This window comes from Nocardia sp. NPDC051990, from assembly GCF_040680755.1.
Lineage (GTDB): Bacteria > Actinomycetota > Actinomycetes > Mycobacteriales > Mycobacteriaceae > Nocardia.
In genome coordinates this window covers 172,764-230,434 of the sequence record NZ_JBFAXH010000008.1, presented here as the reverse complement: position 1 = coordinate 230,434, position 57,671 = coordinate 172,764, and the positions used below count along the sequence as shown (strand labels likewise).

Genomic DNA, 57,671 nt, shown 5'->3' with positions numbered 1-57,671 from the left:
CGGCGCGAAAAGGCACTCGCCGAGGCGACCTCGGCCGACGAACGCTTGGCCGCCGGCGAACGACTCCCGCTGCTCGGCGTGCCGATCGCGATCAAGGATGATACCGACATCGCCGGTGAGCCAACGGCTTTCGGCTGCGGCGGCGATCTCCCGCCGAAAACCGAAGACGCGGAATCGGTGCGACGGCTGCGCGCGGCCGGTGCGATAATCGTCGGCAAGACCAATACCTGCGAACTCGGCCAACTGCCATTCACCAGCGGTGCCGCCTTCGGCCACACTCGCAACCCGTGGGGTGCCGAGCACACCCCTGGCGGCTCATCCGGCGGTTCCGCGGCCGCCGTCGCGGCCGGATTGGTACCCGCCGCACTGGGTTCCGACGGCGCGGGCTCGGTCCGCATCCCGACCGCATGGACCAATCTGGTCGGCATCAAACCACAGCGCGGGCGCATCTCCACCTGGCCGGCGGCCGAGGCATTCCACGGGCTCACCGTGAACGGGCCGCTGGCACGCACCGTCGCCGATGCCGCACTGCTGCTCGACATCGCTGCCGGACCACATCCCGGCGATCTGCACACCCCCGAACCGCTCACCGTCTCCGATGCCGTCGGCCGCGATCCAGGACGGCTGCGCATCGCCCTCTCGCTGCGAATCCCGTTCACCGCCACCAGAACCGCGCTGCATCCGGAGGTCGAGGTCGCGGTGCAGCGCATCGCCACCACACTGCGTCGCCTCGGTCATACGGTGACCGTGTCAGACCTGCATTACGGCATCATGATCGGCGCGTCCTTCCTGCCGCGCTCACTGGCAGGGGTCCGACACGTCTACGACAGAATGCCTGGCGTGCAGGTGGATCCACGCACGATCGCGAACGTCCGGTTCGGGCGTGCGCTCAGCGGACCCGCACTGTTCGCGGCACGGCAGGCGGAAACGTTGCTGCACAAGCGAATCGGCGGTTTCTTCCGCGACTACGATCTGGTGCTGGCCCCGACCACCGCGACTCCCCCGCCGCGCGCCGAGGAGATCGACGGCATCGGTGTCAATGCGACCAACGACCTCATCACGGCCGCCTGCCCGTATACCTGGCCCTGGAATGTACTCGGCTGGCCCGCGGTGAATGTCCCCGCGGGTTTCACTGACACCGGCCTGCCGGTTGGCGCACAACTCATGGGTACCGCGAACACCGAGAAGCTCCTGGTTTCCGTTGCGGCACAACTGGAATCGGAACTCCACTGGGAGCGCCATCGTCCCGAACCCTGGTGGTGAGGTCAGCGTTCGAGACTATCGATCTGAATCGGTGCGTCAGCAGCGGCATCGGGATATCACATCCCATGATTTCCGCCATCAGAATCCGAGCTTGCCGAGCTGTTTCGGGTCGCGCTGCCAATCCTTGGCAACCTTGACGTGTAGGTGCAGGTAGATGCGGACGCCGAGAATGTGTTCGATCTGTTTGCGGGCGTTGGTGCCGACCTCTTTGAGGCGGGCGCCGCCCTTGCCGATGATGATGGCCTTCTGCGAGGGACGTTCGACGTAGAGCAGGGCGTGCACGTCGAGCATGTCTTCGTTCTCCTCGCGTGGGAGAACCTCTTCGATGACCACGGCGAGCGAATGTGGGAGCTCGTCGCGGACGCCTTCCAGGGCGGCCTCGCGGATGAGCTCGGCCATGAGGGTTTCCTCGGGCTCGTCGGTGAGCTCGCCGTCGGGGTAGAAGGCCGGGCCCTCCGGCATTTTCGAGGCGATCACGTCGACGAGAACCTCGACCTGTTCGCCCTTGACGGCAGACACGGGCACGACATCGTGGTCCGGGCCGAGCAGTTGCGACAGCGCCATCAGTTGTTCGGCGACCTGGTCGCGACTTACCTTGTCGATCTTGGTGACCACACCGAGCAGGGTGGTCTTCGGCGCCATCTGCTTGATCTGCTGCAGAATCCATTTATCGCCGGGTCCGATTTTCTCGTCGGCCGGAATGCACAGCGCGATCACGTCGACTTCGGAATACGTATCGCGGACAAGGTCGTTCAGCCGCTGGCCGAGCAGGGTACGTGGCCGGTGTAGCCCCGGGGTATCGACCAGAATGAGCTGGGCGTGATCGCGGTGCACGATCCCGCGGATGGTGTGGCGGGTCGTCTGCGGGCGCGAGGAGGTGATGGCGATCTTCTGGCCGACCAGCGCATTGGTGAGCGTCGATTTGCCGGTATTCGGACGACCGACGAAACAAACGAAGCCGGAACGGAATTCGGTGGACTTATCAGCCACCCTGCACCTCCGCGCCCACAGCGTCGTCGACGATCTCGAAGACCGCACCCGAACGATCGGTGAAGACGATGCGCGCCTCGGGCGAAACCTCGCGCACCGCGAAAACACCGGCATCCGACAGCCTGCCACCGACGACCACGGCCGCCTCGAATCCCTCTGCGCCACTGGAGATCGCGGCCGCGACGGCGGCTTGCAGTGCGGTCAAGCGCAGGGACTCCAGGACGACATCACCGGACGCGTAGGTGCGGCCGTCGGTATCGCGGATGGCCGCACCCGAGCTGCCGCCGGTACGGCCGAGCGCCCCCTTGGCCAGCACCACGAGTTTGGTGTCCTCGGCATCCAATTCGGTCATTCGCCATCTCCGTTCGCATCACGATCGGGCGGGACTTCCCGCTCCGCTCCGTTACTCCTGCGCTTGCCGTTGGCATTCTCGGCCTGCGATTTCTCCGCCGCCTTACGCACCACGACGGTATGCACCCGCACCCGTCCCCGCGCGTCCGCACCGCCTTCACCACGCAGCACCAAGCCGTGCACGACGGCTTTGGAGCCGGGCAGCGGCACCCGGCCCAGTGCGTGCGCGAGCAGGCCGCCGACGGTATCGACGTCCTCCTCCTCGATTTCCAGGCCGTACAGCTCGGCCAGATCGTCGACCGACAGTCGCGCCGAAACTCGGTAGCGGCCCTCGCCGAGATCCTCGACGGGTGGGGTTTCGTCGGTGTCGTATTCGTCGGCGATTTCACCGACGATCTCCTCGAGCACATCTTCGATGGTCACCAGGCCGGCAATGCCGCCGTATTCGTCGACCAGTAGCGCCATATGGTTTCTGCGGCGCTGCATTTCGTCGAGCAAGCTGTCCAGTGGTTTGGAGTCGGGCATGAACACGGCTGGACGCATGGCGTCGCGTACCTGCACCTTGCGGCTTCTATCCGCGTAGGGCACAAGATCTTTCAGGTACACCACGCCGAGGATATCGTCGACGTTCTCGCCGATCACCGGAATGCGTGAGTGCCCACTGCGGACCGCGAGCGACATCGCCTGTGCCGCAGTCTTGTCCGCCTCGATCCAAACCATTTCGGTGCGCGGCACCATGACCGCGCGGGCCGGGGTGTCGCCGAGTTCGAACACCGACTGGATCATCCGGCGTTCGTCGTCGGCCACCACGCCACGTTCACTGGCCATTTCGACCACTTCGCGCAGCTCGATCTCGGATGCGAAGGGGCCGTTGCGAAATCCCTTACCGGGGGTGATCGCATTACCGATGAGAATCAGCAGTCTGCTTACCGGACCGAGTACCGTGCCGATGAACTGCAGCGGCAGCGCCGAAGCCAAGGCGATGGAGTAAGCGTGCTGGCGACCGAGTGTGCGTGGACCGACCCCGATCACCACATAGTCCACCAGCACCATGACGGCGGCAGTGAACAGCAGCGCCCATTTGTCGTTCCACAGCGGGATCAGCGCCGCCGCCAACAGCACCGTCGCGCAGATCTCGCACAGAATACGAAGCAGCACAAGCAGATTCACGTATCGCGGCCGGTCGGCCACGATCCTGGTCAACCGCGCCGCGCCGGGCCGCTCCGCCCGGACCATATCGTCGAGACGCGCCGGTGAGATGGTGTTCAGCGCCGCATCGACTCCGGCAAACACTCCGCCGACTGGGACGAGCAGAATCGCCAGCAGGATCATGGTCAGCGAATTCACGCGGGGCCTAGCGCCTCACCGGGGGTTGTGAAACCGGCCTTCCCCAGCAGCCGGGCGTCGCGTTCGGCCAATTCGGCGCGCCGCTGTGCCTCGCGCAGACTCTCGTACCACTCCTCGAGCAGCCGCGCCTGCAGCGCGAACATCTCCTTCTCCTCCTCCGGCTCGGCGTGGTCGTAGCCGAGCAGGTGGAGCACGCCGTGCACAGTGAGCAGGGCCAGTTCGTGATCGAGCGAATGTCCGGCCTTGCGCGCCTGGCCCGCGGCGAATTCGGGGCACAGCACGATATCGCCGAGCATGGACGGACCGGGCTCGGCGCTGTCGGGGCGACCACCGGGCTCCAGTTCGTCCATGGGGAAGGACATGACATCGGTCGGGCCGGGTAGGTCCATCCAGCGCATGTGCAGATCTGCCATGGTGTCGAGATCGACCAGCACCATCGACAGCTCGGCCGCCGGATGCACATCCATCCGGCCGATCACGAATCGCGCGACACTGACCAGGTCTTCTTCGGGTATGTCGATACCCGATTCGTTGGCGATCTCGATGCTCACCTGAACAGGGTATTCGGTGTGCCGGGGGCCGCGCCGCGCGGCTCTCGGCGCGGCGGGGCTGGAGATGTCCGTCGCACTATCGCCGATCTGCCCGGCTCGCGGCGCGACGCTGTGCGCGATTGCCCGGATAGTGCGGTCCGACCTGGGTGACCCGCTCGGCCTCGGCCCGCTCGTAGGCGTCGACAATATCGGAGACCAACCGGTGCCGAACCACATCGCTGCTGGTGAGCGTGGCGAAATGGATGTCAGCAATGCTGGTGAGGATCTCACTCGCGGTACGCAGCCCGGAGCGCGCGCCATTGGGCAGGTCGACCTGGGTGACGTCACCGGTCACCACGATCTTCGAACCGAATCCGAGCCGGGTGAGGAACATCTTCATCTGCTCGGCCGTGGTGTTCTGCGCCTCGTCGAGAATGATGAACGAATCGTTCAGGGTCCGACCGCGCATATATGCCAGTGGGGCGACCTCGATGACACCGGCCGCCATCAGCTTCGGAATGGCCTCCGGATCCATCATGTCGTGCAGCGCGTCGTAGAGCGGGCGCAGATACGGGTCGATCTTCTCGTTGAGCGTGCCGGGCAGGAAGCCGAGCCGCTCGCCCGCCTCGACGGCGGGTCGGGTGAGGATGATCCGGTTGACCTGCTTGGTCTGCAATGCCTGCACGGCCTTGGCCATCGCCAGGTACGTCTTGCCGGTGCCCGCGGGCCCGATGCCGAACACGATCGTGTTGGCGTCGATGGCGTCGACGTAGCGCTTCTGGTTGAGCGTCTTGGGCCGGATGGTTTTACCGCGCCGGGACAGAATGTCGAGGCTCAGCACCTCTGCCGGGGATTCCGACGAACCCTCGGTGAGCATGGATACGGTGTGGCGCACCGCCTCCGGGGTCACCACTCGATTGCGGCCGGTCAGCGCGACGAGCTGCTCGATCACCCGCTCGGCGAGCGCGACATCGGCCGCCTTGCCGGTCAAGGTGACGGAATTGCCGCGGACGTGGATGTCCGCATCCAGCAGCTGCTCGAGTTCACGCAGGTTCTGGTCGGCCGAACCGAGGAACGGGAACACGGATTCGGGAGCGAGTTCGATACTGGAACGCACGGTACGTGCTGCGGGGCCCGAACCGTTGTCCGCACCACCGTGGATGGAAGCTGACGATGGCGGCTGGGTGGGTGAGCTCATGCCTGCCGCGGGTCTGGTCGGGTCGCCGATCTCGCCTTGTGTTCTCAAAAGTGGCTATACCCTGCCTTCCGGTCTCGATTTGCTCGTTGATGAGAGTTTAACGCGCCCCACTGACAACAGGCATTGAATAAACGGCCACCTCGGCCGTAGCGAACGCTTGCGAGTCGCTCGAAATGGTCGGCAGCCTGCCTGGCGATTGCCTGCTGATCGCCGCTTACCGGCGCGGCATCTGGATCCCCCCACGCCGGCGTGCCCAATCCTCAGTGAAGTCACGAAATCGACGCACCGCATCCGATGGCGGAGCGGTCGCCGACCAGATCAGCCCCACATCGCGGACGGCTCCAGCGTCGGCGAGCGGAACGGTCACAATGCCCGATAACGAACCGGCCGCCGGCGTTGGATCTTCCAGCGGCAGCAGCGCGACACCGAGTCCGGCCGCGACCAGTCCGGCGGCAGTGCCCAGATCACTCGATTCGAAGGCGATGCGGGGGCGGATATGCGCGGCGGCGCAGAGCTCGTCGAAAATGCGGCGCATACCGAAACCCGCATGCATGGTGATGAATTCGGCGTCGCCGAGTTCGGCGAAACGGATCTGTCGACGGGACGCGAGCCGATGTTCCGCGGGCGCGGCCAGCGCCAGTGGCTGCGTGAGCAATTTGCGCCAGCCGACGTGCACTGAAGGGCGAGGCGAAACAGTCGCCAAATCCGCTGTGCCGTCGACGATCTGATCGACTACGGCATCGAACGCGCCCTGCCGGAGCGTGAACGAGATACGCGGCGAGCCGCGCCGGAACCCGCCGATCAGTTGCGGGATCAGCCAGCTGCCGAAGGAGGGCTGAAATGATAGGCGGACAACGCCTTTCGCCGGATCGGCGAGATCGGCGACAGCCTGGGCAGCGGCATCGAGTTCGGACCGGGCACGGCGGGCGTGCTCGTAGTAGATCCGGCCGAACTCGTTCAGCACGATGCGTTTTCCGTGGCGGTCGAACAGTTCGACACCCAGGCGACGCTCGAGGCGGGCCAGCATGCGCGAGAGCGTCGGCTGGGCGATGTGCAGCCGCTCGGCGGCCGCGCCGACGCGCTCCAACTCGGCGAGTGTCGTGAACCACAGCAGGTCGTCACCCAGCAAGCGCAGACCTTTCCTTATACGTTCACTGCATTACACAATAGATTATTATTCATTTCCCTTCTTAGCGCCGAGTGCCGATTCTGATGCCATGACCAGCACGGACACCCGCTCGACCGGCACATCGCACGAACGTCGGATCACCACGGCGCTGTTCGCCGCCGGATTGACCACCTTCGCCTCGATGTACAGCGCGCAGGCGTTGCTGCCGAGTCTGTCGGCGGCCTTCGGCGTCGACCCGGCGCAGGCCGCGTTGGCTGTGTCGTTGACCACCGGGCTTCTCGCGTTGGCGATCGTGCCGGTGAGTGCATTGTCCTCGCGGATCGGGCGGACCAAGGTGATGACATGGTCGGCGGTGGTTTCGGCCGTCATCGGTTTGCTGCTGCCGCTGAGCCCATCGCTCGAGGTGCTGCTGACGGGGCGGGCGCTGCAAGGGATCACGCTGGCCGGGGTGCCCGCGGTCGCGATGGCGTATCTGGCGGAGGAGATCGGCGCCGATGGTTTGGGCGCCGCCATGGGTGTTTACGTCGCGGGCACGTCGATCGGCGGGTTGGCCGGGCGGTTGATTCCGGCATTCGCACTGGATCTGGCCTCGTGGCGCTGGGCCGAGGCCACGATTGCCGTCGCGGCGGCCGGTTGCACCGTCTGGTTCGTGCGTGGGCTGCCGCCGTCGCGTGGATTCGTCGCTCGACCCGCCGGAATACGAACCGTGCTCGGCGATCTCGGCACGCCGCTGCGCCACGGCGGGCTGCTGGCCCTGTTCGGATTGGCCTTCGTACTGATGGGCGGATTCGTATCGATCTACAACTTCCTCGGCTATCGGCTGACCCGAGCGCCGTTCGAATTGCCCGCGGCCGTTGCGGGTTCGGTATTCCTGTTGTATCTTGCGGGCACGCTCGCCTCGGCCGCCGCCGGGCGTTGGGCCGATCGCTTCGGCAAGCACCGCGTGCTCACGGTATCCGTCACACTGATGGGCGTCGGTGTCCTGGTCACCATTCCGGACCAGTTGATCGTGATTATCCTGGGGATATCACTATGCACCGCAGGCTTTTTCGGTGCCCACGCGGTGGCGAGCACCTGGGTCGGCGCGATGGCTCCCGGAAACCGCGGCGCCACATCATCGCTGTACCTGTTCACCTACTACCTCGGCAGCGCCATCATCGGCAGTGCGGCGGGCATCGCATATGCGAAGGGCGGATGGGACGGCCTGGCCGCCTGTGTCGGGGCGCTGGTAGCCGTCGCCGCAGTTCTGGTGTGGTATTTGACGATTCACGCCGGCCGGAGCAGCAATGCCGGTGTCGCGTCCCAGCCATGCGCATCGCCGACGGCGTGATGCCGAGCGGTCGCCTTGTGGAGTCACCCGAAGGTCCCAGCGATCGGAAAGCAATGCTGCCGACCGGAGAGCATCGCAGGTTATATCCAGGTGGTCAGTGCCGTCCAGCTCTGACGTCACCAACGAGAGGTCAACGCCCCCAAGGCGCCGAGGGCGACGGCGGCCGCAGTCGAGGTGCGCAAAACCGTTGGGCCGAGCAAGGTTACGTCCGCACCCGCGTCGACGAAGGCGCTCAGTTCCGAATCGTCCAGTCCGCCTTCGGGGCCGACGATGAGCATGATCTCGGTGGACTTGTCGAAGGGAAGTTCGACGAAGCGGGCGGCACCGGATTCGTGCAGTGCCACGACGACTCCGCCCGCGGCGACGCTGCCGCGGATGGTGTCGAGCAGATCACGGGTGTGCCAGAGGTCGGCCACCTCGGGGATGTAGGCGCGCCGTGATTGCCGAGCGGCCGATCGGGCAGCGGCCCGCCATTTCTCGACCGCCTTGTGCGCCTTACCTTCCCAGTTCGCGACGCAGCGGTGCGCCTGCCACGGAACGATGGCGTCGGCACCCGCCTCGGTCATCAGCTCGACCGCCAGCTCGGAACGGTCGGACTTGGGCAGTGCCTGGACGACCGTCACCCGCGGCCGCGGCGGGTCGGACAGCACCCGGTTCCGGACCGTCAACTCCAGCCGGTCCTTCTGTGCCGCAACGACTTCCGATTCGGCCAGCAATCCATTCCCGTCGGACAGCGTGATCGCCTCGCCGACCCGGATGCGGCGCACCGTCGCGGCGTGCCGCCCCTCCGGGCCATCGAGGATCGCGATGGCACCGGGCTCCGGGATGTCGTCGAGATAGAAGACCGTGGCGGCCAACGACTATCGCCCGCTGAACGACGCTCGCAGCCGAGCGAACAGGCCGCTGTTGTGTTCGGACTGCGCCGACATCACCTCGGCGCGTTCACCAGTGCGCATGCCCTTGTACTTGCGCAGCAGATCGGTGCTCTTGGCGTCGAGTTTGGTCGGCACCACGATTTCCAGATGCGCCAGCAGATCACCGCGCGCACCCGAGCGCAGGCGCGGCATGCCGTGGCCGCGCAGCACCGAGATCTCACCCGGCTGGGTGCCCGGCGGAATGGTCAGCTCGGTCGGACCGTCGAGGATGGTGTCGACGACGACGGTGGTGCCGAGTGCGGCATCGACCATCGGCACCCGGATGGTGCAGTGCAGATCGTCGCTGTCACGAACGAAGACATCGTGCGGCTGCTCGACGATCTCCACATACAAATCGCCCGCATGGCCACCACCGGGACCGACCTCGCCCTGCGCCGCAAGCCGCACCCGCATGCCATTGGCGACACCGGCCGGAATCGGCGCGGCGATTTCACGACGCGCCCGCACTCGTCCGTCGCCGCCGCACTTGTGGCACGGATCGGGAATGGTCTCACCCGCACCGCGACAGGTCGGACACGGACGCGAGGTCAGCACCTGACCGAGGAACGACCGCTGCACGGACTGGACCTCACCCGCACCACCACAGGTTTCACAACGCACCGCCTTGGACTTGCCGTTGGTGCCGGAGCCGTGGCAGATATCGCAGAGGATGGCGGTATCGACGGTCAGGTGCTTGGTGACACCGACCGCGCATTCGGCCAGGCTGAGCCGGGTCCGCAGCAGCGAATCCGCACCAGGCTGCACCCGGCCGCGCGGCTTGCGCGTCCCACCGGGGCTACCGCTCATACCGCCGAAGAAGGCCTCGAAGACATCGCCGAGGCCACCGAAGCCGGCGCCGGAGAAGCCCGCGCCGCCGCCGGCCTCCAGCGGGTCGCCACCCATATCGACGACGCGCCGCTTCTCCGGGTCCGACAACACCTCGTAGGCGGTCGACACTTCCTTGAACTTGGCCTGCGCCGCCTCGTCGGGGTTGACGTCGGGGTGGAGCTCCCGCGCCAGCTTGCGGTAGGCGCGTTTGATCTCCTGGTCGGTCGCGTTCTTCGCGACGCCGAGCAGTCCGTAGTAGTCCCGTGCCACTTGAGTTCTCTAGTCCTTGGTTTGCAACAGCATTAGTCGGATGCACTCAACTTTATCCGCCGAAGGATCGAGCGTATCAGCGACGTCACCCCTCAGCGCTCCGCCAGCACCTCACCGATATAACGGGCAACGGCCGCGACCGATGCGATGGTCCCCGGATAGTCCATCCGGGTCGGACCGAGCACGCCCATACCGCCGAGCACCGCACCCGCCGCACCATAGCCGGTCGACACCACCGACGTTCCGCGCATCTGCTCGACCTGGGTCTCCTCGCCGATGCGCACCGTGATGGTACCCGGATGCTGGGCGGCGGCGAGCAGCTTGAGCACGATCACCTGCTCCTCCAATGCCTCCAGTACATCGCGCAGCGAACCAGGGAAAACGAAGTCGGCGGCATTGCGAGTCAGGTTGGCGGTGCCGCCGAGGACCAACCGCTCCTCAGGATGCTCGACCAGGGTCTCGACGAGCACGGTCGAGACCCGCACCAGCACATCCTTCAGCCGCACCGGCGCCCGCTCGGGCAGTTCGGCCACCGCCGCAGAGGCGTCGGACAGGCGCTTACCGTCCATCGCGCCACCGAGCATGCCGCGTAGTGCGGCCAGATCCTGGTCATCGATGAGCGCACCGAGTTCCACCAGACGCTGGTCGACGCGGCCGGTATCGGTGATCACGACCAGCAGCAACCGAGCCGGATTCAGCGCGACCACCTCGATGTGGCGGACCGTGGAAGCCGAGACCGTCGGATATTGGACGACCGCGACCTGGCGGGTCAGCTGAGCCAGCAGCCGAACACCGCGACGCAGCACATCGTCGAGATCGACGCCGGATTCCAGGAATTCCAGGATCGCCCGGCGCTCGGCCGGCGAAAGCGGCTTCACCTCGGAGATGCGGTCGACGAACTGCCGGTAGCCCTTGTCGGTCGGAATGCGACCGGAACTGGTGTGCGGCTGGGTGATGTAGCCCTCAGCCTCCAGCACCGCCATATCGTTACGAACCGTCGCGCTGGATACCCCGAGGTTATGCCGCTCGACCAGGGTCTTCGACCCGATCGGCTCCTTGGTCGCGACATAGTCCGCGACGATCGCACGCAGGACCTCGAAGCGCCGATCCTCGGTGCTCGACATGGGCCCTACCTCCTTGCTCGTCCTCGGGTACGTCATAACGGCCACGTGCGCACCGTCCACATCGCCCCGAATTCGATGCAGGCTACTGGGTACGTCTGTTTATCAAGTCTAATTGCCTACCCGACAATTGCCGTTCGCACACCGTGGCAACCATGGGCGCCAGTCCAGCTCGACGGGCAGCATGTCCCCCAGCGCATCGGCTGGGGCGTCATCTTCGGCCCGGCCGAACCAGGACGGCACCTCCAGTGGTGAGTTCGACAGTGGGGCTCGGTATGGAGGTAGACCGCGTCACGCGCAGGGGGTAAATGATTGGTCAGCGGACCGCGGCCTCCACTACGTCCGCGACCTCCGCCGGGCGCGACACCAGCGACGCATGGGAAGCACCGACCTCCGACGTATGCGCACCCATTCGATTCGCCATGAAGCGTTGCGACGCAGGCGGAATCACGCGGTCGTCGGCCGAGACGAGATACCAGCTCGGGGTCGAAGACCATGAGGGCGCACCGGAGGGTTCGACGTTGGCGGCGACTGCGAGGGAACGTTGATGGGCGACCATGTCGGCGGCTACTTCGGGAGATACGTCCTGGGCGAAGACGGAGTTGAAGTAGTCGGGGGCGACATAGCTGTCGATATTCTTGCCTGCCAAGCCATGTGGATCGTCCACGACGCACAGCTGCAGTGCCGGGGGGAGTAACCGAGTGCCGGGGAAGCGGATCGGATCGATTTCGAGCAGGGCGAATTCGCCTTGTACGGGGGCGAAGGCCGCAATGTAGACCAGCGCTTGGACTTTCGGGTCGTGGACGTTGGTGATGACGAAGCCGCCATACGAATGGCCCACCAGGACAACGGGTCCGGAGATGGTGTCCAGGGTTCGCTGTATGGCCGCGGCATCGTTGGCGGGGCCACGCAGCGGGTTGTCGGGAACAACGACTTGATAACCGTGGTCGCGCAGCGTCGCGGCGACGCCGTTCCAACTCGTGGTGTCGGCGAAGGCACCGTGCACGAGCACGATCGTCGGCAGGGGTTCGGCGGCCGCGGGGGCGGCCGCGAGGATGGGTGTGGAAGCCAGGGTGAGCGCCGCGATGCAGGCGCGGAGACTACGGGTGATATTCATCAGAGTCCTGCCTGTCGTCGTTGATGCTGTCGGCTCCTGATGTTGTCACCTTTCGCCCAGCACCACAGCCGGACAGACCGCCCGCTCGGTACACCGCTCAGCGCGAATGCCGACGACGAACATTCGCGACAGACCTCAGCACGCCGACATCGGGTGCGCGCCGACGCCCGGAAAGCAGCCAGCGATCGGCTCTCGCAATCCGCCGACGCTCACCCGACGAACAACGACATGCAACGCCCGCAGCTACAGCTTGAACCTGGGTTTCGCCATCTTGCCCGCCTTTGCGTCGAGGCCGAGCATGGCGAGTAAGGATTCGCAATCAGCCGCGTTCTCGGCGTGGCTGGCGACCGTGCGGGCGGCTATCGCGCACTGTCGCGCGTTTTCGGCCTTCTCCGCGGCCCGTGACTCGGCGAACTCGCTCTGCTCAGGGATTACAGTGATGTGTCGTGCCGGTGGCATAGGACTCCTTGGGTTGATCCGCAGCCTACGCGCGTTTACCGATCTGTGATAGTGCAACGACAGTATTCCGCTAGCCGGCCCGTAGACATCTGGAGAACTCACAAGCCCAGGTACCACACACTCGGATCCACCCACCAGAACGAGGACGACGTCGCACGTCCCCATCAGACCAACCAGGACCTGTTCGTCGGGTATTCGTCGAAATCGTCAGGCCGGTCCGAAGGCCCGACGGTGTAGTTGTCGTAAGAACGCGGACGGGTTTCGACTGTCGGCAGCGGATCTCATTCGAACGGCCTAAAAATGCTGACGGGAAAGTTACCGGCGATGTCATAGTGCGGTCGAAGAACACTTCCATCGCCGAGGCCGCCACGTCCAGTCACAACACCGTGATAAGCACAGATCCCATCGATGGCCGTCCAGCTGTGGTCTTTACCGATGATGCATTCCCCAATTTCTGCAATGCGGCAATATCCTCGACCGATGGAGTCTTGGAGATTGTTCTCAGTGCCATCCCCGGATCGACTCCGGTCCCCTCGTCATGCGATCAAAGTTCGCGGGGTAGCCGAAAGTTTCGCCAGCGCTCTCGGCGACAAATAGACCACAACGCCTCGACCCCTGAGGGGGTCGCGGGCGATACGGACCACGCGGGGCAGACCCCAAAGCCAAGTGAGCGTCACGACGCAACATACGGCAAAGGCACCGGCAGTAGCGAATACGGCTCAGGTCAGGAGGTCCCGAACCACGCCATCGGCGAGTAGGCGGCCACGGTCGGTGAGGATCAGGCGGTCGTTCGAGCGAATTGCCAGACCGTCGGCGATGATTCGGGTCGCGGCAGCGGATTCGGTTGGGGCCAACTCGTTCAGCGGCAGACCGGTGCGCAGGCGGATGGTCAGCATGACGCGTTCGGTGTGCTGCTCGTCAGCGGTGAGCACTTCCCAGCCCGCCGCGGGAAAGCCGCCACGCGCGACGGTATCGGCATAGCGCGCAGGGTGTTTGATGTTCCACCAGCGCACGCCGCCGACATGGCTGTGCGCGCCGGGTCCCGCGCCGAGCCAGTCGCCGCCGTCCCAGTAGCCGAGGTTGTGTCGGCAACGGGCGGAATCGCCTGCGGCCCAATTGGATACCTCGTACCAGGTGAGCCCGGCCGCATTCAGGCGGGAGTCGATACGCTCGTAGCGGGCGGCGAGCACATCGTCGTCGGGGGCGGGGAGTTCGCCGCGGCGGACCCGACGGGCCAGTGCGGTGCCGTCCTCGACGATGAGCGAGTAGGCCGAGACGTGGTCGACGCCCGCGCTCAGCACCGCGTCCAGGCTCGCGTCCAGATCGCTGTCGCGCTCCCCCGGCGTGCCGTAGATCAGGTCGAGATTCACATGGTCGAATCCGGCGGCACGTGCCTCTTTCGCGGCGGCAACGGCCCGGCCCGGCGTGTGGGTGCGGTCCAGCACCTTCAGCACATGCTGGGCCGCGGATTGCATGCCGAGCGAGACCCGGGTGAATCCGGCCGTGCGGATGCGTTCGAAGAACTGCGGCGAGGTCGACTCGGGATTGGATTCGGTGGTCACCTCGGCGTCGGCGGCGAGGGTGAAGTTCGCGCGCACCGCGTCCAGCACATCTGCCAAGCCATCACCGCCGAGCAGAGACGGTGTGCCACCGCCGACGAATATCGTCGCCACCTCAGGCGTCGCCGTCGGCAGCTCGGCGAACTCGTCGGCCGCCGTCGCCAGTTCACCGCGCAGCGCATCCAGCCAGGACTGCGGCGACGCCGAGGTGCCGAGTTCGCCCGCGGTATAGGTGTTGAAATCGCAGTATCCGCAGCGTGTCGCACAGAACGGCACGTGGATGTAGATCCCGAACGGCCCGCCGCCGAAGTCGTGCAGCACCAGGGCAGGCGTCTCGGCTGCGATCGGGGCGGCGGCGGAACTCACCCCATCAGTGTGACCGCTGCTCCCCCCGGCTGTTGCGGGCGGGTTCAGTCGGCGACGCCGGTGTTCTGGTTCGCGGTGAGCAGCCAGCGGCCGTCCTCCTTGGACATGACGTACATCGGTGAGCCCTGACCGGACAGCTGACCGTCGCCGTCGAAGTAGCGCTGGACCACCTTGACCGCGGCCACATCCGGCCGGATGAACAGCACATGCTCGACCTCGTAGGTCACGGTGCCGTCCCCCATCGCGCCCGGCAGCACCTGAGCGGTGAACTCGGCGATGGCCGCGCGGCCGAACAGTCGCTTACCGCCCCCACTCGTCCAGATGGCGTCCTCGCGGAACAGGCCGACGAATTCGTCGACAAGCTCGTGCTGCTGGGAGTGTTGGACGGTGGTGACGACCGCACGGATGGCGTCGAGATCGGTATCGGTACTCATGCCACCGAGCTTGCTACCTCAACCTAGCTCGAGGTCAAACCGAGCGATCCGGACCATCGGCGACGATCTTGACGAATCATGCGACGCATTCAGCCCGCCAACTATGACAGCCATCACAATCAGCCCGCATAGTCCTGGGGATTTCCCTCAATTTCGCGGGAAATACCGCCGCGCGGCCGGAAGGGCCACTCTGACGTGGCACAATGGGCCACATGCGCGGATCTGGAGTACGACTTGTGGCGCGTCGCCACGTCGACTACAAGCGCGTCTGCAGTGCCTGCTGTCGGCCCGGTTCCCCTCGGTAGCTCAGCGGCGCGCATTCCAGGTTCGCCCGGTGATCCCTCGTATTCGACGGACACCAACCCGCTGACACCACAGACGTGAGTCAGCCCCTCGCGTCTGCAACACGGATGTCACCCACTCAGCAGGAGCGACCCTATGACGTCGAGCACCGACTCCGGTCCCACGGATCAGCCCCAGCCGGAATCCGGACCCGGGCAGCACGCACGCCCGGCCCGCCCGGCCTTTGAACGACGCGTCCGTCCGGACCGTCCGCGGACCGAGGCACCGACGGGCCCCCGGGTCCGTACCGGTAAGCCGGTGCGCCGCAAGGCCGAGGGTCAGTGGGCGCTCGGCTACCGCGAGCCGCTGAACCCGAATGAGCAGTCCAAGAAGGACGACAACCCGCTCAATGTCCGGGCCCGGATCGAGAACGTCTATTCCAAACAGGGCTTCGACAGCATCGACAAGGGCGATCTGCGCGGCCGGTTCCGCTGGTGGGGTCTCTACACCCAGCGCGAACAGGGCTACGACGGCACCTGGACCGGTGACGAGAACATCGACATTCTCGAGGCCAAGTACTTCATGATGCGTATCCGCTGCGATGCGGGTGCACTGAATGTCGCACAGCTGAAGACCCTCGGCCAGATCTCCACCGAGTTCGCCCGCGACACCGCCGACCTGTCCGACCGCGAGAACGTCCAGTACCACTGGATCGAGGTGGAGAACGTCCCCGAGATCTGGAAGCGGATCGAAGGCGTCGGCCTCCAGACCACCGAGGCGTGCGGCGACTGCCCGCGTGTGGTGCTCGGCTCGCCGCTGGCCGGTGAATCGCTGAACGAGATCATCGACCCGACGCCCGCGATCGAGGAGATCGTGCGCCGCTACATCGGCAAGAAGGAGTACTCCAACCTGCCGCGCAAGTTCAAGACCGCGATCTCGGGCCAGCAGGATGTGGTGCACGAGATCAACGACGTCGCGTTCGTCGGGGTGAATCACCCAGAGCACGGCCCTGGTCTGGACCTGTGGGTCGGCGGCGGTCTGTCGACGAATCCGATGCTGGCCCAGCGCGTCGGCGCGTGGGTGCCGCTGGACGAGGTGCCCGATGTGTGGGAGGCCGTCGTCTCGCTGTTCCGCGATTACGGCTACCGCCGCCTGCGCACCAAGGCCCGGCTGAAGTTTCTGATCAAGGACTGGGGCATCGAGAAGTTCCGTCAGGTGCTAGAGGACGAGTACCTGAAGCGCAAGCTGATCGACGGTCCCGCGCCGGAGCAGCCGAAGAAGCCGATCGATCACGTCGGCGTGCAGCGGCTGCGCAACGGGCTCAACGCGGTCGGCTTCTCCCCCATCGCGGGCCGGGTTTCGGGCACCGTGCTGACCAAGGTCGCCGAGGCGGCGGAGAAATACGGCTCGGACCGGATCCGGTTCACCCCATACCAGAAGCTGATCGTGCTCGATATCGCCGACGACAAGGTCGACGCGCTGATCGACGAGCTGGAACCCCTTGGCCTGCAGGCACGTCCGTCGCTGTGGCGCCGCAACCTGATGGCCTGCTCCGGAATCGAATTCTGCAAGCTCTCCTTCGCCGAGACCCGCAAGCGGTCCCAGGCGCTGGTGCCGGAGTTGGAGGAGCGGCTCGCGGATCTCAATGCGCAGCTGGATGTTCCGGTGACCATCAATATCAACGGCTGCCCGAACTCCTGCGCGCGTGCGCAGATCGCCGATATCGGCTTCAAGGGGCAGCTGATCGATGACGGCTCCGGGAATCACGTCGAGGGTTTCCAGGTTCATCTCGGTGGCAGCCTCGGCTTCGACAGCGCCTTCGGGCGGAAATTACGTCAGCACAAGGTGACCACCGATGAGCTCGGTGACTACATCGAACGGGTGGTGCGCAACTTCATCAAGCACCGCGAGGACGGCGAACGGTTCGCTCAGTGGGCGGTTCGTGCCGACGAGGCCGACCTTCGGTGAATGGGAGAACCAGCGTGACAACGGATCAAGTAACAACGGACCTGCCCGCGAAGCTGCCAGAAGACGAATTGCGCGCGCTCGCCGAAAAAGGCGCGGCCGAACTCGGACCGAACGCCACGGCGCTGGACTTGCTCCAGTGGACCGAGGACATCTTCGGCACCGGGTACATCGTCGCTTCGAATATGCAGGACGGCGTGCTGGTTCACCTTGCCGCCCAAGTGCATTCGGGTGTGGATGTGCTGTTCCTGGATACCGGCTACCACTTCGCCGAGACCATCGGCACCCGCGATGCGGTGGCGGCCGTCTACGGCGTGAACGTGATCAATGTGCGTCCGGAAAATACTGTGGCCGAACAGGATCAGCTGCTCGGCAAGGATTTGTTCGCCCATGATGCCGGTGCATGCTGCCGGTTGCGCAAGGTTGTGCCGCTGAAACGCTCGCTCGTCGGTTACAACGCCTGGGTCACCGGCATCCGCCGCGTGGAGGCCCCGACCCGGGCCAACGCCCCGCTCATCTCGTTCGATGAGGCGTTCGGACTGGTGAAGATCAACCCGATCGCCGCCTGGTCCGACGACGAGATGCAGACCTATATCGAACAGCACGGCATCCTCGTCAATCCCCTTGTCGAAGAGGGCTATCCGTCCATCGGCTGCGCTCCGTGCACACAGAAGCCGGAGCCGGGTTCCGATCCGCGAAGCGGCCGTTGGGCCGGCCTCGCCAAGACCGAATGCGGGTTGCACACAGCATGACCGAGTCAGGGCCCGAAGAAGGCAGCCTGCGTAACCACGGAGGGCCCCTCGGGCATGCAAAAAAGGACACAGCATGACCGAGTCAAGGCCCGAAGAAGGCAGCCTGCGTAACCACGGAGGGCCCCTCGGGCATGCAAAGAAGGACACAGCATGACCGAAACCACCAGCGCACGTTCGTTCGGCATCACCGATTTCGACACCCTCGCGGCGTTGGAGTCGGAGTCGATCCACATTTTCCGCGAGGTAGCAGGCGAATTCGAGCGGCCGGTGATCTTGTTCTCCGGCGGTAAGGATTCCACGGTGCTGCTGCACCTGGCTCTCGAGGCGTTCTGGCCCGCGCCGCTGCCCTTCGCACTGCTACACGTCGATACCGGACACAACCTGCCCGAGGTACTCGAGTTCCGCGACAAGGTGGTCGACAAGTACGGCCTGCGGCTGCATGTCGCGAAGGTCGAGGACTACCTTGCCGACGGCCGGCTCACCGAGCGCCCGGACGGTATCCGCAATCCGTTGCAGACCGTTCCGCTGCTGGACGCCATCGTCGAGCACCGCTTCGATGCGGTCTTCGGCGGCGGCCGTCGCGATGAAGAGCGCTCGCGCGCGAAGGAGCGAATCTTCTCGCTGCGCAATGCCTTCGGGCAATGGGATCCGAAGCGGCAGCGGCCCGAGCTGTGGAATCTGTACAACGGCAAGCATGCTCCCGGCGAGCACGTCCGGGTCTTCCCTTTGAGCAACTGGACCGAACTCGATATCTGGCGCTACATCGCCCGCAAGGATATCGATCTGGCGAGCATCTACTACTCGCATGAACGTCCGGTCTACCTGCGCGACGGCATGTGGATGACGCCCGGCGTCTGGGGCGGCCCGCGCGAGGGCGAGGTGTTGGAGACCCGTTCAGTGCGCTACCGCACCGTCGGCGACGGATCCTCCACCGGCGCAATTCTTTCCGCCGCGGCCGATAACGAGGCGATTCTCGCCGAAGTGGCCGCGTCCCGTTTGACCGAGCGCGGCGCTACCCGCGGTGACGACCGAGTGTCGGAGGCCGCGATGGAAGACCGTAAACGAGAAGGATATTTCTGATATGTCCGACCTATTGAGGCTGGCCACCGCCGGTTCTGTCGACGACGGTAAGTCCACCCTGGTCGGACGGCTGCTCTACGATACGAAATCCGTGCTGGCCGACCAGATCGACGCCGTCACCCGCGCGTCGGTGGATAAGGGTCTTGCCACGCCGGATCTTTCGCTGCTCGTGGACGGGCTGCGCGCGGAACGCGAGCAGGGCATCACCATCGATGTCGCCTACCGCTACTTCGCAACGCCCAAGCGGTCTTTCGTGCTCGCGGATACCCCCGGGCATGTGCAGTACACCCGCAATACGGTCTCCGGCGCGTCCACCGCGCAGCTGGTGATCCTGCTCGTCGACGCGCGCAAGGGTGTCATCGAGCAGACCCGTCGGCATGCAGCGGTACTCGCGCTGCTCGGCGTGCCGAAGCTGGTGCTCGCGGTGAACAAGATCGACCTGGTCGATGACCCAGCGACCGTATTCGCCGCGATCTCCGCCGAATTCAACACCCTCACCAGCACCCTCGGCTGGGCCGCCGAGGATGTGCTGGAGATTCCGGTCTCGGCACTGCACGGCGACAATATCGCCTCGCGCTCGGTGAACACCCCGTACTACGACGGACCCTCGCTGATCGAGCACCTCGAGTCGGTACCGGTGGACGCCGACAGCTCCGGCGCGCACGCGCTCGGACTGCGCTTCCCGGTGCAGTACGTGATCCGCCCGCGCACCGCCGAATACCCGGACTACCGCGGGTACGCGGGCCAGATCGCGGCGGGCTCGGTTTCACCCGGCGACGAAATCGTGGTGCTGCCCTGCGGAATTCGCTCCACCGTCGAGCGGGTCGATACGCCCGATGGTGAGCTCGCCGTCGCACAGGCCGGCCGCAGTGTCACGCTGATCCTGGCCGACGATGTGGATATTTCGCGCGGTGACATCATCGCCTCCCCCGCCGATGCGCCGGAACCGATCGACTCGTTCGACGCGACCGTCTGCTGGCTCGGTGATAAGCCGCTGCGTCCCGGCGCGCGACTGCTGCTCAAACACGGCACCCGCACCACGCAGGCGATCGTCGGCGCGCTCGTCGAGCGGTTCGACGAGCAGAACCTGACCGCGCACGCGAGCCCGGAGTCGTTGACGCTCAACGATATCGGCCGCATCTCGGTGCGTGTCGCCGAGCCGATCGCGGCCGACGACTACCGGGTCAACCGGCACACCGGCAGCTTCCTGCTCATCGATCCGGCGGGCGGCAACACCCTCGCCGCCGGTCTGGTCGGTGACGTGCTGACCGCGGTCGAGGTCGGAGTCTGAGGTGAATTCGCTCGGCGGTATCGGCTCGGTGGCGCGGCTGCCGGGCGGATCCATGTGGGCGGAACTGGAGCGCATATCCGAACACGGACGCGGACCGAATAGACCGATGTTCGGGCCGATCCGGGTCACGGCGGCCACACCGATCGGCGGATATGCGGAGCCGAGACCTGCGCTCATCGCAGTGGCACATGGCAGTCGAGATCCGCGCTCGGCGGCGACGATGTCGGCGGTCGTCGCCGATATCGCCGCCGCCCGGCCGGATATCGATGTGCGACTCGCATTTCTCGATCTGAATGCGCCATCGGTCGAGCAAGTCGTCCATGCCGTTGCCGCACAAGGACACACGCAGGCCGTCGTGGCACCGCTGCTGCTTGGCAGCGCTTATCACGCACGAGTCGATCTACCCGGACTGCTCGCCACCGCACACCCGCAGCTCCTGCTGACCCAAGCCGACGTTCTCGGGCCGGACCAACGACTCATCGCTACTCTCCGCGACCGCACCCTGGCGGCGCTGGGACCGGCGAGCGGTGCACCGTCTGCACCACTCACGAACGTGGGGGTCGCCGTGGCGGCCGTTGGGACGGCATCGGCGGCGGCGAATGCGCGAACCGGCGAGGTTGCCGGACAGCTCGCGGCGCTGACCGGCTGGCATACCGAAATCTGCTTCGCGACCACCGAACCTTCTGTCACCCGAGCAATTTCGCGTCTGCGCGTCAGTGGTGCCGAGCGCGTGCTCGTCGCACCATGGTTCCTCGCGCCCGGGCTGCTCACCGATCGTCTGGCAGCCGCCGCGCCCGATGTGGTGCACGCGCCCACAATCGGGCCGGATACGGCGTTGACCGAAATCGTTTGGGACCGTTACGACACCGCGCTCAGCGCTGCTTTGAGCCTGTCTGCTTGATCATCGGCCGAACCGTCCTTCTGAGGCGATGGCTTGTCGAATGACCTAGCGCCTCAGGTTGACCCGCCGCTCCAGCCAGCGGCCGGCGAAATCGATGCACCCCTCCATCAATGGCACTCACGTTCGGCACTCACGTGACCCGGTTCCTGGGCCCGGAACCTACCGCCTCTTCCCGGATTTCAAGCACGCCGACACTGTGCACACCGCCGCGTTCACACACCGCACCAATAGTTTTGCGCACTAAATCTGATGTACTGCAAAGCAATTCAATCGACATAGACGACGATAGCCGTGGCGTTATCGTTTCCACCCGCCGAATCGGCGGCAGCCAGCAGCCCCGCGACAACGGACCGCGGATCGGCCTCGCTGCTCAGCAGAATTTGCAGATCGTCGTAGCCGACCTGGTCGGATATGCCATCGGTGCACAGCAGGTATCGGTCGCCGGGGCGCGTCGTCACGCTCAGCACGTCCGGTTCCACCGCGCTCCCGTGCCCGATGTAGCGGGTGAGCTGATACCGCGCCGCCGCGGCCCGCGGCGAGTCGAACGGATACCAACCGTGCACAGCGCCGAGCCACGCCATCGTATGGTCGGTTGTCAGCAACTCCAGTAGCCCGGCACGCAGTCGGTACACCCTGGAATCACCGATCTGCACGAGCCAGCAGCGATCCGGAGCGAAGACCATAGCGGTCAGTGTGCATCCGGCCAAGGTCCGCAACTCCCGACCGATCCGACTCACCCGAGCATCCGCGGCCGCCACTGCGGCACGCAGCGCATCAGGCCCGACTTCCACCGCATTCGCGATGTGGTCGACGAAGATATCGACCGCGGTTCGCCCCGCCGCCGCGCTACCCGGTCCATCTCCCATGCCATCGGCCAGCACGGCGAGCAACGGCCGCGCACGCAGATAGGTGACATCGAAATTCGCCGAGTAGCGGCTGCCGACATCGCTGCCCACCGCAACATCGATCACGGGACTGCGCACCCGCGGATTCTGGCACATCGCGGCACCACATGGCACCTCAGCGCGGGGTGATCGAGTCCAGATCGGCTGGGGTCGCGGAGCCAGCGGCGGTGCGCCGGTCGATGACGGCAAGGGCGAACTCGCCCCAGCGAATGTTCTCCTCCTCGAAGGAGATTCCCCGCAGCAAGGTCAGGTAGGGCCCGATGCGCTCGGCCTCGGCCAGGTACCCCTGCTCGCTGCGCCCGTCGAGCAGGCGGGCGCGTAGGCGTTCGTAGCGGGCCAGTTTCGCCCTGGACCAGTCCAGCTTCTCGGCCACCGCGGCGCGCACGGTCGGCGCATCGTCGGTATCCATGCCCTGCACCTTGACCATCAATTCGTCGCGGACCGCGGTCGGTTTGGCGGGCTCGGCGATGAACGCACGCAGCGCGGCCCGGCCGGCCGCAGTGATGGCGTGCAGTCGCTTGTTCGGGCGACGCTCCTGCTGCACGACCCGGGTTTCGATCAGGCCGTCGGCGGCCATCCGCTCGAGTTCCCTGTACAACTGCTGGGGCGTGGCCATCCAGAAGTTGGCCACCGAGGCGTTGAAGCCTTTGGCCAGGTCATAGCCGGACGCCTCCCCTTCCAGCAGAGCGGCCAGCACCGCGTCACGTAGCGCCATCGGGTCAGGCTAACACCTTCGATGAATATTCAAATTATTGTCTAATCAACTGTAGACGCACGCACCGATACCCCGATAGTGTTCAAAATAGATAGACAACTAATTGACTATGAAAGGTGGCGTGATGCATCCCTTCCGTGCAGCCGTGGAGGCCCGCGACGAGGTCGCTATCGAGGCGCTGCTGGCCGACGACGTGGTGTTCACCAGCCCCGTCGCGTTCAAGCCCTATCCGGGCAAGGCGATCACCGCGGCCATCCTGCGCGCGGTGATCCGGGTATTCGAGGACTTCCGCTACGTGCGCGAGATCGCCGATGCCAACGGCCGCGACCACGCCTTCGTCTTCGAAGCCACCGTCGACGGCAAGCAGCTCACCGGCTGCGATTTCCTGCATTTCGATGCGGACGGCAAGATCGACGACTTCATGGTGATGGTGCGTCCGCTGTCGGCCGCACAGGCATTAGCCGCGCGGATGGGCGAACAGTTCGAGCGGATCACGGCCGAGGCTACCGCGCAGCTCCAGCGTGAGACAGCCGAAGCGTGAACGATGACGACGCCGTCGTCATCGTCGTCGGCGCGGGCAACGCCGGGCTGACGGCCGCGGCCACGGTGCAACGTGCGGGCGCGCGAACACTGTTGCTGCAGCGGCACAATGCCGCGGAACCCACCGCCCGCTGCACTGTCCCGACGCCCGCGCCGACGAATGAGCCGCGCCGTTGTCGGATGCCCGCGGCGGAGGGCGCCCGCACGATCCCAGATATGTAGCGGCCGCACCCGGGACCGTGCGGATCATGGCACATGACCACCGACAGTCGTCCGCCGTGGATCGCCGAGATTCGGTGTCTATTCGCGGTATTCGCGGAACGTGGCACGCAGGTCGGCCACGATGAGGTCGGGTTCTTCCATAGCGGCGAAGTGGCCGCCACAGTCGAATTCGGTCCAGCGCACGATGTTGCGGTTTCGTTCGGCGACGCGGCGGACCGGGATGCCGAGGTCGTGGGGCATCACCGCCACGGCGACCGGCACGTCGGTCTCGGGCTCGGGCGCTCCCCAGGTGGCGGCGCCTTCGTAGTAGTAGCGCGCCGAGGAGCCCGCGGTGGCGTTGAGCCAGTAGATCATGACGTTGGTCAGCATCGCGTCACGGTCGACTGCGTCCTCGGGCGTGTCGGTGGAGTCGGTCCAGTCCTTGAATCGTTCGACGATCCAGGCCAGTCGCCGGTGACGGTGGCGTAGGCGATCATCGTTCCGAGTCCACGAACCACCCGAACTCATCGACCACCTGCGTGCGCTGGGACATCGCGTCACCGCGGCCATCTCGCCTCCGGAAGCGTAAGCACGCAGCGGTACATCGGTCATCTGCGCTCAGCCCAGAAGCCGGTTCACGATGGTGCGCGCGATGGCGACACCGCGATCATCGCCCATCTGCTGGGCGGTATTGGCCGCGCTGATCACCGCGTCGAGTTCGAAAGCCATGGCATCGACGTCACGGCCGGTGAGATCGCCCGCTTCCTGAGCGTGTCGAATCTGCTTGACCAAGAAGTCGAGCCATTCGCTGTGATCCTCGGCGATGGCATCGCGGACGGGGCCGGGTTTGCTGTCGAATTCGGCGATGGTGGCCACGCGGAAACAGCCGCCAGGAAAGGTCGGGTCGGTGATGTGGTCGAACCAGCGCCCCATGAGGGCGCGCAGGCGAGGTAGGCCGCGCGGTTCGGTCAGGCTGGGCGCGATCACCCGTTCGACGAAAGCCTGGCGGGCCACCTTCACCGCGGCGACCTGCAGCGCTTCCTTGGTGCCGAACAGGGTGGCTATGCCGCTCTTGCTGATGCCGAGATCGGTCGCGAGACGACCGATGCTCAGGCCGGTCAGCCCCTCGATGGAGGCCACGTCGGCGGCATGTCTGGCAATCGAGGCCCGCGAGCGGGCGCCCTTTGCAAGGCGCTGATCGGCGCCCGAGGTGGGCTGCTCGGTGGTTGTCGACTCTGCCATATCGCCATTCTTCCATCTCCGGGTTGCAAATACGAACGCACGGTCGTACTTTTATTGCACGAACGGTCGTACGCTTAGATTTCGCCCCACCGAAGGGATCTCCCTCATGACCGAAGTGTCCGCGCGGACCGACAGTCCGCCGACCTCGAAGGCCGCCGTGCGCGCGCTCGTCATCGCCTGTGGCGCAGCGTTCGTCGCCTTCCTGGATCTTTCCGTCGTCAATATCGCGTTCCCGTCGATCGCCCGCGACTTTCCCGGCACCGCGACAACCACGCTGACCTGGGTGGTAAGCGGATATGCCATCGCCTTCGCGGCACTGCTCACCCCGGCGGGCCGCTTCGCCGACACCCTCGGACGGCGCAGGCTGTTCCTGATCGCACTGCTCGGTTTCGCTGTGACATCCCTGCTGTGCGGACTCGCACCCACCGCCGGTTGGCTCATTGCCGGACGCCTGCTGCAAGGTGCGACGGCGGCCCTGATGGTGCCATCCGCACTCGGCCTCGTCCTCACCGTGACACGGCGCGAGAAGATCGGCGCGGCCATCGGAGCCTGGTCCGCCGCAGGCGGTTTCGCCGCCGTCGTCGGTCCGGCGATCGGCGGTGCGCTGGTCGAGACGTTCGGCTGGCGGGCGGTATTCGTCATCAATATCCCGGTGGCGATCGTGCTGATCGCACCCGGGCTGCGCATTCCAGTGCCCGATATCCGCCAGCCGGGCAGTACGCTGCCCGACCCGGTCGGGACCATCGCCATCGCCCTGGGACTCGGCGGTGTGGTCGCCGGTGTCACCGAGGGGCAGCGGTGGGGTTGGACCGCGCCCGGCACACTCGCCGCGCTCGGCGTCGGCGCGCTGCTGATCCTGGCCGCGCTGATCCACTCCGCACGCCACCACAATCCGGCCATCGCGGTCGAGTTGTGGCAGAGCAGGCCGTACGCGTTGGCCAATGCCGCCTCGTTCGTCTTCGGTGCGACCATGTTCGCCTGGCTGCTCGCCGGACCGCTGTTCCTCGATGCGATCTGGCAGTATTCGGTGCTCGGTTCGGCCGCCGCCTTGACGGTGGGCGCGGTGTCCTCGATGGTGACCGCGACGATCGCCGGTCGTGTTACCACGCCGAGCGCGCGGCGTTGGCTCGGTGTGCTCGGGGCGCTGATGTACACCGGCACCAATGTGTGGATGAGTACCGACGCCTTCGGGCCGACACCGGCTCTGTGGTCCGCATGGGTACCGGCCGGGCTGTTCGGCGGCGGTGGCGTCGGAATCGTCGTGACGGTGCTCGGCACCGCGGCGGCGAGTTCGCTTCCGCCACACCGCTTCGCGGCCGGAATCGGCATGAATCTGACCGCAAGGCAAGTGGGCGGCGCGCTCGGTGTCGCGGTGCTGGCGGCGGTATTCGCCGCCAATGCCGAGGATGCGCTGGCCGCCTTCCACACGCTGTTCGCCGTTTGCGCGGGCATCGGTGTCGCGTCCGCAGTGGTCATCGCGATTCCGGCGCGTATCCCCGTTCCGACCGGCGTCCCCGCTCAGAGCTAGGAGTCACCTTGATACCCAACGATATTCGTACCGAAGCCAACGATCCGATGCTGCTGTCGAATACCGCCGCACTCGAACTGCTCGCCGACACGCCTTGGCAGCGTTATGCGGTACTCGGGGATTCGATCGCCCAGGGCGTCGGCGATCCGAGTCCCGGGTACGACACCGCCGGTTGGGCGGATCGTGTCGCCGCGGTATTGACTGCGGCGAATCCCGCTCTGTCGTATCTGAATACCGGCCGGATCGGCGCGACGTCCGCCCAGGTGCGCGCCGGCCAGCTGCCGCAGGTGCTCGAATTCGCGCCGGATCTGGTGCATCTCAGCTGCGGTGGGAACGATCTGTTCACTTCCGGCGGCAATATCGACGATCTCCGCGCGAATCTCGACGCGCTCTTCGGTGCGCTGGCCCGCAGCGGGGCGCAGGTGAGCACCTTCACCCTCGCCGACGTATGGGAGGCGGAACGAATGGCGCCGATGCGCCCAATGCGGGAGCGGATGTCGGCGCTCAACGACATAATCCGCGAGCTGGCCGCACGTTACGACGCCGTGTTGGTGGAGCTCTGGGACCATCCGCTGCGGCTGCGACCAGATCTGATGAGCACCGATCTCATCCACTTCACGATGAGCGGGCATGCGGTGCTGGCCACGGAAATCGTGCGCGCACTGCACGGGCTGCTGCCGTCGAAGGAACCCGCGCACTGATCGGACAATGGGCACGGGGCCGCGTTCGAGCTGATCTGCTCGGACGCGGCCCAGCTCCAGCACCGGCGCCGACTCGGAAACCAACTGCACGACCCCGGTAGGCGCCTGCTGTGCAAGGCCGGTTCCCGGATCAGCCGAGGCCACCCCGCGCCGCCTCCCATCAATCGCAAATTCGCGCCCGCGGGTGCACAGAACGCGCCCGGCGGGGCCATCCTGAACTGGCATGTCGACGATGTACAGGCAAGTTTCGACCGGCTGATCGCCCTCGGAGCCACGGAGTACGAACCCATCACACCGCGTGGTGACGGAGATTTCATCACCGCCGCGGTGGTGGACCCGTTCGGAAATGTGCTCGGCATCATGCAGAACCCGCACTACTTGGAGATCCTCGGCCGCGTCTGAAGCGCTCGCTCAGATTGCCCTGCTCCTCGCGATGCTTCCCAGGGCTCGCTTTGCCTCGATGGTGGCGCTTGACTCTGTTGCCACCAACGCATGGTGATCATCGGTCCAGCTTCAGTGGCCGAACCAGCGCTCCAGAATTTTGGCGACGCCGTCGTCGGCGACATCGTCGGCGACTTCGTCCGCCCAGTTGCGGACCTGGTTCGGTGCATTCGCCATTGCCACGGAATGTCCTGCCCACTGCAGCATTTCGCGGTCGTTGTAGCCGTCGCCGATGGCGAGCGTCGCGGTGCGGGGGATGCACAGTGCCGTGCGCAGCCGCTCCAATGCCCACCCCTTGGAGACGCCGCGGCGCGAAACACTAAGCCACGGACCGAATTCGCCGTGCACCCAGCTGGCACCCGGTACGTGCAGTTGGGTGAGCAAGCTCAGCATCTCTTCCAGGGAACCGTCGGGCCACCAGCCGTTGAGTCGTGGGGTCGGCTCGCTGCTCAGCGCGCCGTCATCGACGAGAACGTATTCGCCGATGGAGAATTCACCCGGGCTGACCCCCGTGGCCCAGGTGCCGATGCCGACCTTCTCCACAGCGAAAATCATCTCGGGAAACAGTGCGCGCAAGGCCGCGACCGCGGGACCGGGATCGAAGGTCTGCACCGCAACCGGCTCCCCCTTCGCCACATCGATGTGCACCGCGCCGTTGGAGCACAACCCATGTCCATCGACCAGCCCGAGCTCCCGCAGTACGGGCCGCGTAGTCATCAATGTCCGCCCGGTCGTCACAACCACATGCGCCCCCGCCCGCACCGCCGCCCGCACAGCATTGATCACCCGTTCACTGATCGGCGAGCCCGTCTGCAGCAACGTGCCATCGATATCCAGCGCAATAAGCTGAGGTCCCCCATCTACCATCAACTCATTGTGCATCGCTATGGCACTCGGCGTCACCGAAATTCGACCGGTCCGAATGGGCCATAGCCCAGGGCCCAACCCACCACGGCCACCAGACACTGATCCACCAGAGGATCTCGGCACGAGGTGCCACCGGCACCAGTACAGCCGCGAGCCGGGTCGCGCTTACGGACGATTATCGGCGGGCACCGCCGCCACCACTGACGCCGCCCAAACCAGGTACGACCCCACCACCGCCACCACCGAAGCCACCCAAACCAGGCACGGCCCCACCACCACCGAAGCCACCCAAACCAGGCACGGCCCCACCACCACCGAAGCCACCCAAACCAGGCACGGCCCCACCACCGAACGAGGAGCCGCCGGAACTGGTGCTGCCACCGGAAGCCGTTCCGCCGGCAGACTTACCGCCAGCGGAAGTACCGCCGGTCGAACCGGCACTGGTCGAACCGCTCGAGGTGCCGCCACCCGTCGAACCGGCATTCGACGAACCGTCCGACCTACCACCACTCATCGAATGGCCCGACGCACCACCGTTCGTCGAACCGCCAGAGGTGCTACCTCCGGTCGAACCAGCCCCAGTGCCAGTACTTGTCGAACCGTCGGAGGTACCGCCCCCGGAACCGGCACTGGAACCCCCTGACGTCGAACTGCTGGTGCCCGAACTCGCACCGCCGGACGCACCACCTGTGCTACCGCCTGAGCGGCTGCCGCCCGAGGCGGTTTCGCTCGATGTCCCAGCCCCGCTGGATGTTCCGCCCGAGGTTGTACCCGGTACTCCGACACTCGACGTACCGCCGGTCGCCGGGGTTGCGGTGCCCGGGTTCGTCGCGGTGCCGCCCGGGGCGGCGGGAGCCGGATTGGCCGGGGCGGGAACCGAACCCGGAAGGCTGACGTTCGGGACGGGTTTGACGACGACGGGCTGATTGGGCGCGGCGGGAATCGGCTTCGGACGGATGAACGGCAGCGGGTTCAGGAACTGCGTGGGATCGGCATAGGTACCACAACCGCCGAAATGTGGTGTTCCACTGCGTTGTTCACTGCGCCTGCCATTGTGCGCCTCGGCGACCGCCGGGCCGATCGATGGTGCGGTCGGCGTCGTATAGACAGCAGGGGCGATCGCGTAGGTCGCTCGACCGGAATAGCCGAAGCCCGCCGCAGGCTTCGCCCAACCGACGGCTGCGGAACCGACGTCCAGCGCCTCGACATGGGGCTCGAACAACAGCTTGTCCATCGGGAAACCCTCCGGCAAAGCACCCACCTGGGACGGCCCATGTGGAACGCTCGGACCGCCGAATACCGTGACGGCCGATACCGCCACCGCGGAAGCCACTGCGGCACTGGAGAATACGGCGATCTTCGGCGCTCGGTGTCGCCCGGTCGACAGCGGTGCGAAGCTGCGGGCGGCGTAGCCGGCGGCACCGATGGCGATGGTCTGCCCGGGATCGGTCGACATCACCACCGGTCGGCCGAGTTCGGCGAGGATGCGCGCGACCTCGACGGGGCGGCTGGCGCCGCCGACCAGCAGGATGTAGGCGACATCGGACAGGCTCCGCCCCGTCGATGCCACACATTCGTGGACCACATCGAGCGAATGCCAAATGTGCTGGGCGCGCATACTCGTGATATCGACGCTCGAGGTCATCTGCAGCATCGACCCGTTGTCGCCGGGTTCGGCGACCCTGGCATAGCGAGCGATCATCGAACCGAGCGGGCGACCGCCGAAATCATAGGAGCGCACGGACTTTCCGACGACCGGATGATCGTCCCAATCAGGTCCGACCCGAACCATCGACACATCGAGACTGGCCCCGCCGAGGTCGTACACCAGCACGAATCCGGACTCCAGCGGTCCGCGCTCGTGTTCGAGCCACTCCGCGGCCGCAACGGGCTCGGGTATGAGCAGCACGTGCGCGGCCCCCGCCAGATTCAGAGCCTGCCGCAGCAGCGACAGCTGCTTGTCGGAATAGCATGCGGGATAGGTGGCCACGGCTCCCGCGGTCGATGGGAAGGATTCGAGCAGGTTGTTCACCACCTCGGCGATCAGATTCGCGGGTGACCAAAGCCGTCCACCTACGACGACCGACTCCGGATTCCGCGCCAGATCGGCGAAATCGGTTACCGCCACATCGAATTGGGGGATCCCGCCGATTCGGATGCCACCCGCACTGTCGAAGGTCAGCACCGTGCGGCGCGTCCGCACCGACGACAACGGTTGCTCGCCGGTCACCATGGCGGATACGGAGTTCACTGAACCGATGCTGAAACCCAGACCTGTAGTCATTCGCTATCCCGTCAACGCACCGAGACCACGTCCATCACACAGGAGATCCGTGTGGCCGCGGTCGCTTCCCAAACAGCCCCCACAGGTTAGCCGCTACCGGATCGATTCAGATGTCGAATTGATATGAAACGTTTGGCTTCCGTCGACACTACGTCAAATTCCCAGCTAGATCGCCGAAAAAAGCTTCATCAACCCCACTAGACCTACGGCGTTTCGCAAACCCGCGGCCTGATTCCATTGCGGTAAGCCAGATTCCGCTACCGCACAGTAATCTGAATCGAGCCCCGGATCCGCCACATCCACCCAGAACCACCCAGAACCACCCAGAACCGACAACGCACACTGACTGGTCGGTAGCCAAATCGTTGCCATCGTCATAGATTTCATGGCACGTATGTCCCGACAGCAAGACTATGACACGTCAAACGTGACGGCTGATTTCCGCCAGCTATAGCGCTTCCCGATCGCTTGACTGGATTCAGCGATAAGCGAGCGCTCGGACGAACCGAGATCCCGTGCCACCTCATCGACCATGAAATCGCAAGGACAAGAAGGGAACTCGAAGACAATGTCTACACGTTTCGCGGACAAGGTCGTGCTCATCACCGGGGCGAGCTCGGGTGTCGGAAAGGCAGTGGCCCTGCGAACGGCGACCGAGGGCGCGGCGGTGGTGCTCGGCGCTCGCGGAAAGGACGCGGGCGAGCAGGTCGCGGCCGATATCCGCGCGGCGGGCGGCCGGGCGATTTTCGTGCCGACCGATGTCACCGTCGAGAACGACCTCGCCCGACTGACCCAGGCGGCACTCACCGAATACGGTCGCTTGGACGCAGCATTCAACAATGCGGGCGCCGTCAACGCCTTCGGCCCGGTCGAGCAGATCGACGAGGCAGGGTGGCGCGCCGATCTCGAACTCAACCTGACCAGCGTGTTCTATGGTCTGCGCCACCAGGTTCCGGCGATTGTCGCCTCGGGCGGCGGCGCGATCCTCAACAACGCCTCGAACCTCGGAGTGGTCGGCATGGGTTCGGTGGCGCCGTATGTGGCGGCCAAGCACGGTGTTGTCGGGCTGACCCGCGCGGTGGCGCTGGAGGCCGCCGAACAGGGTGTTCGCGTCAATGCGCTGGTCTCCGGCGCGGTCGACACGCCAGCTTTCCGCAACTCGATGGGTGCGACGCCCGAGGGTGCAGCGGCCATCGCCGCCCTGCATCCGCTCGGCCGGATCAGCAAGCCGACGGAGATTGCCTCGTTCTGTGCCTACCTGCTGAGCGATGAGGCCAGCTTCATTACCGGCGCTGCGCTCGCGATCGATGGTGGTTTCACCGCCAAGTAATCGTCAACCGGCACCTCGGCCCGGCACTCGCCCTCATCGCGTCGCCGTGCGCCGAGGTGCCGACCGCCGTCACGGACCCTACCGCGCATCCACGATGTCGGCATCCGTTACACAGCGCGAATACGACACTGGCGCGCATGCGCCGCGCCAGTCAGGCGCGGGCTAGCAGATGGCGCACTATACCGGTTCGCGCCGCGGTTCGGCGTGCCACGACCGAGGGCCGACGACGGTGCACCAAATGATCGAAATCCATGGCGCCACCGGTTGGATGAGATAACCGACCCGCATTGAAATCATCGGCCAACTGGCGCACCGTCTCCTGCGCACAGGATTTGTTGGTGCCGATGAATCCGGTGGGACCACGCTTGATCCAGCCGGTGACATACGTTCCGGGCAGCACCGCACCGCCGGACTGTTCCAGTACGCGGCCGTGCCGGTTCGGCATCACGGCGGACTGCTCGTCGAATGGCAGGCCGGGTAAGGCGACACCGCGATAACCGACCGACGTGAGCACCAGTCCCGCATCCAACCGCTCGGTCTCCCCCGTCGCCACAGCTCGAACGCGACCATCCGGCTCCGTGACGAGTTCATTGCGGCTCACCTCGATACCGGTTACCTCATCGGTACCCAGAATCGTGGTCGGTGCGGCCAGATATCGGAAGACGATCCGCCTGCGCGCACCGCACGGCCGCTCGGTCACGCTGCCCCCTTCGAGCGACCCGCGAGCAGTCGCTACGGAGCGCAATAGCCGCAGCTTCTGCTCGACCTGATACGGCAGGTCATCGGTCACCGTGGGCAGTTCGCCCTCGATCGCGATATCGATATCCGCGCCGAGCAGCCCGACGAATTCCGGCACCGTGAAAGCGGATTCGGCCGGACCGCGCCGACCGAGGACGACCACTTCCTCGATCTTGCTCTCCCGCAGCGCCTGCAGCGCATGGGGTGCGATATCGGTGCCCGCCAGCGCTTCTGGATCGCTGGCCAGAATGCGCGCCACATCGAGGGCCACATTGCCATTGCCGACGATGACGGCCCGACGCTGCGACAGATCGAATGTGCGCCCGGCATGATCCGGATGCCCGTTGTACCAGGCGACGAAGTCGGTGGCGGACACATTGCCTGCCAACCCTTCTCCTGGAATGCCGAGCTTACGATCCGAGGACGCACCAACCGCGTAGATCACCGCATGGAAGTGCGCAAGCAGCTCGGCATGCGAAATATGTTTGCCCACTTCGATATTCAGGTACGACTCGAAACCGGGCTGCGCCGAGATGATATCGAAGAGCTTATCGACCTGCCGGGTCTTGGCATGGTCCGGCGCGACGCCGTATCTGGCGAGTCCGTGGGGTACCGGAAGTCGATCGAGGACCGTCACAGTGACATCGGGCTGGCTCAGCAGTTCATCGGCCGCGTACATGGCCGAGGGGCCGGATCCGACGATCGCCACCCGCAGCGGCTGACGCTTGGTGTGGATCTCGGCCGCGGGCACCGGCTTCGCCAGCAGCGGCCGCGGCCGCGCCTGCCGGTAGAAGTCGGCATTGATCTCGATGAACGGCTGCTGCCCGGCAGTCAACTGCTTCGACGATGTGATGGCATCGACCGGGCACGCGCTCGCACACGCGCCACAATCCACGCACGCCTGCGGGTCGACATACAGCATCTCCGCGGTCAGAAAATCCGGTTCATCGGGCGTGGGATGGATACAGTTGACCGGGCAGGCGTAAACGCAGGACGCATCGCTACAACAGGACTGCGTGACGACGTACGGCACGTCAGGCGGCCCTGACCGTGCGCAGCGGCTCCGAGCGGTAGCGGGTGGTGTGGCCGTCGATCTTCAGCAGCTTCCAGACCGCCTTGCCGATGGGGTTCATCAGGCCGATGTCCTTGGCCAGTGTGCGCACATCGCCGAAGAAGTCGCTGAACTCCTGCTTGGCCTGCTTGGATCCGTAGAACAGCTCCTGGCGCACCTCGTCCGGAATATCGAACTCCTTGAAGAACGACCGGGGCGGGGTGTAGATGGAGCGGCCGAGGATGAACATGACGATCGGCATCACGATCGAAAGCACCAACTTATCGGCCGCATTCTTCTCGGGCACATGCTGTTTGAGGAATTCATGCGCGAAGGAGATGTGGCGCGCCTCCTCGGCGACGTGAATCGCCATCACGCCGCGCATGATCGGATGCACCTGCTCACCCGAGCGCAGAATTGCCTTCTGAATGTGGTCGATCGGTTCCTCACCCGCGAGTACGGCCATGAAGAACAGATTCGGGAACAGCGCGGCCACCGGCGCACCGATGTACTTGAACTTGCGCACCAGCGGACCCATACCGGGAACGTCCAGACCGATCCGGTTGACCATCTCCTGGAACATCAGGGTGTGGTTGTGCTCCTCGATCATTTCGTGGGAGCAGTAGCGGAATTCGGGCGAACCGTTGGGCAGGCCGAAGGTGTGTGTCACCATGCCGCTGATCAGAATGGATTCGAACTGCAGACCAACCTTGGCGACATTGGCTTGGCGGTACTTGCCGATCGCGATCTTCCGGTCCAGCGGCAGCGCCTGGTACCAGGGGTGGCGACCGAGCGCATCGCCGGATACCGGCAGCACCCAGCGCTCCGCACCGGCATCGGCGGCGAAATCCGGGTTGTCCCAGTCGATGTCCTCGAACGGGTCGAAGTGCTTGTTCACCGAACCTTCGGAGAGCAGCAGCAGCTTGGCGGCATACTCCTGCGCCTTCGCCAGCTCTGGATCGACTGCGGGCGGCACGGCGGTAGACATCGTCGTCACTGCCTCTCCTCGTGGGACACATTTAATGTATCTCATAGTTACACCTACGAGGAGTAACGTCAACCTCGATCAGAATCGGCAGCCCCGGCGGCGCTGCGGAACGCCGCCGGGTCTGCCCTTCTACCGCAGCCCGAGTTGCGACAAACTCGCGACCACCGTGTCGGCGGGCAGCGCCAGCGCGAGCGCCACTCCAGCGGCCGACATCCCCGTCACGATCGCCACCCGGGCCAAGCGGCGCCTGGTACGCCTGGAAAGCAAGAGGGCGCGCGCTGTCGCTCTGCGGTCTGCGCCGCGCCGATGATCATGTCCGGCCGCATCCTCGTCCGCGGCGGCGGCGCGACGCGCCATGATGGCGGCGCCATCGGCGATCGTGCGCTCCGGATCCGGGGCCGTGATCACCGGACGCGCCAGTTCGGCGGCCAGCACCTGGGCCACCTCGACCGGCCGGGCGGCACCGCCGACCAGCAGTACGCAGTCCACATCGGCCATAGTCAGATCCGCCATCCGCAGACAGCGATAGACCACCTTCAGCGAGGATCGGATATGGCTGGTTCGCAATTCGTCGGCGATGCTACCGTCGACTGCACCGGCGCTGGTCCCGCTTCCGACCCGCGCGGCGACCAGCGCGCCGAAGGCGCGCCCGCCGAATTCCGTCGAACGAACCGGTATACCGACAATCGGATTGCGCGGACAGCCCGCGCCGACTCGCACCAGGGTGATATCGAGGTTTGCCCCACCTAGGTCATAGACCAGGGCAAGGCCGGGCATCAGCGGCCCGCGTTCGGCCTCGAGCCAGGTGGCCGCCGCGACGGGTTCGGCGACCAGCGCGACATGACTCAGGCCGATCGCGTCCAGCGCCGCACGCATTTCCCCCACTTGGCCCTCGGTATAGCCCGCCGGATGCGTCAGTATGACTCCCGCACCAACGTCTCCACGATCACGACGCACCTCGGTGATCAGACATTCCGCGACGACCGCGACGAGATCCGCCGCGGTCAGCGGCCGGTGCCCGATCCTGGCCTGCTTGGTCTTGCGTTGACTCAGGTCCGCGAATTCGGTGATGGCGCGCCCGTGCCGCGGAATCATGCCGACCCTGGCCATTCCGGTGCTGTCGAAGGTGAGGGTGGTGCGGCGGGCGATCGCGGGCGAACGTTGGGCGGCGGAGCGGCGACCGGGTGGAGCCTTGGCCGAATGCTCCTCCGCCAGAGCGGAAACCGTGTTCACCGTGCCTATGCTCAAACCGAGACCAACCGCCATCGCACAATCCTCTGATCGCCGAGCCGATTTGCTTCGAACCTCATTCAGGCAACCACTCCGCGACCTTCCTGCCAACCACCGGACACACGGTTGTCCGCATGCCGCCGCCACCGACATGGGCCGCACCGGATCCCGGCTCACCTGGCACGGGACCTGACGCGCCGACGTCGTGGCCCTATCTTCTTACGGCGCGCCGGAATTCGACAATGACCTGTTGCCGTTTGCCAGCCGGCTGCTGCCCGAGCTTCCGATTTCCCGCACCGGCATTCGTGAGCGATTCCGGTGCGGGAAATCAAAAACCATTGCGGCCGTTGGCAACTGACTAGCACCTCCCAGCACCGGTTGGGCATTCGCCGCGCGCCGCACCGGCCCCCGCCGTGGCCCGAGCACCCGTACCACCATCTGCGGGGCCTGCTCCTGCCGTCGCGCGTACGCCATTGGAAAACCCGAGCGCTGCGTGGCCGGCCACAGTGGCATCGCCTGGTAGTCCGGCGCGCGGCCCAGCAGCGCGTCCAGGAATCGCTCGGTCGTGTAGCGCAGATCGGTGAGCTGCTGGCCGAACCATCCGGTGCGCGGACTTCCGGCGTTGTGGTGCGGCGCTTGCCGGACCGGACTGGATTATCACCGCGGCGCGGGCAGCGGCCAGCGCGAGAAATATCTTACTTCGAATTGACATAGTGGTCGATCAGCTCTCCGAGCGGCCGGATCGGTTCATCCGGGCCGAGTTCTACGACCATTGCGAATGCTCACATCGAATTACGTTCCCATAACTCATCGGAACCACTAGCGTGTGTTTCGCATTCAGCACAATGGGAGACATGGAAACCGGAGTTCGGTTTCGACACACCATGAATGGCTGCGGATTTCGTGCAGACGCAATCCGCGGCCGTAAAGCGGAGTCGAATTCGCGGCATGCGCCGTGGGCCGCGAATCGAACAGAGCCCTTATCCCGCAGGCAGTTCCGGAATTCGGGTGGCGCGGGCATAGACGGTTTCCCCGTCGCTGAGCTGCAGTGCCTCGGCATCACCGCGGGTCACCTGGGCGGCGAACAAATCACCGGTGGCGGCATTGCGCAACTCGACGCGTACCTCGAAGCCGAGGTGTACAACGCGTTCCACGGTGGCGCGGGTAACGCCCGCCGATTCCGCGGTGCCCTCGTTCTTCGCCAGCGCCATGCTGGCATCGCGGCCGACGCGAATATCGTGCGGACGCACCAGATGTCCGTTGAGGCGGGCCACCGCGCCGAGGAAGGACATGACAAATTCGTTGGCCGGCCGGTCGTAGACATCCTCTGGGCTGCCGATCTGTTCGATGCGGCCCTTGTTCATCACCGCGATCCGGTCGGCGACATCGAGTGCCTCCTCCTGGTCGTGGGTGACCAGCACGGTGGTCACATGAACCTCCTCATGCAACCTGCGCAGCCAGGTGCGCAGATCGGCGCGCACCTTGGCGTCGAGCGCGCCGAACGGCTCGTCGAGCAGCAGCACCTGCGGGTCGACCGCTAGCGCGCGAGCCAGTGCCATACGCTGACGTTGACCACCGGAGAGCTGGGCCGGGTAGCGGTGTTGGAAGCCGTCCAGGCCGACGATGCCGAGCAATTCATCGACGCGCTTGGCGATTTCGCCCTTGGGACGCTTGCGGATCTTGAGTCCGAAGGCCACGTTATCGCGCACAGTCATATGTTTGAACGCGGCGTAATGCTGGAATACGAAGCCGATATCGCGTTTCTGCGGCGGTATATGGGTGACATCGTTGCCCACGATGGTGACGACGCCGGAATCGAGCGACTCCAGGCCGGCGATCGAGCGCAGCAGCGTCGACTTGCCCGAACCCGACGGGCCGAGCAGGGCGGTCAGCTCTCCCGACGGGATCTCGATGCTGACATCGTCCAGGGCAGCGAAGGAACCATAGTTCTTCTTCGCATTGGTCACGGTGATCACTTGGTGCCCCGCTTACGTTCGAGGAGGGTCATCAACAGAAGGACTACGAGGGCCAGGCCCATCAGCAGGGTCGCGGCGGAGTATGCGCCGAAGGTGTTGTGGTCGTTGATGTATCGACCGTGTACGAGCAGAGTCAGCGTCAGCGATTTACCCGGCAGCGCCGAGGACACCATGATCACCGCGCCGAATTCGCCGAGCGCACGCGCGACGGTCAGCACGACACCGTAGGTCAGACCCCAACGAATCGCCGGCAGGGTGATCCGCCAGAACGTCTGCCAGCGAGATGCGCCCAGGGTGGCCGCAGCCTGCTCCTGATCGTCGCCGATCTCGTGCAGCACCGGCTCGACCTCGCGCACCACGAAGGGCAGCGTCACGAAGATCGTCGCGATCACCATACCGGGCAGATTGAAGATCACCTTGAAACCGATGTCTTCGAGCCCGCCGAACCAACCGTCGGCACCCCACAGCAGGATCAGCGCGACACCGACGACGACCGGCGAGACGGCGAAGGGCAGATCCACGATGCCCTGCACCAGTGTTCGGCCCGGGAACTTGCCGCGCACCAGGGCGATCGCGGTAACGATGCCGAAGATGACATTCACCGGGACCACGATCGCCACGATGAGGATCGACAGTTGGAACGCCGAGATCGCCGCGGGCGTGGAGATCGAGTCGATGAACGCGCCGATCCCCTTCTCGAAGGTGCGCCACAGGATGATGATCAGCGGCAGCACCAGCAGGATGAACAGGTAGCCGAGCGCAACCACGCGCAGCGAAATACGGGTCGGCCAGGACAGATTCATCGCGCCTCCTGCTCTTTGCGCGCCGTGCGCTCGGCCCACAGCCGCAGCACCAGCAGGGTCGCGAACGAGATGACCAACAGTGCGACCGAAACCGCCGCCGCGTTTACCGGCCGGTCGATCTCGATCTGCTTCTGGATGTACTGCGAGGCCATTTCGGTCTTGCGCGGAATGGCGCCACCGATCAGCACCACCGAACCGTATTCGCCGATGGCGCGGGCGAAGGCGAGGCCGCCGCCGCTGATGATGGCGGGCGCCAGGGTCGGCAAAACGATGCGGCGGAAAGTGGTCCAGTTATCCGCGCCGAGCGACATCGCGGCCTGCTCGACCTCGCGATCGGCCTCGATGAGCACCGGCTGCACGGAGCGGACCACGAACGGCAGCGTGACGAACGCCAGCGCCACCACGAGGCCGGGCTGGGTGGCATTGAGGTGGATATCGATCGGACTCTGCGGACCGTAGAGCGACAGCAGCACAATGCTCGCGACGATGGTCGGCAGCGCGAACGGCAGATCGATCAGCGCATTGACGATGCTCTTGCCCGGAAACTCGTCGCGGACCAGCACCCAGGCGATCAGCGTGCCCATCACCACATTGATGATCGCCACCACCACGGAGACGAATACCGTGATGCGCAGCGAGTCGATGGCCGCGGGCGCGGTGACGGCATCCCAGAATCCGGACCAGCCGTCATCGAATGAGGTGACGGTGAGCGCGGCCAGCGGTAGCAGCACGATAATGCTGAGCCAGAGCACCGTGGTGGCAATGCCGAGCGGACCAACCGAACCGGTTACCCGCAGCCAGGACCAGTTCCGTCCGGCAGCCTTGGGGGTGGTGTCTTCGGAGCCGCCGGGAGCGAGCGCATGCCCGATCCCGGCGCTACTGCTGTCAGTCACAATCGTCGAGTATCCTGTTTCGATTTGCGGCGTGCGCCGTGCTCTCCGCGGTTACGCAAGCTGCCTCCGCCAAGCCCAACGCACACACTGCGGGGTTTCGGATCACCGAATCACCTGGTGGCCTTGTCGTAGATGACCGCGACGGAACCGGTGTTCGGGGTGAACAGATCCTTGTCGACGGTCTTCCAGCCACCGAGATCGGCGATGGTCCACAGCTTCTGCGGAGTCGGGAAGTCCTTGGCGTAGTCGGCGGCCACCTTTGGATCCACCGGGCGGAATCCGGCCGAGGCCCATGCCCTTTGGCCTTCGGTGGTGAACAGGAAGTCGCGGAAGGCGATCGCCGTGTCGAGATGCTTGCTGCTCTTCAGCACCGCGACCGGGTTCTCGATCTTGAAGGTGGTCGGCGGCACGATGTGCTCGATCGGGTCACCGTTGCGCTCGGAGAAGATCGCCTCGTTCTCGTAGCTCAGCAGCACGTCACCGGTGCCCTGCAGGAAGGTCTCGGTGGCTTCGCGGCCCGACTTCGGTTGCACCTGTACATGCTCGGAGGAGATGAGCTGGCTCAGATAGCCCAGACCCGCCTGCGGGTTCTTGCCGCCGTCGCTCTTGGCCGCGTATGGCGCGAGCAGATTCCACTTGGCCGAGCCCGAGCTGAACGGGTTCGGGGTGACAACCTGGATGCCCGGCGCGAGCAGATCGTCCCAGTCCTTGATGCCCTTCGGATTGCCCTTGCGCACCACGATCGCGACGACCGAGCCGAACGGAATTCCCTTGGTGGCGTCGGCATTCCAGCTCGGGTCGACCAGACCGGCGTCGACCAGGCGAGTGATATCGGGCTCGACCGAGAAGTTGACGACATCGGCCTCGGCGCCGTCCTTGACCTTGCGGGACTGATCGCCCGACGCACCGTAGGAGCCGTTGATCGTGACGCCCTTGCCCTTATCGGTCTTGTTGAACTCGGGCACGACCTTGTCGAAACCGGGCTTCGGGACGGCGTAGGCGTACAGGTTGAGGGTGCCGCCGCTGCCGTCGGCCCCACCTCCACCCACGGTGTCGCTCGCTCCACCACCGCACGCGGTGAGCATGACGGCGGCGACGGCCGTCAGGGCGGCGACCACCAGACGACGGTGCGATCGGGACGATCCGAGGAGCAAGGACCTGGGTGACATGGGTGGAACCTTTCCCTATGTGCTCCGCCGCGACGACGTGGACGAGTTGTCGCGCCGGTAGAAATGCGGCGCGACTAGTCAACCGAAGGTCGGGGATTCGGACACTGCTGCGAAAAAGTTTGCGCGCCAGTCTAGAGAACTAGAGAAAGATGGGTGCGCAGCAGCGCCCGGCGCCGATCAGCGACAGAGGATGTCCGCGACCGCGAGATTGCCGACAGCGATCAACGCCAATTCATGGCGGACCTGCGGGACGGCATTCGAAGACACGGGCAGACTGTAGCAGAGAAAATGACATCAGCTCGAATCAACGTCAGCTATCCGCTCACAAGCCACAAAAACCGACAAAATTCCAGGAAGAGTGGGGTTTCATCCCATGACTACCAGCCCGGATCGCGTTCGCACCCGGTTTCCCGAAATCAGCACCCGTGCGTGGGAGCATCCTGCCGATCGCACCGCGCTGGTGACATTGCGCTCGCTCGCCGGTTTCGACACCATCTTGCGCACCCTGTCGGGACTACTGCAGGAACGCCAGCACCGCCTTCTCTATCTCGCGACCGCCGTTCGCGTGGACGAGCGTCAGTTCCGGTCACTACACCAGTTACGTCAGGACTGCGTGGAGATCCTGGACGCCCGCACTACACCGGAGATGTTCGTGCTGCAGAGCCCACATGTGAACGCCTTCACCATCGGCATGGACCAGCCGTTCATCGTGCTCACGACCGGGCTGATCGATCTGATGGACACCGAGGAGCTGCGCTTCATCGTCGGTCACGAACTCGGGCACGCGCTGTCCGGGCATGCGGTGTACCGCACCATGCTCATGCATCTGCTGCGCATTTCGGCCAATCTGGGCTGGGTGCCGGTGGGTGGCTGGGCACTGCGCGCGATCGTTGCCGCGCTGATGGAGTGGAGCCGCAAATCCGAGTTGTCCGGCGATCGGGCCGGACTGCTGTGCGGTCAGGATGTCGAGGCGTCGGTGCGGGTGCATATGAAGACCGCGGGCGGCACCTGGATCAAGGAGATGAACCACGGCGCGTTCCTGCAGCAGGCCGATGACTACGAGCGCTCCGGCGATCTACGCGACGGTGTGCTGAAGCTGCTCAATCTGGAACTGCAGAGCCATCCGTTCTCGGTGCTGCGGGCCGCGGAGTTGCGCCGCTGGATCCAGTGCGGCGACTACAACCGCATCCTCGGCGGGGACTATCCGCGCCGCGCACACGATAAGAACGCCAAGATCAGCGATGAGATCAAAGAGGCCGCACGCACCTATCGGCAGAACTTCGACCAGTCGGACGATCCGCTGATCCGCACCGTACGCAACCTCGGGCACGATGTCGGATCCGCGGTGAGCACGGTCGGCCATGAGGTCGGCGAAACCGTCTCCAAAATCGGCAAGCGGTTCAACGACTGGCGCACCGGCGCGGACCGCGACGAAGCTAACGAGTAATGAGCCAGGCGATGACCACGAGCACGAGCAGGGCGATCAAGGCGAGCTGAACGCGGGAGCGCGGCATCAACGCGCCCCGCTCTGCGCGGTCTCGCGCACCGCGACCGGCTCGGGCAGAGTCGGCTCGGGGGCCACGACATCTTCGACGGTGAGTGTCGTCGCGGGCATGCGATTACGGCCGAGCAGTTGCAGCGAGATCCGCAGCAGCCGGTCCAGCAGGTAGGCGATGGCGAAGCTGACCGGAACCATGCCGACCAACACCACGATGAACTGCGGGATAAACGGCAATCCCGCGGCCCACAGCTCGAAGCCGTCCCACCACCCTGCAATCTGCTGCACGGCACCAGCCTAGCTGTGTTCGATGGCCGCGCCTGCGGCGCGGCGGGTGCTGTGTTTTTGGCCGCGCGGGCGTGGCGGGTTCGCGGCCCCCTGCTGTCTCGCGTCCAGGTCGTCGAGACTCGCGACTTCGTCGAACTCCTCGCTCGTCAGACAGAGATCCGTCTCGGCTGAGTTCACGTGGCACGTTTCGCTATGGTCAGGGCGCGGTGATCGGGGGTTTCGGCGCGGGCGGTGGACGGCGAACGCGGACGGACCGAAGATGAGGTATGGCGCCTTCCGATGAACTGACCGTTGACGAGCCTGCCGACGTGCCCGCCCTCAGCCAGCTGGGTGAGGTGCGCCAGCACGCCACCTATCCGCCGATCGACGATTACGCGTTCCTGTCCGACTGTGAGACCAGCTGTCTGATCGCCAGCAATGGCGGTGTCGAGTGGATGTGCGTGCCGCGCCCCGATTCGCCGAGCATCTTCGGCGCGATGCTCGATCGCAGCGCCGGGCATTTCCGGATCGGCCCGTATGGGGTCAATGTGCCCGCGGCGCGGCGGTATCTGCCCGGCGGCATGATCCTGGAGACCACCTGGCAGTCCGAGACCGGCTGGCTGATCGTGCGCGACGCGCTGGTACTCGGTCCCTGGCACAATAACGATCAGCGCAGCAAGACCCATCGCCGCACGCCGATGGATTGGGATGCCGAGCACGTGCTGTTGCGCACGGTGAAGTGCGTGAACGGCACGGTCGAGCTGGAGATGAGCTGCGAACCCGCCTTCGATTACCATCGCGCCCCGGCCCGCTGGGAGTACACCGGCAAGGTGTACGAGGAGGCCACCGCGGTGCGCACCACCGATCCGACGGTGGGCCCGACGCTGGTGCTGACCACCGACCTGCGATTGGGACTCGAGGGCCGCGAGGCCCGCGCCAGGACCAGGATGAAAGAGGGCGACGAGGTATTCGTCGCGCTGACCTGGTCGGAGCTGCCCGCGCCGCGCACCTTCGAGGAGGCGGCGCAGAAGATGTGGCAGACCACCGAATGCTGGCGGGAGTGGATCACTCTCGGCGATTTCCCGGATCATCCGTGGCGCAACTACTTGCAGCGCAGTGCGCTCACGCTGAAGGGACTCACCTACGCGCCGACCGGTGCGCTGATGGCCGCCGCGACCACCTCGCTGCCGGAAACCCCTGGCGGCCAACGCAACTGGGACTACCGCTATACCTGGGTGCGTGATTCCAGTTTCGCGCTGTGGGGCCTGTACACCCTTGGCCTCGACCGCGAGGCCAACGACTTCTTCGCCTTCCTCAACGACGCCACCACCGGCGACAACGGCGAAACCGTTCCGCTGCAGGTGCTCTACGGTATCGGCGGCGAACGCGACCTCACCGAGAGCACGCTCGACAACCTGACCGGCTACGACGGCGCCAAACCCGTACGCATCGGCAACGGCGCGTACAACCAGGACCAGCACGATATCTGGGGCACCATGCTCGACGCGGTGTACCTGCACGTGAAATCCCGCCAACAGGTGCCGGAGTCGCTGTGGCCGCTACTGGAGCGCCAGGTCGAGGCGGCCATTGCGCACTGGCAGGAGCCCGACCGCGGCATCTGGGAGGTCCGCGGTGAGCCACAGCATTTCACCTCGTCGAAGGTGATGTGCTGGCTGGCGCTGGACCGCGGCGCGAAACTGGCCGAACTGCACGGTGAATACGAGCGGGCCACCGAGTGGTACACCGTCGCCGACCAGATCAAGGCCGATATCCTCACCAACGGCGTGAATGCCGACGGCGTCTTCACCCAGACCTACGGCGGCGACACCCTGGACGCGTCACTGCTGCTGGTGGTGCTGAACCGCTTCCTGCCGCCCACCGACCATCGGGTGCGCGCGACCGTGCTCTCGATCGCCGACCGGCTCACCGAGAACGGTCTGGTGCTGCGCTACCGGACCGAAACCACCGATGACGGTTTGACCGGCACGGAGGGCACCTTCACCATCTGCTCGTTCTGGTTGGTCTCCGCGCTGGTGGAGATCGGCGAACTGCAGCGGGCCCGGCATCTGTGCGAGCGGCTGCTCGGCTATGCGAGTCCGCTGCGGCTCTACGCCGAGGAGATCGATTCGCGCAGTGGACGTCATCTCGGCAACTTCCCGCAGGCATTCACCCATCTGGCGCTGATCAATGCGGTGACGCATGTGATCAGGGCCGAGCAGTCACACAACTCCGGCAGGTTCCTGCCGGCGCATACGCCGACAAGCGTTCCGGCCTGACAGACGAGCACAGCCGTCCCGTCTACGCGCCGGCACTGGGGCCTGCCTACGCGGCAGCGCCGGGTCCGGCCTACGCGACAGCGCTGATCCCATCGGCCTCGGCGCGCAACCCGCGCAACCTGCCTAGTTGCACGTCCAGATCGGCAATGCGTTCCTCACGGTGATCGCCGTATCTCCCATAGGCCACCTCCGCGACGCGCAACCGTTCGTCGGCGGCGCGGAGTACATCGGTGGCGACATCGGTGAAGTGATCGCGCAACGCGCGCTGCATGGCGCGCAACCGATTTCGCGATTCCTTACCGACCTGGAAGATCACATCGTCCATCAATCTGGCCACCGAAACCTTGGCCTCGGCCTGACGGCGCTGCTTACGCGCCTTGCGATCGTCCCACAGCGCATTGGCGCCGAGCAGCAACGCGGCGGCGGCCGAATACCAGTTCACCAGTGGCATTTTCAGCAGACTGGTGAGCACACCGACCATCAGCAGACCGCCGTAGGACCCGCGCATAACGGTCAGGAATTGACCGAGCACACCGGCTTTCGCGCTGCTCAGCGGATCCAGCGGCGCGACCTGGTCGAGCACTTCACCCGGATTTTCCAGGCGTAGGTCCGGTAGCGGCGGGGTGCGGTGATCAGCGGGGAATTTGGCGGCCACCTGTTCGGACAATTCCACCGCCCGGTAATGGGCGACCATGAAATTCTCTTCAACAGCCTCGCAGACACGCGCGTCCAGATCCGCGCCGAAATCCTGCCAGTGGCGAGCCGGATCGGTCTTGGCTATATCGGCCTCGGCATCGCGCACCAGACTGCGCAGCCGGTGCCGCAGGTCGTGTTCGATATCGGCCATCAGCTCGGTGCTGCCGTCACCGAGGGTGACCTGCCAGTTGGCCGAGCGCTGCCGCAGCTGATCGGCCTGATCGCGAGCGGCGACCAGTTGTTCGGTGATCTCCACCCGGCGGCGCGGATCGCGTAGCGCCTCGGCCTCGGTCCGCAGGGTCACGGCGAGGTGGTCGGCGACCAGCCGGATGTCATTGGCCGCGGCTTCCAGCACCAGGCTGTCGGCCCTAGCCAGCAGGTAGTCGCGTAGATGGTCGACCAGTTGGGGCACACCGGATTCGATATCGCGCTGGTAATTGCCCGCCTGCAGGTGCAGCAGCGCGGAGACCGGCGCCACCGCGAAGCCGAGGCCCGCGGCATCCAATAGCTCACGATTGCGCTGCTGGGTGTGCTGCCAATGCGGATGCAGGTCGATCTTGTTCAGCGCGCAGATGACCGTCGGACAGATCTGCTGGATGCGCGCGAGATAGGCGATCTGCTCCGCGCTGAACTCGGTGCCTGCGTCACCGACGTAGAGCACGGCATCCGCGGCGGCGATCATCGACCAGGTGGTGTGATCCTCGCCGTCGCCTCCGGGTGCGTCCATCAGCACGAGTCCCTCGGCCAGCAGCGGGCTCGGCTCGGTGAATTCGGCGCGGATCACCCCGTCGGCGGCCAGCGCGGGCTCGGGGTCGAGCGGATCGACGGGCTGGCGCTCGATCCGGCCCGCGCCCAGCGATTTCACCAGCTCGGCGGTCGGCTCCGGTCCGTACTCGGCGATCACCGGCACACTCAGCGCACTCTCGGTAGCACTGACCCGCGCCCCGATCAGACCGTTGACCAGGGTGCTCATGCCGTTCTTCGCAGCGCCGACGACCACTAGGCGCAGCCGGGTATCACCGACCCTGGCCCGGACCATGCTCAGCCGGCCGCCCAGGTCTTGTCGGCCCGCGGAGCGGGTCATCTCCTGCAGTCGATCGAGGATTCCGATGACTGGCGCCATCGCCTCCGGATGTTTCACCGTGGCGGCCTCCAGCCCCACTGCGGCAGACAACCGCTCCTCCTCACTGTCGTACGGATATCGCATTCGACGATGACACGCGCCAGCGCGCCGGGTGCGCGCGACCCCCGTGCGGCTCCTAGATCAGGGTGATATCCAGGCCCGCCACCAGGTGATGGCCGTCGTCCAGACCCGGATCGGGCAGCAGCGGGGTGGACAGCCCGGCGGCCATGAGGGTCGATGTCGTGTGATCGGGCTCGTATACCGGGTGCCCGAAATCGGCCGGATCGCCGATTTCCGCGGCGATCGGGTGGAGCGGCGGTTTCATCGGGGTGATCGGTGCGGGCATGGTCGGCGCTGGCACATGCGGCTGCTGAGTCGGGATCGGTGCGGGGGAATTCGCGGTCGGGATACTGATATCCACAGTCGGCGCGACCGTCGGCACGGAATGAGTGACTGTCGGCAGCGATACGGTCGGCACGTCCACGGTCGGGGCGTCGGCTGTTGGGTAGGTGGTGTGCGTGCCGCCCGTGCCGCCGTTGACCGTGCTCGGGGTGATTCCGCCGCTGTGACCGGTACTGGGTCCGCCACCGTTGCCGGTGCTCGGGATCGTCACATCGTCGTCGTCCGGTGTCGTCGGCATCGCGGTGTGGGACGGCGCGTTCGTGCTGGGAGCCTGCGTGGTCGGCGCGTGGGTCGCGGTGGGGATCTTCGTCGTCCCGGTGATATCCGTGCCCGGCAGTGTGCTGGTGCCGGGTATGACGCTGCCCGTATCGGGCAGCGTGGTCGGATGCCCGGCGGTGTTGTCGCCAGGGATGACCGGAACCGGCACCGTCTTGGTGATGGTGGTCGGGATGTTGGTCAACGGTGTGGTGGTCGGATGCGAATCTTCGACCGCGATCGGATGCTTCGCCGGCACCGGCCGCGGCTCGAACAGGGCGGGCACCGCCGCGGCGGGCGCGGTCAGTGGTGACGGACCCGATGGCGCGACAAGGACATTGGCGACCGGTGTGCTCGCCACATCCGGCTGAATCGTGGTCTGCAGCGGGGTAGCCGCAACCGGCGCGGCGACCGCCGCGGGCGCGACGGCCGCTGAGGCCACCGGTGCGGGCGCGACGGCCGGTGCGATCGGAGCGGGCAGCGGCGCCGCGAACGGCTGCACTGCAACGGGCTGCACGGCCGAGTACTGGGGGACGGATCCGCCAACGGGCTGGGTGCCGACCGGGTTGGCCGTGCCGTGCGCACCGGAATTGTCGAGGCCGGAACGTCCGGTGCCGCTGGGAGTTCGGCCGAGCCAATCGGAGAACCTGTCGATATTGTCACCGACCCGATCCACGCCGGCCTCGACCTTCAGCGCACCCTCGACCTCGACCTTGGACTGCGTGGCCAGGTATATCCCGTTAGGACCGATACTGAAGTCCACGCCGAGCTCGGTATGCACACTGAAACCGGCTCCCGCATTGATGAATACGCCGAAGGCATCCGGATTGCCGACACCGTGGAACATATCGGCGCCGTGGAACAGCTCACCGCTGCCCCCGGTCGCGCCGCTGTGAAACATATTGCCGCCGTAAAACGGAACGGGGCTCGCGACCGCATCGCCGTCGTCGGTGCTTTCGCCGTCGTTGCTCACCGACTCGCTGATCGCCGAGTTGTCGGCCTTCCCCGACGCCGGAACGCGAGGCAGGGCAAACGGATTCGAACCCGGAGCGAGGAAGGCGCTCGGGTTGGGGAGGTCGAAACCGTGGCCGCCGTGACCGAAGTCGAATCCGGGCAGGTTACCGAAGCCGCCTGGCACGTGCGCGGTGCCGAGATCGAGGCCGGACTGCGGTGCCCCGCTATGCAGATCGAGTCCGGAGCGTTCACCCTCGGCACCGAGGGCGATTCCGGGCTGATAACTGTTGCCGTACCCGGTGTTCTGCCACGCCTGTGGTGCATGCTGCTGCGGTGCCGGCCCGACGTACACGCCGGAATTGGGCACATTCTGGGTGTTGAATGGTGCGTTGACGCTGACATCGCGCGGGGTCGGCGTCGACGAATGCAGTGGGGCGGGCGGTACCGAATTCGGATCCGGATCCGGGAAGGTGACCACCGGGCTCGGTGCGCCGGGATCGGGGTCGCGAGTGTAGGCCGAAGTCCAGCTGTCGAGCCGTTGCCCACCAGGATGGGCTGGGGCCGTACCGCCACTGGCGACCAGCGCGCCGCCGGTGACGTAGGCGCCCGCCCTCGCTACCCGCGCGACGCCGGTGGCGACGCGATAGGCCGTATCGCCCGCACGGTCGTCAGCTCCGGTGGCATTGCCATCGAAGGGCAGGTCACTCGTCATGCAAGCTCCACTCTCAGGTTTCCAGCATCCTCACCACGCCGGGCAGACCGAGTCAAGATTACCCAACCATATTCCGGAGAACCCAACTGTCACATTCGGCAGGTCCGCAAGGAATACGACTGCGACAAGCAACACAACCTTGCCATCGGAGAACACAGAACGGAAGCCCTTGTTCTTGTGGGCACCTCAAACCGGTGGCAAGCGTTGCCATTCGACCCGCTCGAGCGTTCCGAACCCGCGCGACGCGGCGGCTCGCTCGAAACCGTGCCGACGAGACCAGCGCCTCGTCCAGAAAGGGTCGGTGACGGGCTGACCGGCGGCCGTCTGCCCTGCGGCTGTTCCACCCCCACTGCCTTGATTGCCTTGGGTCTCACCGCGATTGCCCGGTGCGGCGGTGGTGGTCGGCGGCGTCGTCCTCGAGACGCTGATCGAGGTGGCCGTCGCAGTGCCAGCGCGTGTCGTGTCGGAATTCTGCTTGTCAGCCGCGCACGCGGTCACGATCAGTACCGGCGCCACGATGCCCAGCACCAGTGCTGTACTGGCGCACCATCGGTATCCCACTTGCCCAACGTCTGCATGACCCGCACGATCTCCCCTCCTGCGCTTGCCGCCTTGCCTGAAATAGACAGACGTGCAATGGGTCTGAACAATTTCGACGGTTGTTCGGCGCCCCAGCATAGTCGTGGTCCTCCGCTATTACGGACCGCGGCAGCGGGAATACCACTGACACGGCTGTCTTCGTCCCCGCGAACCCGACACCAGCCGCGACGCCTAGCCCAGACACGGCGACGAAGCCGACGACGAGCCCGACCCGCGGGATTACGCAGGGGCAGGGCTGTCGCACTGCCTCCGTGGAGTACTGCTCTCCAGCCGGTCACCTGGGAAACAGGAGTGCAGTGACTTCGAACTGCGTGTGGCGTACCACACACCATTGAATTCGACGCCTAAGGTCTGACTCGGTCCGCCCATCAGGGGCAGTTGAGTGGAGGGATTCGAAGAATGAAGTTCGAGAAAATCACTGCTGCCGTTTTCATGGCCATCTCGGCCGTGGGTATCACTGCGGCAACCGCCCATGCAGAGCTGGCCGTAACGGAGCAGCCCACTGCGGGCGACACGACTTCCGGTGTGGATCATGGAATCAACTACCAGATCACCGTTTCGCCAGTCGACAGGGTCGTTACCGCCACCGTCGAGAATGGCAAGTTCGAGATCGCGCAGAACGGTGCGGTGGTGCTCGAGTCCGGCGACGGAGCCGCGGTGACCGAAGTGCCGCAATGGTATGCCATCGACGGGCGTTCAATCGCGATTGCGCAGCACATCGGTGCGGACGGCCGCACCCTGACGCTGACACCGACCCCGACGGCAGAAGATATTGCGCAACTGAGGGATATCAGCTCCTACGACCGGCTCAAGGAGCAGATCAACAAGAACCTGCCCGGCGTCGTCGGCGGTGCCATCGTCGGCGGCATCCTCGGGGCGTGTATGCCCCTGATATGGGGGATCAGCATCCCCGTTGGTGTGCTGATCGGTGGAACCGTCGGCGGATACGTCGTGGGCGGCCCGGAGTTCCTCGGCGCCGTACAGGCGCTCGCCACCGGCCAGCCGTGATCACGGTCAGGTGAAATAGCGGCCAACTGGTCGGGGGTTGCGGAGCATCTGCGAGAAATCGGGGTTTCGGCAGTAATCCAACGAAGTTCGGCACATCCCCTGGTAGGGGTGATCTATCGGTGGCACCTCTTTGGACCCGGCATCACTACCGATAGCACCCTCAGCTGCGGTCACGTACCACGGCGACCCGGACGACAGGCGCCCCCGACCAGCGGATTCGCACCCCCTCGCCGCGGCGATCGCACCCATCGCACCGCTCCTCGCCGCACCCGAGTCCACCGCACCGGACCGCATCGCGGGTCGATGTACGCCTGCACCTCCGCGTCATCCCGGAGCATCACGTGCGGTGTCGCTCACCCGCGAGCCGACCTCAGTCGGTCAGCACCGTCCCCGGTGCGGGAACCGTACCGTCGATCAGGTATTCGATGATGGCTTCACGGGTGCGGCCGGGGAGGAAGAAGGAGGTGTGGCCGTCGCCCTCGCGGGTCAGCAGGACCGCGTTCGGAATCTGCGTGGACATCAGTTGGGCCCAGCCGTAGGGGGTCGACGGGTCGTGGGTCGAGTTCACGATGAGGGGGGTGATGGTGGGTTTGGCGGTAGCCGTGTGCGGCGGGTTGGTGAATTCAGCGGGCCAGCCGAGGCAGTGGGCGAGGTAGCTATAGGATTCGGTGCCGCCGAGGGTGGTGGGGGCGATGGCGGCGGCCAGGATCTGCTGGGTTTTCAGGGCCGCGTAAGTGGTGAAGTCGGCGCGGTATTCGGCACATGCGACACCCAATCCGGCGGTCTTGGTGTCGGTGAGGACGGGGGGTGACAGATCGCTGGCGTCGCCGGCACGGGCATGGTCCAGGGCCGTGGCCAGACCCACCCACCCGGCGACCGGGCCCACTGCGGATTTGAACAGCAGGCTCCCTTGAATGCCCGCAAGCAGGTCACCAGTCCGGACCTGCGGTGCGCACTGTTTCGAGATCGCGCACGTGGGTGCAGGTAGCGGGGCCTGCCGCGTGCGAGCCACCAGGTCGCGGACGACGGCGCTGGCATCGTCACCGCGCAACGCGCAGTCGGCGGACTCGCGGCACCAGGCCGCGAAGCGACCCAGGCCGTTCTCGAAGGCCGTGGCCTCGTAGACGTGCGTGGCGCTCGGCGGGAGCGAATGGTCCAATGCCCCATCGAGAACCAGCGCTCGGCTGCCGTTCGGGAACAGGCGCGCGTATTCCAATCCGATCTCCGAGCCGTAGGACACCCCCACGTAGTTCAGCGGCTCGCCGCCGAGGCGCTGGCGCACCACGTCGAGGTCGCGAGCCACGGCCACGGTATCCATGTGGTCGAGCAGCGGCCCGGTCAGGCGTCGACAGCTCGCACCGAATGCCTTATTGGATTCGACCAGCGCATCGAAGGCGGCCTGATCAGCGACGAAGACATCGGGCCGCCGGTTGGCCAGTTCCGGATCGCAGCGCATGGCGGGCTTGCTGGTCCCGATGCCGCGCGGGTCGAAGCCGATCAGGTCGAACCGCGCGTGCAGTTCGGCCGGGAACAGGCCGGGGTAGGCCGCCGCACCCGCGATCATCCCGACGCCTGATCCACCAGGCCCGCCCGGATCGAAGATCAGCGAGCCGATCCGACGCGCGGGATCGGCCGCAGGCAGTCTGCCGATTCCGACGGTGATCTTCTCGCCTTCCGGTTTGCGCCAGTCCAGCGGCACCTCGATATCCGCACATTGAACGGCCGCCCCTATGTTGTCCGGGCACGCCTGCCACGCAATGGGTTGCGCCGCGCCGCTGCCCTTCGCCCCCGACTCCGTACCGCATCCCCCGGCCAGCGCGGCCACCAGCCCCGCCGCCAGCACCAAACCCGTCACCCGCAACACTCGCATCACCCGAGGGTAGAAGTCCCGGCGCCCCCGTACATCCAGGACTTCCCCCATCTCGCACCGATCGCGCGCTGGTGGATTCGGGCATCCGCCCCTGCGCAGACTGGCCACTGCGACCCACGGCATCGATACCCTCGAGCAACTCCCGCCACCGAGCGGCCGCGGAGCCCGTGAGGCGGAAGAACTTTCCGATGCCATCACCCACAAGCTCGCGCGACTCGGGGCCGCACATGGCGCCACCGATCGCGCACTCGCCAACGCCGGACAGTTTCGCCGCGGTCTGCGCGTGCCGAATCAGGGCGCTAGCGCGCTATGGACTCGAACTCAGAAGTCAGGAACGGCTCCTGATATGTCGCTGACATCGCCCGCCTCCGCCAACCTTCGCATGGTCGTCGCGGTGCATCTCGACCGGTGGACACACGACAACAGCCTCCACGGACCGTGCGCCCGGTCGGCCTACTTCTGGCCTTTGGGTTTGTCGGCGGCGGCGTCGGAGGAGAGCGCGGCCACGAAGGCTTCCTGCGGGACGTCCACGCGACCGATGGTCTTCATGCGCTTCTTGCCCTCCTTCTGCTTCTCCAGCAGTTTGCGCTTACGGCTGATGTCACCGCCGTAGCACTTGGCGAGCACATCCTTGCGGATGGCACGGATGTTCTCGCGGGCAATGATCTTCGAGCCGATGGCAGCCTGAATGGGTACCTCGAACTGCTGGCGTGGAATGAGTTCGCGCAGTTTCGTGGTCATCTTGTGGCCATAGGTCTGCGCGGCGTCCCGGTGCACGATCGCGCTGAAGGCGTCCACAGCCTCGCCCTGCAGCAGGATATCCACCTTGACCAGCGCCGATTCCTGCACGCCCGACTCCTCGTAATCGAGGCTGGCATAACCGCGGGTGCGCGACTTCAGCGAATCGAAGAAGTCGAAGATGATCTCGGCCATCGGCATGGTGTAGCGCAGCTCGACCCGGGTCTCGGACAGATAGTCCATGCCGCCGAGTTCACCGCGCCGGGCCTGGCACAGCTCCATGATCGAGCCGATGAATTCACTCGGCGAGATGATGGTGCACTTGACCACCGGCTCGTACACGTGCCGGACCTTGCCCTCGGGCCAGTACGACGGATTGGTGACGACATGTTCGGCGCCGTCCTCCATCTGCACCGCGTAGACCACGTTCGGCGCGGTCGAGATCAGGTCCAGATCGAATTCGCGCTGCAGCCGCTCCCGGGTGATCTCCATGTGCAGCAGGCCGAGGAAGCCACAGCGGAACCCGAAGCCGAGCGCCACCGAGGTTTCCGGCTCATAGGTCAGCGCGGCATCGTTGAGTTGGAGCTTGTCGAGTGCGTCGCGCAGGTCCGGATAGTCCGAGCCGTCGACCGGGTACAAACCGGAGTACACCATCGGGCGCGGCTCGCGATATCCGGTGAGCGGTTCGCTCGCACCGCCGCGCGCAGAGGTCACGGTATCGCCGACCTTCGACTGGCGCACATCCTTCACGCCGGTGATCAGATAACCGACCTCACCGACGCCGAGGCCCTGGGTAGGCTTGGGCTCCGGCGAGACGATGCCGACCTCGAGCAACTCGTGGGTCGCGCCGGTGGACATCATCTTGATCTTCTCGCGCGGAATGATCTTGCCGTCCACCACACGGACATAGGTGACCACGCCGCGATAGGTGTCGTAGACCGAGTCGAAGATCATGGCGCGCGCGGGTGCTTCCGGATCGCCGACCGGCGGGGGCACCTGCTTGATGACCTCGTTCAGCAGCTCCACCACGCCGACACCAGTCTTACCCGATACCCGCAGCACGTCATCGGGTTCGCAGCCGACGATATGGGCGATCTCGGCGGCGTAGCGGTCCGGATCGGCGGCGGGCAGGTCGATCTTGTTCAGCACCGGAATGATCGTCAGATCCTTGTCCAGCGCCAGGTACAGATTCGCCAGCGTCTGGGCCTCGATGCCCTGCGCCGCGTCGACCAGCAGCACCGCACCCTCACACGCCTCGAGTGCACGCGACACTTCGTAGGTGAAGTCGACGTGGCCGGGCGTATCGATCAGATGCAACACATAGTCGGTGCCGTCGACCTGCCAGGGCAGTCGCACATTCTGGGCCTTGATGGTGATGCCGCGTTCCCGCTCGATATCCATTCGGTCCAGGTACTGGGCGCGCATCGCCCGCTCCTCGACCACACCGGTGAGCTGCAGCATACGGTCGGCCAGCGTCGACTTACCGTGGTCGATATGCGCGATGATGCAGAAGTTCCGGATCCGGGCGGGATCGGTGAACGTCGTGTCGGCGAAGCTGGCGGGCACTCCACTCCTCATGGGTATCGGCAAACTGCCATCTATCGTCCCATGCGCGAGGTAGAGACGCTGTCAGCGGTTCACCGTTCTGGGTTCCGTACCACTTTTCAGCCGCGATAGCCGGTGCCGGGGATGCGGTGCGCGTAGTCGGCGCACAGGTAGGTCTCGGGTACCTGCTCGGTCACCGGCACCTCGAAATAGTCGTCCTTGGTGCGGACCGCGAGATATTTGTCCTTGGCATCGCGATGACACCACATGCCGGTGATGCCGTGGCCGTACGGCGAGTAGTCGGAGAACAGGCACGTTATGCAGGAGAGCAGGCGGATGTCGTCCGGGAACTGTTGTCCGAGCCGGAACAACGCGTCCTCGAAGTATCGGTCGGCGCCGTGGTAGGTCGGCCCGTCGATGTCGATGGCGAGATCAAGCGACTCCCCTGCCCCGCCGGGCAGCAGGGTCAGCCGGAAGTGGATCACACCTGGTTGCCGCTGCTCGCGCACTTGCACGGTGCAGGGCAGTTCGCCGGAGAACGCACAGCCCGAGATGGCATCCCACTGGTCGACGGGAAGTCCGACCCGCAGGGCCGCGACCTTGTCATGGGGACCGAGCGTGTCGAAGTCCGGACCCGCCACCGGAACACCGCGGATCACCGTGCGGATATCGAACCGGTTCGGACCCCAGTGCCGCGATGGCCCGATCCGCCACATGACGCGCTCGGTGCCGTGATCGTCGGTGTAGATTCCCGGAAAAACCTGCGGCTGCACAACTGGGTCCTTCTCCCGCGACGAATTGCCCGACTCTAACGAAGAATCCGCCGTATTTTCGGCGGGTGGAGAAATTGGTCTTCGTCCTGCGCCGATCCGATGCCGATGCGACCGAGTCGTGGTGCGAATCGCTGCGCACTACCGTGGCCGCACGCCTGGTCGACCTCGGGGTGGCGGGTGTCACCGTCTATATCCGTGATGCGGCGGTCCAGGCCGCACTGATGCGAATGGTCACGCTGGACCCGCCGATCGCCGCGGCGGTTACGGTCTGGGTCGAGCAGAGCTATGGTCCCGATGCCACGGCCGCGGCGGATATCCTCGCCGAATTCGCCACCGCGGTACACGGCTATCTGGTGACCGAGTCGGTGCCATTGCGGCTGGACGATTCGGTCCCGACCCGCACCGAGGGCTTCGGCAACCTCGCCTTCCTGCGCAAACCCGTCGAACTCACGCAGGAACAGTGGCTGCGCGACTGGCAGGGGCGGCATACCGCGGTGGCCATCGAGACGCAGTCGACCTTCGGCTATACCCAGAACGTGGTGGTCCGGGCGATCACACCGGACGCGCCCGCCATCGATGCCATTGTCGAGGAACAGTTTCCGGCCGCGGCGCTCACCGATCCGCTGGTCTGGTACGGCGCGCGGGACGCTGCCGAGTTCCAGGGTCGGCTGCGGCGCATGCTGGACTCGGTCGCGCGGATCGGCGCCGATCGCGACCTCGATACCGTATCTGCCAGCAGATATCCAGTACTGCAACCATTTTCGACACGGACACAGCAGCACACCGGCGCATGATGCGGGCACCTCGCCGTGCGCACGGCCGCCGACCGCGAACGCGCAACGCTACCGGGCGGTAGGCAGTGCCGATAAGGACGAGATAGCGCCGTTACCATCCAAGGATGGCCCGAACTTGGAACACGATCGGCAAGCAGCTAGGCCTCATCGCGAAGCAGCAGGGGCCCAAGATCGTCAAGCAACAGGCGCCGAAGCTGGTAGGCAAGTTGCAGCGCTCATCGCTGCTCGAGCGCGCGGTCGGGTCACTCGCGACACGGAAGGCGCCCGCGGTCGCGATCCGGCCCACGGCCTCGACCCCGGTGCCGACCGCCGAGCGGGCCAGGCAGATCGTCTATTGCCCGCAGCTGGACGGTCGCGCCGATCCGGGCGAGATCGTGTGGACCTGGGTGCCCTATGAGGAGGATCCGAACAACGGCAAGGACCGCCCGGTGCTCGTCGTCGGCCGCGACCGCAGGACCCTGCTCGGGCTGATGCTGTCTTCGAATCCGAAACGCGCGCACGACCGTGACTGGGTCGGAATCGGCAGCGGCAGTTGGGATCACGAGGGCAGGCCGAGCTGGGTCCGCCTCGATCGGGTACTGGACGTCCCGGAGGACGGCATCCGCCGCGAAGGCGCGATCCTGACGCGCAAGACCTTCGACCTGGTTGCCCACCGCTTGTGTGCCGAATACGCCTGGCGCTGACGGGGATCCGGGCCGCGGTGGCCGGGAAGTAGCGACGAAGCAGCTGATCTCGCAAGCACCTGGGTAACTCGCCGGGTACGGGCTGGCTCAACCGACATCGACCCGCTGGCCCGCAACGCGAGTCTCGCGGCACTCACCGGTCGGCCTGAAGGCGCGCGGGTGCGGTCAAGACACCATTTCGCGGGAGCGGCCGAACAGCAGGCCGTAGATCAGCGCGCCGAGTACGCCGCCGATGAGCGGGAACACCACGAAGGCCCAGACCTGGGGGCCAGCACCGTCCTGATAGAAGGCGACGGCGAGGCTGCGGGCCGGATTCACCGAGGTGTTGTCCACCGGGATCGAGATCAGGTGGATGACCGCGAACGTGACGCCGATCGACAGGCCGGCCAGCGGAATAT

At 65.6% G+C, this 57,671-nt stretch carries 54 protein-coding genes (2 of these 54 cut by a window edge); 19 read left to right on the top strand and 35 right to left on the bottom strand.

Annotated elements, in window-relative coordinates; all coding sequences use genetic code 11:
• Window positions 1-1,263 carry the 3' portion of an amidase gene (locus tag AB0L63_RS17970; RefSeq protein WP_364501622.1) on the top strand. The gene continues 168 nt to the left of window position 1, outside the view, so 1,263 of the gene's 1,431 nt are visible here — the last part of the coding sequence; the start codon falls outside the window, past its left edge; it ends in the stop codon at window positions 1,261-1,263.
• Window positions 1,264-1,341: 78 nt separating this feature from the next.
• On the opposite strand, the gene era is transcribed toward AB0L63_RS17970, so the two are convergent.
• From era to AB0L63_RS17940, 6 genes are all read right to left on the bottom strand, one after another.
• The gene (gene era, locus AB0L63_RS17965) at window positions 1,342-2,253 is read right to left on the bottom strand and encodes a GTPase Era (protein WP_364501619.1); all 912 of its coding nucleotides are present in this window, start codon (window positions 2,251-2,253) and stop codon (window positions 1,342-1,344) included.
• Window positions 2,246-2,605 carry a cytidine deaminase gene (locus AB0L63_RS17960; protein WP_364501617.1) on the bottom strand — a complete coding sequence of 120 codons (360 nt, stop codon included), beginning with the start codon at window positions 2,603-2,605 and terminating at the stop codon, window positions 2,246-2,248. Before AB0L63_RS17960 ends, era begins: the two co-directional genes overlap by 8 nt.
• Window positions 2,602-3,936, bottom strand: coding sequence for a hemolysin family protein (locus AB0L63_RS17955; protein WP_364501892.1), 1,335 nt, complete (start codon window positions 3,934-3,936; stop codon window positions 2,602-2,604). Before AB0L63_RS17955 ends, AB0L63_RS17960 begins: the two co-directional genes overlap by 4 nt.
• Before the next feature lie 11 nt (window positions 3,937-3,947).
• A complete protein-coding gene (ybeY, locus tag AB0L63_RS17950) occupies window positions 3,948-4,502 on the bottom strand; it encodes an rRNA maturation RNase YbeY (protein WP_364501613.1) in 555 nt (184 codons plus the stop codon).
• A gap of 76 nt (window positions 4,503-4,578) precedes the next feature.
• Window positions 4,579-5,679, bottom strand: a complete 1,101-nt coding sequence (locus AB0L63_RS17945) for a PhoH family protein (RefSeq protein ID WP_364501610.1) — start codon at window positions 5,677-5,679, stop codon at window positions 4,579-4,581.
• A 214-nt stretch (window positions 5,680-5,893) separates the two neighbouring features.
• Window positions 5,894-6,808 carry a LysR family transcriptional regulator gene (locus tag AB0L63_RS17940; protein ID WP_364501607.1) on the bottom strand — a complete coding sequence of 305 codons (915 nt, stop codon included), beginning with the start codon at window positions 6,806-6,808 and terminating at the stop codon, window positions 5,894-5,896.
• 88 nt (window positions 6,809-6,896) lie between these two features.
• Here AB0L63_RS17940 and AB0L63_RS17935 point away from each other — a divergent pair, with 88 nt between their 5' ends.
• On the top strand, window positions 6,897-8,138 hold the full coding sequence (locus AB0L63_RS17935) for an MFS transporter (RefSeq protein WP_364501604.1): 1,242 nt from the start codon (window positions 6,897-6,899) through the stop codon (window positions 8,136-8,138).
• Window positions 8,139-8,254: 116 nt separating this feature from the next.
• On the opposite strand, the gene AB0L63_RS17930 is transcribed toward AB0L63_RS17935, so the two are convergent.
• The 7 genes from AB0L63_RS17930 to AB0L63_RS17900 all read right to left on the bottom strand — a co-directional run bounded on the left by AB0L63_RS17930 (window position 8,255) and on the right by AB0L63_RS17900 (window position 15,206).
• Window positions 8,255-8,995, bottom strand: a complete 741-nt coding sequence (locus tag AB0L63_RS17930) for a 16S rRNA (uracil(1498)-N(3))-methyltransferase (RefSeq protein ID WP_364501601.1) — start codon at window positions 8,993-8,995, stop codon at window positions 8,255-8,257.
• Between the two features lie 3 nt (window positions 8,996-8,998).
• Complete coding sequence (gene dnaJ / locus AB0L63_RS17925) at window positions 8,999-10,150, bottom strand: molecular chaperone DnaJ (protein ID WP_364501598.1); 1,152 nt, start codon at window positions 10,148-10,150, stop codon at window positions 8,999-9,001.
• Between the two features lie 92 nt (window positions 10,151-10,242).
• Window positions 10,243-11,274 (bottom strand): heat-inducible transcriptional repressor HrcA, encoded by a 1,032-nt coding sequence (gene hrcA / locus AB0L63_RS17920; protein WP_364501595.1) that lies wholly within the window; start codon window positions 11,272-11,274, stop codon window positions 10,243-10,245.
• A 313-nt stretch (window positions 11,275-11,587) separates the two neighbouring features.
• A complete protein-coding gene (locus AB0L63_RS17915) occupies window positions 11,588-12,388 on the bottom strand; it encodes an alpha/beta hydrolase (RefSeq protein ID WP_364501592.1) in 801 nt (266 codons plus the stop codon).
• Window positions 12,389-12,631: 243 nt separating this feature from the next.
• A complete protein-coding gene (locus tag AB0L63_RS17910; protein WP_364501589.1) occupies window positions 12,632-12,847 on the bottom strand; it encodes a hypothetical protein in 216 nt (71 codons plus the stop codon).
• 719 nt (window positions 12,848-13,566) lie between these two features.
• Window positions 13,567-14,751, bottom strand: coding sequence for a radical SAM family heme chaperone HemW (gene hemW / locus AB0L63_RS17905; protein WP_364501890.1), 1,185 nt, complete (start codon window positions 14,749-14,751; stop codon window positions 13,567-13,569).
• Window positions 14,752-14,816: 65 nt separating this feature from the next.
• Complete coding sequence (locus AB0L63_RS17900; protein ID WP_364501586.1) at window positions 14,817-15,206, bottom strand: SgcJ/EcaC family oxidoreductase; 390 nt, start codon at window positions 15,204-15,206, stop codon at window positions 14,817-14,819.
• A gap of 203 nt (window positions 15,207-15,409) precedes the next feature.
• On the opposite strand from AB0L63_RS17900, the gene AB0L63_RS17895 reads away from it, so the two are divergent.
• The 6 genes from AB0L63_RS17895 (at window position 15,410) to AB0L63_RS17870 (ending at window position 21,477) form a co-directional block, all read left to right on the top strand.
• Complete coding sequence (locus AB0L63_RS17895) at window positions 15,410-15,511, top strand: Ms4527A family Cys-rich leader peptide (RefSeq protein ID WP_364501583.1); 102 nt, start codon at window positions 15,410-15,412, stop codon at window positions 15,509-15,511.
• 133 nt (window positions 15,512-15,644) lie between these two features.
• Window positions 15,645-17,456, top strand: a complete 1,812-nt coding sequence (locus AB0L63_RS17890; RefSeq protein ID WP_364501580.1) for a nitrite/sulfite reductase — start codon at window positions 15,645-15,647, stop codon at window positions 17,454-17,456.
• 14 nt (window positions 17,457-17,470) lie between these two features.
• Window positions 17,471-18,205: a phosphoadenylyl-sulfate reductase gene (locus AB0L63_RS17885; RefSeq protein ID WP_364501577.1), complete on the top strand. Its 735-nt coding sequence runs from the start codon at window positions 17,471-17,473 to the stop codon at window positions 18,203-18,205.
• Window positions 18,206-18,355: 150 nt separating this feature from the next.
• Window positions 18,356-19,285: a sulfate adenylyltransferase subunit CysD gene (gene cysD / locus AB0L63_RS17880; protein ID WP_364501574.1), complete on the top strand. Its 930-nt coding sequence runs from the start codon at window positions 18,356-18,358 to the stop codon at window positions 19,283-19,285.
• A 1-nt stretch (window position 19,286) separates the two neighbouring features.
• Window positions 19,287-20,576: a GTP-binding protein gene (locus AB0L63_RS17875; RefSeq protein ID WP_364501571.1), complete on the top strand. Its 1,290-nt coding sequence runs from the start codon at window positions 19,287-19,289 to the stop codon at window positions 20,574-20,576.
• Window positions 20,577-20,682: 106 nt separating this feature from the next.
• Entirely contained in the window at window positions 20,683-21,477 is a 795-nt protein-coding gene (locus AB0L63_RS17870; RefSeq protein WP_364501887.1) for a sirohydrochlorin chelatase, read from the top strand.
• Between the two features lie 266 nt (window positions 21,478-21,743).
• Here the strand turns inward: AB0L63_RS17870 and AB0L63_RS17865 are convergent, their stop codons facing one another.
• Window positions 21,744-22,460, bottom strand: a complete 717-nt coding sequence (locus AB0L63_RS17865) for a protein phosphatase 2C domain-containing protein (RefSeq protein WP_364501568.1) — start codon at window positions 22,458-22,460, stop codon at window positions 21,744-21,746.
• Between the two features lie 37 nt (window positions 22,461-22,497).
• Complete coding sequence (locus AB0L63_RS17860) at window positions 22,498-23,097, bottom strand: PadR family transcriptional regulator (protein WP_364501566.1); 600 nt, start codon at window positions 23,095-23,097, stop codon at window positions 22,498-22,500.
• A 124-nt stretch (window positions 23,098-23,221) separates the two neighbouring features.
• On the opposite strand from AB0L63_RS17860, the gene AB0L63_RS17855 reads away from it, so the two are divergent.
• Together AB0L63_RS17855 and AB0L63_RS17850 are read left to right on the top strand one after the other, a co-directional pair.
• A complete protein-coding gene (locus AB0L63_RS17855; protein WP_364501563.1) occupies window positions 23,222-23,638 on the top strand; it encodes a nuclear transport factor 2 family protein in 417 nt (138 codons plus the stop codon).
• Complete coding sequence (locus AB0L63_RS17850) at window positions 23,635-23,859, top strand: FAD-dependent monooxygenase (protein ID WP_364501560.1); 225 nt, start codon at window positions 23,635-23,637, stop codon at window positions 23,857-23,859. Before AB0L63_RS17855 ends, AB0L63_RS17850 begins: the two co-directional genes overlap by 4 nt.
• Before the next feature lie 78 nt (window positions 23,860-23,937).
• Here the strand turns inward: AB0L63_RS17850 and AB0L63_RS17845 are convergent, their stop codons facing one another.
• Together AB0L63_RS17845 and AB0L63_RS17840 are read right to left on the bottom strand one after the other, a co-directional pair.
• Window positions 23,938-24,450, bottom strand: coding sequence for an alpha/beta hydrolase (locus tag AB0L63_RS17845; protein ID WP_364501557.1), 513 nt, complete (start codon window positions 24,448-24,450; stop codon window positions 23,938-23,940).
• A gap of 6 nt (window positions 24,451-24,456) precedes the next feature.
• The gene (locus AB0L63_RS17840; protein WP_364501554.1) at window positions 24,457-25,080 is read right to left on the bottom strand and encodes a TetR/AcrR family transcriptional regulator; all 624 of its coding nucleotides are present in this window, start codon (window positions 25,078-25,080) and stop codon (window positions 24,457-24,459) included.
• Window positions 25,081-25,186: 106 nt separating this feature from the next.
• On the opposite strand from AB0L63_RS17840, the gene AB0L63_RS17835 reads away from it, so the two are divergent.
• Window positions 25,187-26,608 carry an MFS transporter gene (locus AB0L63_RS17835; RefSeq protein WP_364501551.1) on the top strand — a complete coding sequence of 474 codons (1,422 nt, stop codon included), beginning with the start codon at window positions 25,187-25,189 and terminating at the stop codon, window positions 26,606-26,608.
• Window positions 26,609-26,616: 8 nt separating this feature from the next.
• Entirely contained in the window at window positions 26,617-27,309 is a 693-nt protein-coding gene (locus AB0L63_RS17830) for an SGNH/GDSL hydrolase family protein (RefSeq protein WP_364501549.1), read from the top strand.
• A 513-nt stretch (window positions 27,310-27,822) separates the two neighbouring features.
• Here the strand turns inward: AB0L63_RS17830 and AB0L63_RS17825 are convergent.
• Together AB0L63_RS17825 and AB0L63_RS17820 are read right to left on the bottom strand one after the other, a co-directional pair.
• Window positions 27,823-28,617 (bottom strand): HAD family hydrolase, encoded by a 795-nt coding sequence (locus AB0L63_RS17825; protein ID WP_364501546.1) that lies wholly within the window; start codon window positions 28,615-28,617, stop codon window positions 27,823-27,825.
• Window positions 28,618-28,792: 175 nt separating this feature from the next.
• A complete protein-coding gene (locus AB0L63_RS17820) occupies window positions 28,793-30,868 on the bottom strand; it encodes an Hsp70 family protein (RefSeq protein WP_364501544.1) in 2,076 nt (691 codons plus the stop codon).
• A 601-nt stretch (window positions 30,869-31,469) separates the two neighbouring features.
• Between AB0L63_RS17820 and AB0L63_RS17815 the strand changes: the two genes are divergently transcribed.
• On the top strand, window positions 31,470-32,231 hold the full coding sequence (locus tag AB0L63_RS17815) for a glucose 1-dehydrogenase (protein ID WP_364501541.1): 762 nt from the start codon (window positions 31,470-31,472) through the stop codon (window positions 32,229-32,231).
• Window positions 32,232-32,382: 151 nt separating this feature from the next.
• On the opposite strand, the gene AB0L63_RS17810 is transcribed toward AB0L63_RS17815, so the two are convergent.
• From AB0L63_RS17810 to AB0L63_RS17800, 3 genes are all read right to left on the bottom strand, one after another.
• Window positions 32,383-34,002: an FAD-dependent oxidoreductase gene (locus AB0L63_RS17810; RefSeq protein ID WP_364501539.1), complete on the bottom strand. Its 1,620-nt coding sequence runs from the start codon at window positions 34,000-34,002 to the stop codon at window positions 32,383-32,385.
• Between the two features lies 1 nt (window position 34,003).
• Entirely contained in the window at window positions 34,004-35,008 is a 1,005-nt protein-coding gene (locus tag AB0L63_RS17805; RefSeq protein ID WP_364501885.1) for a diiron oxygenase, read from the bottom strand.
• Window positions 35,009-35,137: 129 nt separating this feature from the next.
• Complete coding sequence (locus tag AB0L63_RS17800; protein WP_364501536.1) at window positions 35,138-36,274, bottom strand: Hsp70 family protein; 1,137 nt, start codon at window positions 36,272-36,274, stop codon at window positions 35,138-35,140.
• Between the two features lie 544 nt (window positions 36,275-36,818).
• Between AB0L63_RS17800 and AB0L63_RS17795 the strand changes: the two genes are divergently transcribed.
• On the top strand, window positions 36,819-36,947 hold the full coding sequence (locus tag AB0L63_RS17795) for a hypothetical protein (protein ID WP_364501533.1): 129 nt from the start codon (window positions 36,819-36,821) through the stop codon (window positions 36,945-36,947).
• 271 nt (window positions 36,948-37,218) lie between these two features.
• Here the strand turns inward: AB0L63_RS17795 and AB0L63_RS17790 are convergent, their stop codons facing one another.
• The 5 genes from AB0L63_RS17790 to AB0L63_RS17770 all read right to left on the bottom strand — a co-directional run bounded on the left by AB0L63_RS17790 (window position 37,219) and on the right by AB0L63_RS17770 (window position 41,346).
• Complete coding sequence (locus tag AB0L63_RS17790) at window positions 37,219-38,214, bottom strand: sulfate ABC transporter ATP-binding protein (RefSeq protein ID WP_364501530.1); 996 nt, start codon at window positions 38,212-38,214, stop codon at window positions 37,219-37,221.
• Window positions 38,211-39,017 carry a sulfate ABC transporter permease subunit CysW gene (gene cysW, locus AB0L63_RS17785; protein ID WP_364501527.1) on the bottom strand — a complete coding sequence of 269 codons (807 nt, stop codon included), beginning with the start codon at window positions 39,015-39,017 and terminating at the stop codon, window positions 38,211-38,213. Before cysW ends, AB0L63_RS17790 begins: the two co-directional genes overlap by 4 nt.
• Window positions 39,014-39,814, bottom strand: a complete 801-nt coding sequence (gene cysT / locus AB0L63_RS17780) for a sulfate ABC transporter permease subunit CysT (RefSeq protein WP_364501882.1) — start codon at window positions 39,812-39,814, stop codon at window positions 39,014-39,016. Before cysT ends, cysW begins: the two co-directional genes overlap by 4 nt.
• Window positions 39,815-40,020: 206 nt before the next feature.
• Window positions 40,021-41,079: a sulfate ABC transporter substrate-binding protein gene (locus tag AB0L63_RS17775; protein ID WP_364501524.1), complete on the bottom strand. Its 1,059-nt coding sequence runs from the start codon at window positions 41,077-41,079 to the stop codon at window positions 40,021-40,023.
• Window positions 41,080-41,256: 177 nt separating this feature from the next.
• The gene (locus AB0L63_RS17770; RefSeq protein WP_324188356.1) at window positions 41,257-41,346 is read right to left on the bottom strand and encodes an Ms4533A family Cys-rich leader peptide; all 90 of its coding nucleotides are present in this window, start codon (window positions 41,344-41,346) and stop codon (window positions 41,257-41,259) included.
• A gap of 106 nt (window positions 41,347-41,452) precedes the next feature.
• On the opposite strand from AB0L63_RS17770, the gene AB0L63_RS17765 reads away from it, so the two are divergent.
• Window positions 41,453-42,526: a M48 family metallopeptidase gene (locus tag AB0L63_RS17765; protein WP_364501522.1), complete on the top strand. Its 1,074-nt coding sequence runs from the start codon at window positions 41,453-41,455 to the stop codon at window positions 42,524-42,526.
• Between the two features lie 66 nt (window positions 42,527-42,592).
• On the opposite strand, the gene AB0L63_RS17760 is transcribed toward AB0L63_RS17765, so the two are convergent.
• Complete coding sequence (locus AB0L63_RS17760; protein WP_364501519.1) at window positions 42,593-42,865, bottom strand: hypothetical protein; 273 nt, start codon at window positions 42,863-42,865, stop codon at window positions 42,593-42,595.
• A gap of 9 nt (window positions 42,866-42,874) precedes the next feature.
• A complete protein-coding gene (locus tag AB0L63_RS17755; protein ID WP_364501516.1) occupies window positions 42,875-43,042 on the bottom strand; it encodes a hypothetical protein in 168 nt (55 codons plus the stop codon).
• 89 nt (window positions 43,043-43,131) lie between these two features.
• On the opposite strand from AB0L63_RS17755, the gene AB0L63_RS17750 reads away from it, so the two are divergent.
• The gene (locus AB0L63_RS17750) at window positions 43,132-45,120 is read left to right on the top strand and encodes a glycoside hydrolase family 15 protein (RefSeq protein WP_364501513.1); all 1,989 of its coding nucleotides are present in this window, start codon (window positions 43,132-43,134) and stop codon (window positions 45,118-45,120) included.
• A gap of 70 nt (window positions 45,121-45,190) precedes the next feature.
• Here the strand turns inward: AB0L63_RS17750 and AB0L63_RS17745 are convergent, their stop codons facing one another.
• Both AB0L63_RS17745 and AB0L63_RS17740 read right to left on the bottom strand, forming a co-directional pair.
• The gene (locus AB0L63_RS17745; RefSeq protein ID WP_364501510.1) at window positions 45,191-46,990 is read right to left on the bottom strand and encodes a hypothetical protein; all 1,800 of its coding nucleotides are present in this window, start codon (window positions 46,988-46,990) and stop codon (window positions 45,191-45,193) included.
• 85 nt (window positions 46,991-47,075) lie between these two features.
• Window positions 47,076-49,262: a hypothetical protein gene (locus tag AB0L63_RS17740; RefSeq protein WP_364501507.1), complete on the bottom strand. Its 2,187-nt coding sequence runs from the start codon at window positions 49,260-49,262 to the stop codon at window positions 47,076-47,078.
• A 999-nt stretch (window positions 49,263-50,261) separates the two neighbouring features.
• Between AB0L63_RS17740 and AB0L63_RS17735 the strand changes: the two genes are divergently transcribed.
• On the top strand, window positions 50,262-50,870 hold the full coding sequence (locus tag AB0L63_RS17735; RefSeq protein ID WP_364501504.1) for a hypothetical protein: 609 nt from the start codon (window positions 50,262-50,264) through the stop codon (window positions 50,868-50,870).
• Between the two features lie 370 nt (window positions 50,871-51,240).
• Here the strand turns inward: AB0L63_RS17735 and AB0L63_RS17730 are convergent, their stop codons facing one another.
• The 3 genes from AB0L63_RS17730 to AB0L63_RS17720 all read right to left on the bottom strand — a co-directional run bounded on the left by AB0L63_RS17730 (window position 51,241) and on the right by AB0L63_RS17720 (window position 55,796).
• Complete coding sequence (locus tag AB0L63_RS17730; protein WP_364501501.1) at window positions 51,241-52,791, bottom strand: alpha/beta hydrolase; 1,551 nt, start codon at window positions 52,789-52,791, stop codon at window positions 51,241-51,243.
• A gap of 402 nt (window positions 52,792-53,193) precedes the next feature.
• Entirely contained in the window at window positions 53,194-55,056 is a 1,863-nt protein-coding gene (lepA, locus tag AB0L63_RS17725; RefSeq protein ID WP_364501498.1) for a translation elongation factor 4, read from the bottom strand.
• Window positions 55,057-55,142: 86 nt separating this feature from the next.
• The gene (locus AB0L63_RS17720; protein WP_364501495.1) at window positions 55,143-55,796 is read right to left on the bottom strand and encodes a DUF6304 family protein; all 654 of its coding nucleotides are present in this window, start codon (window positions 55,794-55,796) and stop codon (window positions 55,143-55,145) included.
• A gap of 65 nt (window positions 55,797-55,861) precedes the next feature.
• On the opposite strand from AB0L63_RS17720, the gene AB0L63_RS17715 reads away from it, so the two are divergent.
• Window positions 55,862-56,590 (top strand): hypothetical protein, encoded by a 729-nt coding sequence (locus tag AB0L63_RS17715; RefSeq protein ID WP_364501492.1) that lies wholly within the window; start codon window positions 55,862-55,864, stop codon window positions 56,588-56,590.
• 104 nt (window positions 56,591-56,694) lie between these two features.
• Window positions 56,695-57,273: a type II toxin-antitoxin system PemK/MazF family toxin gene (locus AB0L63_RS17710; protein WP_364501489.1), complete on the top strand. Its 579-nt coding sequence runs from the start codon at window positions 56,695-56,697 to the stop codon at window positions 57,271-57,273.
• 165 nt (window positions 57,274-57,438) lie between these two features.
• Here AB0L63_RS17710 and AB0L63_RS17705 read toward each other — a convergent pair whose 3' ends face one another.
• A protein-coding gene (locus AB0L63_RS17705) for an aquaporin (protein ID WP_364501486.1) crosses the window boundary here: on the bottom strand, window positions 57,439-57,671 show its 3' portion. 556 nt of this gene lie beyond the right edge of the window; the window shows 233 of its 789 coding nt (coding positions 557-789); its start codon lies beyond the right edge, outside the window; it ends in the stop codon at window positions 57,439-57,441.

Coding starts and splice junctions, on each gene's coding strand:
- AB0L63_RS17710 (WP_364501489.1), top strand. CDS start 56,695: ATGGCCCGAACTTGGAACACGATCGGCAAGCAGCTAGGCCTCATCGCG.
- AB0L63_RS17775 (WP_364501524.1), bottom strand. CDS start 41,079: ATGTCACCCAGGTCCTTGCTCCTCGGATCGTCCCGATCGCACCGTCGT.
- AB0L63_RS17960 (WP_364501617.1), bottom strand. CDS start 2,605: ATGACCGAATTGGATGCCGAGGACACCAAACTCGTGGTGCTGGCCAAG.
- AB0L63_RS17765 (WP_364501522.1), top strand. CDS start 41,453: ATGACTACCAGCCCGGATCGCGTTCGCACCCGGTTTCCCGAAATCAGC.
- AB0L63_RS17800 (WP_364501536.1), bottom strand. CDS start 36,274: ATGGCGGTTGGTCTCGGTTTGAGCATAGGCACGGTGAACACGGTTTCC.
- AB0L63_RS17910 (WP_364501589.1), bottom strand. CDS start 12,847: ATGCCACCGGCACGACACATCACTGTAATCCCTGAGCAGAGCGAGTTC.
- AB0L63_RS17840 (WP_364501554.1), bottom strand. CDS start 25,080: ATGGCAGAGTCGACAACCACCGAGCAGCCCACCTCGGGCGCCGATCAG.
- AB0L63_RS17875 (WP_364501571.1), top strand. CDS start 19,287: ATGTCCGACCTATTGAGGCTGGCCACCGCCGGTTCTGTCGACGACGGT.
- AB0L63_RS17915 (WP_364501592.1), bottom strand. CDS start 12,388: ATGAATATCACCCGTAGTCTCCGCGCCTGCATCGCGGCGCTCACCCTG.
- AB0L63_RS17860 (WP_364501566.1), bottom strand. CDS start 23,097: ATGGCGCTACGTGACGCGGTGCTGGCCGCTCTGCTGGAAGGGGAGGCG.
- AB0L63_RS17900 (WP_364501586.1), bottom strand. CDS start 15,206: ATGAGTACCGATACCGATCTCGACGCCATCCGTGCGGTCGTCACCACC.
- cysD (WP_364501574.1), top strand. CDS start 18,356: ATGACCGAAACCACCAGCGCACGTTCGTTCGGCATCACCGATTTCGAC.
- AB0L63_RS17955 (WP_364501892.1), bottom strand. CDS start 3,936: ATGATCCTGCTGGCGATTCTGCTCGTCCCAGTCGGCGGAGTGTTTGCC.
- cysW (WP_364501527.1), bottom strand. CDS start 39,017: ATGAATCTGTCCTGGCCGACCCGTATTTCGCTGCGCGTGGTTGCGCTC.
- AB0L63_RS17740 (WP_364501507.1), bottom strand. CDS start 49,262: ATGACGAGTGACCTGCCCTTCGATGGCAATGCCACCGGAGCTGACGAC.
- AB0L63_RS17825 (WP_364501546.1), bottom strand. CDS start 28,617: ATGGTAGATGGGGGACCTCAGCTTATTGCGCTGGATATCGATGGCACG.
- AB0L63_RS17750 (WP_364501513.1), top strand. CDS start 43,132: ATGGCGCCTTCCGATGAACTGACCGTTGACGAGCCTGCCGACGTGCCC.
- AB0L63_RS17815 (WP_364501541.1), top strand. CDS start 31,470: ATGTCTACACGTTTCGCGGACAAGGTCGTGCTCATCACCGGGGCGAGC.
- AB0L63_RS17935 (WP_364501604.1), top strand. CDS start 6,897: ATGACCAGCACGGACACCCGCTCGACCGGCACATCGCACGAACGTCGG.
- AB0L63_RS17805 (WP_364501885.1), bottom strand. CDS start 35,008: ATGTCTACCGCCGTGCCGCCCGCAGTCGATCCAGAGCTGGCGAAGGCG.
- AB0L63_RS17730 (WP_364501501.1), bottom strand. CDS start 52,791: ATGGGGGAAGTCCTGGATGTACGGGGGCGCCGGGACTTCTACCCTCGG.
- lepA (WP_364501498.1), bottom strand. CDS start 55,056: ATGAGGAGTGGAGTGCCCGCCAGCTTCGCCGACACGACGTTCACCGAT.
- AB0L63_RS17870 (WP_364501887.1), top strand. CDS start 20,683: ATGTTCGGGCCGATCCGGGTCACGGCGGCCACACCGATCGGCGGATAT.
- AB0L63_RS17835 (WP_364501551.1), top strand. CDS start 25,187: ATGACCGAAGTGTCCGCGCGGACCGACAGTCCGCCGACCTCGAAGGCC.
- AB0L63_RS17945 (WP_364501610.1), bottom strand. CDS start 5,679: ATGAGCTCACCCACCCAGCCGCCATCGTCAGCTTCCATCCACGGTGGT.
- hrcA (WP_364501595.1), bottom strand. CDS start 11,274: ATGTCGAGCACCGAGGATCGGCGCTTCGAGGTCCTGCGTGCGATCGTC.
- AB0L63_RS17890 (WP_364501580.1), top strand. CDS start 15,645: ATGACGTCGAGCACCGACTCCGGTCCCACGGATCAGCCCCAGCCGGAA.
- AB0L63_RS17855 (WP_364501563.1), top strand. CDS start 23,222: ATGCATCCCTTCCGTGCAGCCGTGGAGGCCCGCGACGAGGTCGCTATC.
- AB0L63_RS17845 (WP_364501557.1), bottom strand. CDS start 24,450: ATGACCGATGTACCGCTGCGTGCTTACGCTTCCGGAGGCGAGATGGCC.
- AB0L63_RS17895 (WP_364501583.1), top strand. CDS start 15,410: ATGGGCCACATGCGCGGATCTGGAGTACGACTTGTGGCGCGTCGCCAC.
- AB0L63_RS17735 (WP_364501504.1), top strand. CDS start 50,262: ATGAAGTTCGAGAAAATCACTGCTGCCGTTTTCATGGCCATCTCGGCC.